At 67.4% G+C, this 57,086-nt stretch carries 47 protein-coding genes, 1 pseudogene and 1 riboswitch; of the genes and pseudogenes, 26 read left to right on the top strand and 22 right to left on the bottom strand.

Annotated features, from left to right (window positions below):
• Positions 1–22 precede the first annotated feature (22 nt).
• Entirely contained in the window at positions 23–664 is a 642-nt protein-coding gene (locus tag AB4Y44_RS09850; protein ID WP_342922520.1) for a C39 family peptidase, read from the top strand.
• Between the two features lie 64 nt (positions 665–728).
• Here the strand turns inward: AB4Y44_RS09850 and AB4Y44_RS09845 are convergent, their stop codons facing one another.
• Together AB4Y44_RS09845 and AB4Y44_RS09840 are read right to left on the bottom strand one after the other, a co-directional pair.
• On the bottom strand, positions 729–1,691 hold the full coding sequence (locus tag AB4Y44_RS09845) for a LysR family transcriptional regulator (protein ID WP_342922521.1): 963 nt from the start codon (positions 1,689–1,691) through the stop codon (positions 729–731).
• 298 nt (positions 1,692–1,989) lie between these two features.
• A complete protein-coding gene (locus AB4Y44_RS09840; RefSeq protein ID WP_368699361.1) occupies positions 1,990–3,042 on the bottom strand; it encodes an NAD(P)-dependent alcohol dehydrogenase in 1,053 nt (350 codons plus the stop codon).
• 191 nt (positions 3,043–3,233) lie between these two features.
• Between AB4Y44_RS09840 and AB4Y44_RS09835 the strand changes: the two genes are divergently transcribed.
• The 3 genes from AB4Y44_RS09835 to AB4Y44_RS09825 all read left to right on the top strand — a co-directional run bounded on the left by AB4Y44_RS09835 (position 3,234) and on the right by AB4Y44_RS09825 (position 7,480).
• Positions 3,234–4,211 carry an AraC family transcriptional regulator gene (locus tag AB4Y44_RS09835; protein WP_342922523.1) on the top strand — a complete coding sequence of 326 codons (978 nt, stop codon included), beginning with the start codon at positions 3,234–3,236 and terminating at the stop codon, positions 4,209–4,211.
• 67 nt (positions 4,212–4,278) lie between these two features.
• Positions 4,279–5,211 (top strand): 2-hydroxyacid dehydrogenase, encoded by a 933-nt coding sequence (locus AB4Y44_RS09830; RefSeq protein WP_342922524.1) that lies wholly within the window; start codon positions 4,279–4,281, stop codon positions 5,209–5,211.
• 220 nt (positions 5,212–5,431) lie between these two features.
• A complete protein-coding gene (locus tag AB4Y44_RS09825; protein WP_342922525.1) occupies positions 5,432–7,480 on the top strand; it encodes an EAL domain-containing protein in 2,049 nt (682 codons plus the stop codon).
• 7 nt (positions 7,481–7,487) lie between these two features.
• Here the strand turns inward: AB4Y44_RS09825 and AB4Y44_RS09820 are convergent, their stop codons facing one another.
• The 3 genes from AB4Y44_RS09820 to AB4Y44_RS09810 all read right to left on the bottom strand — a co-directional run bounded on the left by AB4Y44_RS09820 (position 7,488) and on the right by AB4Y44_RS09810 (position 11,903).
• Complete coding sequence (locus AB4Y44_RS09820) at positions 7,488–8,804, bottom strand: MFS transporter (RefSeq protein WP_368699360.1); 1,317 nt, start codon at positions 8,802–8,804, stop codon at positions 7,488–7,490.
• A 67-nt stretch (positions 8,805–8,871) separates the two neighbouring features.
• Positions 8,872–10,104, bottom strand: coding sequence for a CaiB/BaiF CoA transferase family protein (locus AB4Y44_RS09815; protein WP_368699359.1), 1,233 nt, complete (start codon positions 10,102–10,104; stop codon positions 8,872–8,874).
• Positions 10,101–11,903, bottom strand: a complete 1,803-nt coding sequence (locus tag AB4Y44_RS09810; protein ID WP_368699358.1) for an acyl-CoA dehydrogenase family protein — start codon at positions 11,901–11,903, stop codon at positions 10,101–10,103. The genes AB4Y44_RS09815 and AB4Y44_RS09810 overlap by 4 nt, the downstream gene beginning before the upstream one ends.
• A 131-nt stretch (positions 11,904–12,034) precedes the next feature.
• On the opposite strand from AB4Y44_RS09810, the gene AB4Y44_RS09805 reads away from it, so the two are divergent.
• From AB4Y44_RS09805 to AB4Y44_RS09795, 3 genes are all read left to right on the top strand, one after another.
• Positions 12,035–12,937 (top strand): LysR family transcriptional regulator, encoded by a 903-nt coding sequence (locus AB4Y44_RS09805; protein WP_342922529.1) that lies wholly within the window; start codon positions 12,035–12,037, stop codon positions 12,935–12,937.
• Between the two features lie 222 nt (positions 12,938–13,159).
• Positions 13,160–13,357: a hypothetical protein gene (locus AB4Y44_RS09800; protein WP_368699357.1), complete on the top strand. Its 198-nt coding sequence runs from the start codon at positions 13,160–13,162 to the stop codon at positions 13,355–13,357.
• A gap of 65 nt (positions 13,358–13,422) precedes the next feature.
• A complete protein-coding gene (locus AB4Y44_RS09795; protein WP_368699356.1) occupies positions 13,423–13,707 on the top strand; it encodes a hypothetical protein in 285 nt (94 codons plus the stop codon).
• Positions 13,708–13,743: 36 nt separating this feature from the next.
• Here AB4Y44_RS09795 and AB4Y44_RS09790 read toward each other — a convergent pair whose 3' ends face one another.
• On the bottom strand, positions 13,744–16,296 hold the full coding sequence (locus AB4Y44_RS09790) for an adenosylcobalamin-dependent ribonucleoside-diphosphate reductase (RefSeq protein ID WP_368699355.1): 2,553 nt from the start codon (positions 16,294–16,296) through the stop codon (positions 13,744–13,746).
• Between the two features lie 235 nt (positions 16,297–16,531).
• Here AB4Y44_RS09790 and AB4Y44_RS09785 point away from each other — a divergent pair, with 235 nt between their 5' ends.
• A complete protein-coding gene (locus AB4Y44_RS09785; protein ID WP_368699354.1) occupies positions 16,532–17,023 on the top strand; it encodes a thioesterase family protein in 492 nt (163 codons plus the stop codon).
• 23 nt (positions 17,024–17,046) lie between these two features.
• Here the strand turns inward: AB4Y44_RS09785 and AB4Y44_RS09780 are convergent, their stop codons facing one another.
• On the bottom strand, positions 17,047–17,346 hold the full coding sequence (locus tag AB4Y44_RS09780) for a DUF3331 domain-containing protein (RefSeq protein ID WP_069266348.1): 300 nt from the start codon (positions 17,344–17,346) through the stop codon (positions 17,047–17,049).
• A gap of 384 nt (positions 17,347–17,730) precedes the next feature.
• Here AB4Y44_RS09780 and AB4Y44_RS09775 point away from each other — a divergent pair, with 384 nt between their 5' ends.
• On the top strand, positions 17,731–18,798 hold the full coding sequence (locus AB4Y44_RS09775; RefSeq protein ID WP_342922534.1) for an AI-2E family transporter: 1,068 nt from the start codon (positions 17,731–17,733) through the stop codon (positions 18,796–18,798).
• Between the two features lie 46 nt (positions 18,799–18,844).
• Here the strand turns inward: AB4Y44_RS09775 and AB4Y44_RS09770 are convergent, their stop codons facing one another.
• Positions 18,845–19,699, bottom strand: a complete 855-nt coding sequence (locus AB4Y44_RS09770; protein ID WP_368699353.1) for an alpha/beta hydrolase — start codon at positions 19,697–19,699, stop codon at positions 18,845–18,847.
• Between the two features lie 126 nt (positions 19,700–19,825).
• Positions 19,826–20,923, bottom strand: a complete 1,098-nt coding sequence (locus AB4Y44_RS09765) for an OpgC domain-containing protein (RefSeq protein ID WP_368699352.1) — start codon at positions 20,921–20,923, stop codon at positions 19,826–19,828.
• A gap of 726 nt (positions 20,924–21,649) precedes the next feature.
• Between AB4Y44_RS09765 and AB4Y44_RS09760 the strand changes: the two genes are divergently transcribed.
• Positions 21,650–22,510, top strand: a complete 861-nt coding sequence (locus AB4Y44_RS09760) for a peptidoglycan DD-metalloendopeptidase family protein (RefSeq protein ID WP_368699351.1) — start codon at positions 21,650–21,652, stop codon at positions 22,508–22,510.
• A 94-nt stretch (positions 22,511–22,604) separates the two neighbouring features.
• Here AB4Y44_RS09760 and prpF read toward each other — a convergent pair whose 3' ends face one another.
• The 4 genes from prpF to prpB form a co-directional block, all read right to left on the bottom strand.
• Positions 22,605–23,795, bottom strand: a complete 1,191-nt coding sequence (gene prpF, locus AB4Y44_RS09755; protein WP_368699350.1) for a 2-methylaconitate cis-trans isomerase PrpF — start codon at positions 23,793–23,795, stop codon at positions 22,605–22,607.
• A gap of 58 nt (positions 23,796–23,853) precedes the next feature.
• Positions 23,854–26,451, bottom strand: coding sequence for a Fe/S-dependent 2-methylisocitrate dehydratase AcnD (gene acnD, locus AB4Y44_RS09750; RefSeq protein ID WP_342922539.1), 2,598 nt, complete (start codon positions 26,449–26,451; stop codon positions 23,854–23,856).
• Between the two features lie 84 nt (positions 26,452–26,535).
• On the bottom strand, positions 26,536–27,702 hold the full coding sequence (gene prpC, locus AB4Y44_RS09745) for a 2-methylcitrate synthase (protein ID WP_368699349.1): 1,167 nt from the start codon (positions 27,700–27,702) through the stop codon (positions 26,536–26,538).
• A gap of 47 nt (positions 27,703–27,749) precedes the next feature.
• Positions 27,750–28,640, bottom strand: a complete 891-nt coding sequence (prpB, locus tag AB4Y44_RS09740; RefSeq protein ID WP_368699348.1) for a methylisocitrate lyase — start codon at positions 28,638–28,640, stop codon at positions 27,750–27,752.
• 236 nt (positions 28,641–28,876) lie between these two features.
• Here prpB and prpR point away from each other — a divergent pair, with 236 nt between their 5' ends.
• Entirely contained in the window at positions 28,877–30,913 is a 2,037-nt protein-coding gene (gene prpR, locus AB4Y44_RS09735) for a propionate catabolism operon regulatory protein PrpR (protein ID WP_342922540.1), read from the top strand.
• A 7-nt stretch (positions 30,914–30,920) separates the two neighbouring features.
• Here prpR and AB4Y44_RS09730 read toward each other — a convergent pair whose 3' ends face one another.
• Positions 30,921–31,313, bottom strand: a complete 393-nt coding sequence (locus tag AB4Y44_RS09730; protein WP_368699347.1) for a hypothetical protein — start codon at positions 31,311–31,313, stop codon at positions 30,921–30,923.
• Positions 31,314–31,541: 228 nt separating this feature from the next.
• On the opposite strand from AB4Y44_RS09730, the gene AB4Y44_RS09725 reads away from it, so the two are divergent.
• Positions 31,542–32,162: a DNA-3-methyladenine glycosylase gene (locus AB4Y44_RS09725; RefSeq protein WP_368699346.1), complete on the top strand. Its 621-nt coding sequence runs from the start codon at positions 31,542–31,544 to the stop codon at positions 32,160–32,162.
• A 216-nt stretch (positions 32,163–32,378) separates the two neighbouring features.
• Positions 32,379–32,723, top strand: coding sequence for a DUF4148 domain-containing protein (locus tag AB4Y44_RS09720; RefSeq protein ID WP_342922543.1), 345 nt, complete (start codon positions 32,379–32,381; stop codon positions 32,721–32,723).
• A gap of 438 nt (positions 32,724–33,161) precedes the next feature.
• Here the strand turns inward: AB4Y44_RS09720 and AB4Y44_RS09715 are convergent, their stop codons facing one another.
• Positions 33,162–33,605, bottom strand: a complete 444-nt coding sequence (locus AB4Y44_RS09715; protein ID WP_342922544.1) for a CBS domain-containing protein — start codon at positions 33,603–33,605, stop codon at positions 33,162–33,164.
• Between the two features lie 285 nt (positions 33,606–33,890).
• On the opposite strand from AB4Y44_RS09715, the gene ribA reads away from it, so the two are divergent.
• A complete protein-coding gene (ribA, locus tag AB4Y44_RS09710) occupies positions 33,891–34,538 on the top strand; it encodes a GTP cyclohydrolase II (RefSeq protein ID WP_035513597.1) in 648 nt (215 codons plus the stop codon).
• Positions 34,539–34,870: 332 nt separating this feature from the next.
• On the opposite strand, the pseudogene AB4Y44_RS09705 reads toward ribA, so the two are convergent.
• Positions 34,871–35,206, bottom strand: a pseudogene (locus AB4Y44_RS09705) (hydantoinase B/oxoprolinase family protein); the annotation flags it as partial.
• Positions 35,207–35,308: 102 nt separating this feature from the next.
• Here AB4Y44_RS09705 and AB4Y44_RS09700 point away from each other — a divergent pair.
• From AB4Y44_RS09700 to AB4Y44_RS09670, 7 genes are all read left to right on the top strand, one after another.
• Positions 35,309–36,244 carry an SH3 domain-containing protein gene (locus AB4Y44_RS09700; protein ID WP_368699345.1) on the top strand — a complete coding sequence of 312 codons (936 nt, stop codon included), beginning with the start codon at positions 35,309–35,311 and terminating at the stop codon, positions 36,242–36,244.
• Positions 36,245–37,017: 773 nt separating this feature from the next.
• Entirely contained in the window at positions 37,018–37,404 is a 387-nt protein-coding gene (locus tag AB4Y44_RS09695; RefSeq protein WP_342922546.1) for a hypothetical protein, read from the top strand.
• Positions 37,405–37,657: 253 nt separating this feature from the next.
• A complete protein-coding gene (locus tag AB4Y44_RS09690; protein WP_342922547.1) occupies positions 37,658–38,356 on the top strand; it encodes a response regulator transcription factor in 699 nt (232 codons plus the stop codon).
• Positions 38,353–39,789: a FecR domain-containing protein gene (locus AB4Y44_RS09685; RefSeq protein ID WP_368699344.1), complete on the top strand. Its 1,437-nt coding sequence runs from the start codon at positions 38,353–38,355 to the stop codon at positions 39,787–39,789. The genes AB4Y44_RS09690 and AB4Y44_RS09685 overlap by 4 nt, the downstream gene beginning before the upstream one ends.
• Positions 39,786–42,188, top strand: coding sequence for a CHASE2 domain-containing protein (locus tag AB4Y44_RS09680; protein WP_368699343.1), 2,403 nt, complete (start codon positions 39,786–39,788; stop codon positions 42,186–42,188). Before AB4Y44_RS09685 ends, AB4Y44_RS09680 begins: the two co-directional genes overlap by 4 nt.
• Before the next feature lie 82 nt (positions 42,189–42,270).
• The gene (locus AB4Y44_RS09675; protein ID WP_368699342.1) at positions 42,271–42,897 is read left to right on the top strand and encodes a DUF4136 domain-containing protein; all 627 of its coding nucleotides are present in this window, start codon (positions 42,271–42,273) and stop codon (positions 42,895–42,897) included.
• A gap of 99 nt (positions 42,898–42,996) precedes the next feature.
• Entirely contained in the window at positions 42,997–43,377 is a 381-nt protein-coding gene (locus tag AB4Y44_RS09670) for a VOC family protein (RefSeq protein ID WP_342922551.1), read from the top strand.
• A gap of 7 nt (positions 43,378–43,384) precedes the next feature.
• On the opposite strand, the gene bluB is transcribed toward AB4Y44_RS09670, so the two are convergent.
• Genes bluB through AB4Y44_RS09650 form a run of 4 tightly spaced genes read right to left on the bottom strand, consistent with a single transcriptional unit; the run spans position 43,385 to position 46,469 of the window.
• On the bottom strand, positions 43,385–44,077 hold the full coding sequence (bluB, locus tag AB4Y44_RS09665; RefSeq protein ID WP_342922552.1) for a 5,6-dimethylbenzimidazole synthase: 693 nt from the start codon (positions 44,075–44,077) through the stop codon (positions 43,385–43,387).
• Complete coding sequence (locus AB4Y44_RS09660) at positions 44,061–45,371, bottom strand: cobyrinate a,c-diamide synthase (RefSeq protein ID WP_368699341.1); 1,311 nt, start codon at positions 45,369–45,371, stop codon at positions 44,061–44,063. Before AB4Y44_RS09660 ends, bluB begins: the two co-directional genes overlap by 17 nt.
• A gap of 4 nt (positions 45,372–45,375) precedes the next feature.
• Positions 45,376–45,978 carry a cob(I)yrinic acid a,c-diamide adenosyltransferase gene (gene cobO, locus AB4Y44_RS09655; protein ID WP_028205563.1) on the bottom strand — a complete coding sequence of 201 codons (603 nt, stop codon included), beginning with the start codon at positions 45,976–45,978 and terminating at the stop codon, positions 45,376–45,378.
• A complete protein-coding gene (locus AB4Y44_RS09650; RefSeq protein WP_368699340.1) occupies positions 45,978–46,469 on the bottom strand; it encodes a cobalamin biosynthesis protein in 492 nt (163 codons plus the stop codon). Before AB4Y44_RS09650 ends, cobO begins: the two co-directional genes overlap by 1 nt.
• Before the next feature lie 142 nt (positions 46,470–46,611).
• Positions 46,612–46,882, top strand: a riboswitch (cobalamin riboswitch).
• Between the two features lie 213 nt (positions 46,883–47,095).
• Between AB4Y44_RS09650 and cobW the strand changes: the two genes are divergently transcribed.
• The 4 genes from cobW (at position 47,096) to AB4Y44_RS09630 (ending at position 53,705) form a co-directional block, all read left to right on the top strand.
• Positions 47,096–48,187, top strand: a complete 1,092-nt coding sequence (gene cobW, locus AB4Y44_RS09645) for a cobalamin biosynthesis protein CobW (protein WP_342922555.1) — start codon at positions 47,096–47,098, stop codon at positions 48,185–48,187.
• Positions 48,188–48,214: 27 nt separating this feature from the next.
• Positions 48,215–52,009 carry a cobaltochelatase subunit CobN gene (gene cobN, locus AB4Y44_RS09640; RefSeq protein WP_368699339.1) on the top strand — a complete coding sequence of 1,265 codons (3,795 nt, stop codon included), beginning with the start codon at positions 48,215–48,217 and terminating at the stop codon, positions 52,007–52,009.
• Positions 52,006–53,040, top strand: coding sequence for an ATP-binding protein (locus AB4Y44_RS09635; protein ID WP_368699338.1), 1,035 nt, complete (start codon positions 52,006–52,008; stop codon positions 53,038–53,040). The genes cobN and AB4Y44_RS09635 overlap by 4 nt, the downstream gene beginning before the upstream one ends.
• A 140-nt stretch (positions 53,041–53,180) precedes the next feature.
• Positions 53,181–53,705, top strand: a complete 525-nt coding sequence (locus AB4Y44_RS09630) for a VWA domain-containing protein (protein ID WP_342922558.1) — start codon at positions 53,181–53,183, stop codon at positions 53,703–53,705.
• A 7-nt stretch (positions 53,706–53,712) separates the two neighbouring features.
• Here AB4Y44_RS09630 and AB4Y44_RS09625 read toward each other — a convergent pair whose 3' ends face one another.
• Positions 53,713–54,723 carry a flagellar brake protein gene (locus AB4Y44_RS09625; protein WP_368699337.1) on the bottom strand — a complete coding sequence of 337 codons (1,011 nt, stop codon included), beginning with the start codon at positions 54,721–54,723 and terminating at the stop codon, positions 53,713–53,715.
• Positions 54,724–54,948: 225 nt separating this feature from the next.
• On the opposite strand from AB4Y44_RS09625, the gene AB4Y44_RS09620 reads away from it, so the two are divergent.
• The gene (locus AB4Y44_RS09620; RefSeq protein WP_368699336.1) at positions 54,949–56,466 is read left to right on the top strand and encodes a diguanylate cyclase; all 1,518 of its coding nucleotides are present in this window, start codon (positions 54,949–54,951) and stop codon (positions 56,464–56,466) included.
• Positions 56,467–56,473: 7 nt separating this feature from the next.
• Here AB4Y44_RS09620 and AB4Y44_RS09615 read toward each other — a convergent pair.
• Positions 56,474–57,086, bottom strand: a 613-nt coding sequence (locus AB4Y44_RS09615; protein ID WP_368699335.1) for a precorrin-3B C(17)-methyltransferase, incomplete at its 5' end; no start/stop codon positions are given.

Genomic DNA, 57,086 nt, shown 5'->3' with positions numbered 1-57,086 from the left:
TTACTGGGGCGAGGGGTATCGTTTGGACGACGTGCGCAGCGGCGGGACATGGCGGCATGAAGGCGTGCCGTACTACAGCCAGTGGGGCAGCGCCGACTGGGTGGCGCCCATCGTCGAGCGCGGCGCCGACCCTTGCGAAGATCCGCACTGGCGGGCGAGCGGCTTCTCGGAGGCCGACGCCTACCGCTTCTGGGCCAAGCGCTTGTGCGGTCTGACCTGCCTCGAATCGGCGCTCGACTACTGGGGCGTCGCGCATGCGCCACGCGCGCAGATGCTCGAAGAAGCGTTGCGGCACGGTGTATATCGCGTGCGCGAAGATGGCGGCGTGGATGGCTTGATTTACCGGCCGTTCGCCGGATGGGTGGAAGCCGCGTTCGGCGTGCACGTGGAGGTGATGATCGACGAGGACATTGCGGCGAGTGCTGCGCGCGTTGATGCCGAAACGCTCGCCATCGTTTCTGTGAGCCCCGAGATTCGCTACCCCGAACGGGAGAATCCCGGGCAGGGCGGCCATCTGATCCTGCTGCACGGACGTGGTGACGGCGGTGTGTGGTTTCACAATCCTTCGGGGATTGCGCCGTATCAGGCTGATGTCTGGTTGCCCTATGAGACGGTTGCGCGGTTTCACGCGCGGCGGGGTATGGCGCTCAGGCGGCCGCGCTGAATGCGCGTGGGTTTGGTTTTGTTGTGGTTCCTGGCTAAAGGCCAAAGCAAAAAACCGCAAATGCTCAGACCGGCGCCAACTGCAGCCCCTCCAACAACTGCCGCACCCGCGAGAGATCGCGATTAACCGCCCCCGCGTCTTCGAACAACTCCGCGAGCCAGTCGACGAACACGCGCACGCGCGGCGACAGCTGCCGCGACTTCACGAACGCCACCGAAACGGGCGTAGGCAGCGGCTTCCACTGCGGCAGCACCTCGACCAGCGCACCGCTGTCCAGATACGGCTGCGCCGCGAGCAGCGGCGGCTGGATCAGCCCATAGCCCTGCAAACCGCACGTGAGGTAGGCGAACTCGTCGGAGACATGCACGAACCCGTCCACCTTCACCTTGGTCGGACTGCCGTCCACCTCGAAGTCGAACTCGAACGGACGGCCCGTGAGCGGCGAGAGGAAGTTGACGACCGGATGCTGTGCGAGATCGTCGAGCGTTTGCGGCGCGCCATGCCGCTCGAGGTAAGCGGGGCTCGCGCAGGTCACGTGCTCCAGCACGCCGAGGCGGCGCGCCGCGAGTCCCGAATCGGGCAGCTCGCCGAGCTGGATGCTGCAATCCACGCCCTCGCCGACGAGATCGACGTTGCGCAGGCTCACGCCGATCACGAGGTCGATCTGCGGATAGCGCGCGTGGAAGTCGTCGAGCGCGGGCAGCACGATCGCGTTGGCGATGAGCCCCGGCATCTCGACGCGCAAGCGCCCGCCGATCGCGCCGGGCGACTGGCGCACGCTCGCTTCGGCATCGTCGATGTCGGCGAGAATCTGCGAGGCGCGCTCGTAGTAAGCGGCGCCTTCGGGCGTGAGCGAAAGGCGCCGCGTGGTGCGCACGAGCAATTGCGTTCCCAGCAGCGATTCGAGGTTTTGCATCAGCGTGGTGGCGCTGGCGCGCGGCATATCGAGCGACTGCGCGGCTTTGGTGAAACTGTTGGTGTCGACGATGCGCACGAACGTGCGCATCGCCTGGATGCGGTCGATCACGGGCGAGCTCCTGCAATGGGCTTGAGGCTTGAACGAAATCCGCGCTGCTGCAGCAAAAGGGTGAGCCGCGTAGCGATCAATGCGCTTCGCGGTGCCGGCGTCTCGCGGAAAGCGACGCTCAGCGGTTAAACAGCCATGACGATTGGATGGCGGCGCATGTGACGCCGGCTCGACTACGGGAGGCCAAAAAAGGAGGCCTCGAAGGGGAAGGGCTGGCGGGCCATCCGGAACGGATGGCCCGGCGGGGCAGGGTGTTACGTCTGGATGCGCGGCGCTTGTTTGCCGCGCTGCGTGCGCGCTACTTGCGCAGCGAATCGAGGTCGATCACGAAGCGGTACTTTACATCGCTCTTGAGCATGCGCTCATAGGCGTTGTTGATGTCCTGCATCTTGATCATTTCGATATCCGACGTAATGCCATGCTTGCCGCAGAAGTCCAGCATCTCCTGGGTTTCTGCAATGCCGCCGATCAGCGAGCCCGCCAGACGGCGGCGCTTCAGGATCAGGTTGAATACTTGCGGCGACGGGTGATCGTGTTCGGGCGCGCCCACCAGCGTCATCGTGCCGTCACGGCGCAGCAGTTCGATGAACGGGTTGAGGTCGTGCTGCGCGGCCACGGTGTTCACGATCAGGTCGAAGCTGTTGGCGTGCGCCTGCATCTGCCCCGGGTCTTTCGAGATCACGACTTCGTCCGCGCCCAGGCGCTTGCCGTCTTCGATCTTCGAGGGCGACGTGGTGAACAGCACCACGTGCGCGCCCATGGCATGCGCGAGCTTCACGCCCATGTGGCCGAGGCCGCCGAGACCCACGATGCCGACCTTCTTGCCGGGGCCCGCGCCCCACATGCGCAGCGGCGAATACGTAGTGATGCCCGCGCACAGGAGCGGTGCGGCCGCAGCAGCATCGAGGTTCTCGGGCACGCGCAGCACGAACGCTTCGTCCACCACCAACTGCGTGGAGTAGCCGCCGTAGGTGATATCGCCGCTCACGCGGTCGGCGCCGTTATAGGTGCCGACCCAGCCGTTCTCGCAATACTGTTCGAGGCCTTCGGCGCAACTCGGGCAGGTGCGGCACGAGTCGACGAGACAGCCAACGCCGACGAGTTCGCCCACCTTGTACTTCGTGACACCCTTGCCGACTTCGGCCACGCGGCCGACGATCTCGTGGCCCGGCACGACCGGGTAAATCGTGTTGCGCCATTCGTCGCGCGCCTGGTGCAGGTCGGAGTGGCACACGCCGCAGAACAGCACGTCGATACGGACGTCGAGTTCGCGCAGGTCGCGGCGCTGGAATTCGAACGGGGCGAGCGGCGAGGCGGCGTCGCGGGCGGCGTATCCGTAGGTTGGGTACATGTGTTGGCTCTCCTCTAGTGCATGGGTGTTGCGGCAGGGTTCCCATCGTAAGGATCGCGGCCCACCCAGGGAATACCTGAAGCTATCGAAGACTTGCCTGATTCTCCTGGTGCGCAGCACATCGAGGGGTTCGGTGATAGATTGGCAAGCCTGTTCCTCTGCCTGACTTCATCTTTTGGGGCACAACCGATATGGGCTACGTCAAAACCCTCGCCGCGGCGGCCATCGCGCCCGCGGCCGCCACGCAGGCGCGCACGGTCGACCTGCTCATGCAAATCACGCAACGCGACGGCGTGCACGCCACGGCCGTCGAAGGCGTGCGGCTCTACCGCGGCAGCGAAAGCCATCCGCGCCAGCCGGTCATGTACGAACCGAGCATTTTCATCGTCTGCCAGGGGCGCAAGCGCGGCTTTCTCGGCGACCAGGTGTTCATCTACGACGCCCAGCAATACCTGGTCCTCTCGGTGCCGATGCCGTTCGAGTGTGAGACCGAGGCGAGCCCCGAGAAGCCGATTCTCGCCATCTCGATCCGCGTCGATCTCACGACCGTCGCCGAACTGCTCATGGCGCTCGACGACCCGCGCCGCGCTGTGTCCGAGCCCTCTGGCATTTACGCCACGCCGCTCGACGCCACGCTTTCGAACGCCGTGCTGCGCTTGCTCGAAGCACTCGCGCAGCCGTACGAGGCGCGCATTCTCGGCCCCTCGATCGTGCGCGAAATCTGCTACCGCGTGCTCATGGGCGAGCAGGGCGACGCAATCCGCGCGGCGCTCACGCATCAGCATCACTTCGGGCGGATCGCGAAGGCATTGCGGCGCATTCACACCGACTACCGCGGCGACCTCGACGTCGAAACGCTCGCCTCCGAGGCGGGCATGAGCCTTGCCGTCTTTCATGCGCACTTCAAGGCCGTCACCTCGACGTCACCCATGCAGTACGTGAAAACGACGCGCCTGCATCATGCGCGGCTCCTGATCACGCACGACGGTCTGACCGTGAGTGCAGCGGCCACGCGCGTGGGCTATGAAAGCGCGTCGCAGTTCAGCCGCGAATTCAAACGCCTCTTCGGCATGAGCCCGGCCGACCAGATGCGCCGGGCGCGCGACGCCGCCGCCGCGGCCGCGCCGCGCGTCGAGGTGCTGCCGCCGCGCTATGTGACGGCCGTGTGAAGTCGACGCGCGGGCACCGCGGTATTCGATTCGCATATCGAAACAATGACGGAAGGGTGACACGACGATGAAGCCATGTCTGCTGGTCCTGATACTGCTTCCCGCTGAAGACCTCGCCGGGTTTGGCGAACAGTTCGACGTGATCTACGCGCCCGATGCCGATGCGCGCGCCAAAGCAATTGCGGAACGCGGCAGGGACGTGCGCGTGGTGCTGACCAACGGCACGACGGGCCTCACCGCCGACGAAATCGACCGCATGCCTGCGCTCGAACTGGCGGGCGCGCTTGGCGCGGGCTACGAGAACATCGCGCTCGAACATGCGCGCGAGCGTGGCATCGCGCTGTGCAATGGCGCGGGCGTCAATGCCGACTGCGTGGCGGACCACGCGCTCGCGCTCCTGCTCGCGGCCGTGCGCGCCGTGCCGCAGTTCGACGCCGCCTGCCGCACCGGCGTGTGGCGCGATGCGCTGCCCATGCGCCCCACGGTCACGGGGCGGCGGCTCGGCATTGTCGGCTACGGGCATATCGGCGAGAAGGTCGCGCGGCGCGCAGCGGGCTTCGGCATGGAACTCGGCTATCACAACCGCAAGCCGCGCGAAGGCGCTCAGGCGCGCTACTTCGAGAGCGTGATGGCGCTCGCGCAATGGAGCGACTTTCTCGTGATCGCGACGCCGGGCGGCGCGCAAACGAAGCATCTGATCGACCGCGCCGCGATCGAGGCGCTGGGTCCGCAGGGTTTTCTCGTCAACGTGTCGCGCGGCAGCGTGGTCGATACGGCCGCGCTCGCCCTCGCGCTGAAGGCGGGGACGCTGGGCGGCGCGGGGCTCGACGTCTACGAGGGCGAGCCGCAGCCGCCCGCAGCGCTCATCGGGTTAGACAACATTGTGCTCACGCCGCACGTGGCCGGCGCGTCCCCCGACGTGCGCACCGCCACGGTGCGCCATTTCGCCGAAAACGCGGCGCGACACTTCGCGGGCGAGGCGCTGCTCACGCCGCTTTGAAGGCGGACGTTGGGCGCTTTTAGCGCCCGCGTGTGCCGCCTTGTGTATGCCATCGTGCGCGGACGCCTGCGGCGCATGACGTATCATTCTTTCTGTGCGAGCCAGAATCGCTGTTCGAGCGGCCGCTAATGACCATTACGGCCATGAACCTGGCGCGACACCCTGCCCGATTTGCAGATCCGGGCCGTGACGCCAGGGCGGTGATATCGAAGGCTCAAAAATGAAAACGCTGATTGGCGCGCTAAACGAGCACGCGGCCCACGTGGTCAACCGCTTCTACGAGGAGTTGGGCCGCTTGCCCAAATCCCGCCGCATCCTCGAAATGCTCTCGGGTGCGGAACTCGCGCACCTCAAGGCACGGCAGATCCAGAATCTGCTTGCCCTCGCCAGTCTCGGGCCGACCTCGCGCGAGCACGAGGACATGGCGCAGCGCATCGGCCGCATTCATGCCATTGTCGGGCTCGACAAGGAAGAACTCGTGCGCAGCCGCGGCATTCTTCAGGAACTGATCTACGCGGACGTCGGCCGCACGGTGAGCACACAACAACTCTCGCTCTACGCGCGCCGCCTGACCGCCGATCTCGCGTGGCAACTCAAGGCGTATCAGGCCGTGCAGGACTCGCAGCAGGAGGCGCTGTTGCGCATCACGCGTCTTGTGTGGGAGGCGGGCAGCTACACGAATTTCATCGACCAGGTCATTGCCGCGCTGGCGGAGCACGACGAAGTGAGCGCCTGCACCATCGGACGTCCCGACGAAGCGGGCATTTTTCACTTCGAGGCCGGCGCGGGCGGCAAGACGGAAGGCGGCATGCTCAACGTGCTTGCCGCGCACGATCGGGAAATCAGCGTGCGCGCCGATCATCCGCAAGGGCAGGGCGCCATTGGGCGTGCGTGGCGCAGCGGCAAGCCCGAGCGCGTCGTCAACTATCAGACGGATCCGCTCGTCGCGCCGTGGCGCGATCTCGCGGCGCGCGAGGGCGTGCGCTCTTCGGTGTCGATTCCGCTGGCCGCGCCCGGGCAGCCGCCGCTCGCCGTGTTGAGTCTGTATAGCGCGTTTCCGGGCGGCTTCGTCGGGCCCGATCAGGTGGCCTTCGTCGATTTGCTGCAAACGCTGCTCGGCTGCGCCGCGACGCGCATCGCCGGCAACGACGGCCTGAGCGCCGCGGTGCCGGTGAGCGTGCGCCAGCATTGGGCGGCGCTCGTGCGTACCGGCGCGCTGGAAATGCACTATCAGCCGCTGCTCAGCCTCGCCACGGGCAAGGCGACCAAGGTCGAAGCGCTGGCGCGTCTGCGCGACGGCGAGCGCCTGCTCGTGCCCGACGTGTTTCTCTCGGCGCTCTCCTCCGACGATCTGCTCGCGCTCTTCGCACGCGGCATCGAGCAGGCGCTCGCCGACCGCGAACGCTGGTACGCCCAGGGCCGCGATCTCGACGTGTCGATCAACCTGCCGCCGGCGGCGCTCAACGACATCCGCTATTTCGAGGCCACCCGCACCGCGCTGGCCGCGCACCGTTGCCCGGCTGAGCGGCTCACGCTGGAAGTTCTGGAAAACGAAGCACTGTCGCTGAGCCAGGGGCAGCGCGCCATTCTCGCGAAGTTCCGCGAGCTGGGCGTGCTGCTCGCGCAGGACGATCTCGGCGCGGGGCATAGTGGCCTCACGCGCCTGCGGGAATTGCCGTTCGACTGGATCAAGCTCGACCGCGAGATGGTGAAGGTGAGCGGCGGCGATGCGCTCAGTACGCTGCGCGTGATCTACCAGTTGACGCGCCTCGGCCATTCGCTGGGCAGGCGCGTGCTTGCGGAAGGCGTCGATACGCTCGACCTCCTTCGCGCGCTCGCCATTCTCGGCGTGGACGGCGCGCAGGGCTATGGCATCGCGAAGCCGATGGACGGCACACGTCTCATCGAATGGCTCGACACGACGCCGGCCTTCGCCGCGACCGCGAACGTCGAAAGCGGCGCTGGAACGGAAGGCCTCCTGGCGCGGCTCGCCCGCTTCGTGATCTGGGAAGAGCGCATGCTCATGATCGCGGCGGTGCCCGAAGCGGCGCAAGACCTCTTGCGCGCCTTGACGCGCGAAGAGGGCGAGGGCGGCAGCACGCCGCTCGCGCAGTCGCTGACGGGCTTCGGCGATATTCTGCCCGGCGGCGCGCAACGCGATGCGTTGCATCGCGAGGTGGTCGGCGCGCTGCTGACCGAAGGCCCGAACAGCGAAGCGTGGCGCGTTGCGCTGAACGGGCTGATCAAGGCGATTACGGCGGCCGTGTAGCAGAGCGTTAGTCCTGCAACGCGAGCGCCACATCGCCTTGCGTGGCCGACGACTGCTTGCGCTGCAGCACCGCGATACACACGAGCGAAATGGCCGCAAGCGCGCTGTAGAACAGCGCCAGCGGCCACCACTGACCCGGATAGTCATGCGCGAGCAGCGTTCCGACGAGCGGCGTGAGGCCGCCCGCGAGCGCCGCGCAACATTGGTAGGAGATCGAAATAGCCGAGTAGCGCACGCGCACCGGGAACGCATTCGTCATGAAGCCCGCCATCACCGCGTACGAGCTGCACATGCACATCACCGTAATCGCAATGCCGACCACGATGGCGACCGGCCGGCCGGTGGAGACGAGCACGAACATCGGGTAAGGCGAAATCATGGCCAGCGCGGCGGCCAGCACGAGGAAGCGCCCGGCGCCCACGCGCTGGGCAAACCAGCCGGAAAAGAGCTGCGTAAAGAGCTGGATGAACGCGACGACGAACAGGCAGTCGAGAATCAGCCCGCGGTCGAGCCCGAGCGTTTGCGCCGTGTAATTGAGCATGAAGGTGTTGACGAACCACGCGCCCGCCACGCCGATCACATTCGCACCGAGGCACAGCAGCACGGCGCGCCACGAGTCGCGCAGCACTTCCACGATCGGCATCGCGGCGGTGCGGCGCTGCGTCTTGATCGCTTCGAATTCCGGCGACTCGCCCACGCCCGAGCGGATCAGCAGGCCCACCACGAGCAGCACCGCGCTCGCGATGAACGGCAAGCGCCAGCCCCAGGCAAAGAGCGCATCCTTGTCGAGATGCGCGACGCTGCGAAACGCCAGCAGCGCGAGAATCAGGCCGGCCGGGCTGCCGAGTTGCGCAAACGAGGCGAGAAACGTGCGCTTTTCCTTGGGCGCATGCTCGCCCGCCATCAGCACAGCACCGCCCCATTCGCCGCCGATCGCAATGCCTTGCGCCACGCGCAACAGCACGAGGAGCGCCGGGGCGAGCGCGCCGGCGCTCGCATAGGTCGGCAAGAAGCCGATGCCCACAGTGCCGACGCCCATGATCGACAGTGTCGCGACGAGCGCCTTCTTGCGACCGATACGGTCGCCCAGATGCCCGAACACGAGCCCGCCGAAGGGGCGCGCGAAAAAGCCCACGGCGAAGGTGCCGAACGAGGCCAGCGTGCTGTAGAACGGCTCGTGGGAGGGAAAGAACAGCTTGCCGAAGATGAGCGCCGAAGCGGTGGCGTAGATATAAAAGTCGTACCACTCGATGGTGGTGCCGACAAAAGCGGCGAGCGAAGCGCGAGCGGGCTGGCGCGCGGGGGTGGTGCCGGGGCGGGTCATGCATGTCTCCTTGATCGGGGTGAGCCGGCTTGGGCCGGTCTGTATTCCGTTAGGGTGGGATGGAACGCTAGGCGCTTGCCGTCGTTTCGGGCTCCTTGACAATGCCGGATTCGAAGAGCCGTTGCTGCATATCGGCGTCGATGCCTAGCGCGTCCATCACGGCGCGCGTGTCGGCGCCGAGCGCGGGCGGGCGCGTGCGATAGGTCGGCGGCGTGCGCGAGAGCTTCACGGGCGCACCCGTGCCACGATAGCCATCCATCTCGACGATCATGCGGCGGTGCTGCGTGTGCGGATGCGCGGCCACCGCGTCGACGGTCTGGACGGGGCCGCACGGCACACCGGCCCGGATCAGGTCGCGCGCGAGCGGCTCGCAGTCGTGCGCGGCAAGCCGCGCTTCGAGCGCCGCCTTGAGTTCCGGCCGATGCGCGCAGCGGCTGCGGTTGTCGGCGAAGCGCGGGTCGTCGGCGAGATCGGGCACGCCCAGGTGCGCGCAGAGTTTTGCGAACTGGCGGTCGTTGCCCACCGCGAGGAAGATGGGCGCGCTGCCCGTTGCGTAGCTGTCGTACGGCGCGATGTTCGGGTGCGCGTTGCCGCTGCGCTGCGGCGTGCGGCCATTGCCGAAATAATTCGGCAAATGCGGGTGCAGGAGCGACACGCCGCAATCGTAAAGCGCGATATCCACCGACTGCCCGAGGCCGCTCTTTTCGCGCTCGGCCAGTGCGAGCAGAATGCCGGCGAGCGCGTTGAGACCCGTGACCATGTCCACGATCGGCAGGCCGACGCGCAGCGCGGGGCCGTCGTGCTCACCGTTCACGCTCATCAGGCCCGTCATCGCCTGAATCGCGGCGTCGTAGCCGGGCAGGCCGCCGAGCGGGCCGTCCGGGCCGAAGCCCGAAATCGCGCAGTGAATGAGGCGAGGAAAACGGGGACGCAGATCGCGCTCGTAGTCCATGCCCCAGCGCGCGAGCGTGCCCGGCTTAAAGTTCTCGACCAGCACGTCCGCGCCTTCGAGCAGCTGCCACAGGATCGCGCGACCTTCTTCGCGCGAAAGATCGACGGCGATGCCCTGCTTGTTGCGGTTCACGCCGACGTAGTACGACGCCGTATCGCCGACAAACGGTGGGCCCCAGCCGCGCGTTTCGTCGCCGTCGGGCGGTTCGAGCTTGATGACTTCGGCGCCGTGATCGGCGAGCGCCTGGGTGCAGTACGGACCGCCGAGCACGCGGCTCAGATCGATCACGCGCAGTCCATGCAGCGCGCCGTTCACTGGGTTTGCTGCGGATTCCTGATTCGTATTCATCGCGCGTCGCCCCGGTGTGCCGGAATCAGTTGCATGGCTTGCTCGAGCGTCAGCGCTCGTTCGTCCACCAGCGCACGCAGCGTTGCGGCGTTTTCGTCGCGTTCGTCGAGCGCGAGCGGGTCGCGCGGCAGCAGCTTGTGGCGCACGAGCAGATGCGCGAAGGCGAGGCGCCGGTAATCAGGCGCGTCGCGCGAAATCTGCGCGGCTTCGCAGGCCATGAGGGCCGCCGTCGTGGCGTGGTAGAGCGCGCTCGCGGCCTGGCGCACCGATTCGTCGCGGCCGCATTCGGCCACGCTCACGAGCGCCGCGCCCGCGCGGTCGAACACGTCGCGCAGGAGCGCGGTACTTGCTTCGGGCAGGCCGCTTTGCGCAAGCTCCGCGTGCACGTGCTGGGTGAGCGCCTCGAGCGCGCCTTCGCGTTTCGCTGCACGCGCGACGTCGAGCGCGACGATATTGCTCGTGCCTTCCCAGATCGAGCCGAGATGCGCGTCGCGCACGAGGCGCGGGTCGCTCCACTCCTCGATATAGCCCACGCCGCCGCGCACTTCCATGGCGTCGCCGGTGACGCGGCGCGCGTCGCGGCAGGCGCGGAACTTGATGAGCGGCGTGAGAATGCGCACGCACTTCGCCGCGAGTGCGTCGCCGGCATCGGCGCGCGCGAGCAGCGTGGCGATGCGTATGAACATCGAGCGCGCCTGCTCGGCGGGCAGCATCATCTTGAGCAGTTGACGCTGCATCAGTGGCATTTCGATGAGCTTGCGGGCGAACGCTTCGCGGTTGCGCGCGACGTGCAGCGCCTCGGTCACGGCGCGGCGCATGAGGCCCGCCGCGCGCACGCCGTTCGACAGCCTCGACATGTTGATCATGTCCGCCATCTGATGAAAGCCGCGGCCCACCTCGCCGATCAGGTACGCCTGCGCGCCTTCCAGCACGATCTCGCCGCTCGCCATCGAGCGGCTGCCGAGCTTGTCCTTCAGGCGCACGATGCGATAGGCGTTGCGCGTGCCGTCGGGGAGCGTCTTCGGCAGCAGGAACAGCGCGAGGCCCTTGATGCCGGGCGGCGCATCGTCGGGGCGCGCGAGCACCATCGCGAGATCGGCGTCGGCGTTCGAGCAAAACCACTTGTCGCCGTAAAGACGCCACACGTCCTCCCCATTCGCGTCGCGCTCACGCGTGGCGCGCGTGGCGATACGCGCCACGTCCGAACCCGCTGCCTGCTCCGTCATGAACATCGCGCCCTGGAAGAGCGTGTCGAAGTTCTGCGAGGCGAGCATCGGCAAATAGCGCGCAACGAGTTCTGGCGAGCCGAAGCGGCGCAACGTGCGCGTGAGCGAGTCGGTCATGCTCACCGGGCAGCACAGGCCGAATTCGGCCTGCACGAACAAAAAGGTGAGCGCGTATTTGACGAGCGGCGCGGGCGCGTTCTCGCGATGGCTCATGGCCGCGAGCCCAAGTTCCGCGTAGGCGACGCGTTCGAGTGCCACGTAGTCGGGATGCTTGTCGATGCGCTGGATCGCTTCGCCGCTGCGCGTGCGTTGTTCGAGCGTGGGCGGGTGCTTGTCGGCGACGAGCGCGAACGCGTCGAGTTCGTCGGAGGCGCGCTGACCGAGCGCGACGAGGCGCGCTTCGAGCGCGCCGAATGCGGCAGCGCCGAGATAGCTGCGCAAAAGGGGCGCGAAACCGGGGTCGCTGGTGTAGAAGTTGATGCCGCGGCTATCGGGGATGTTGGCCGAACCGCTTGCCGGGGCAGTCTGCGGGGCCTGTGCGGCCCGGGTGGCGAAGGCGGGGCGATCGCTCATCGTGTGCTGTCTCCGTGCTGTTTTGCTCTGCGATTCGGCGTAGCTTAGGTGCGGCTTCGATAACGGTCCAATACAACCGATCTCATGTACGATAAGCGCCATCTATCGATAACACGCCGAAGGAGGCCGCCATGGAACTCAAGCAACTGCGCTATTTCGTGGCGGTAGCCGAAGAGCTGCACTTCGGGCGCGCGGCGCGCCGGCTCTTCATTTCGCAGCCGGCGTTGAGCTTCGACATCCGCAAGTTCGAGGAGCAGCTAGGCGTGCAACTGCTCGAACGCACCAACAAGGCCGTCGCGCTGACCAACGCGGGCAACGTGCTGCTCGAAGAGGCGCGGCGGCTGCTGGAGCAGGCCGACGAAGTGCGGCGCATCGCTGCGCGCTCCGCGCACGGGCTGGCGGGGCGGCTGCGCATCGGCTTCGTCAATTCGATGTTGTATCGCGGGCTGCCGGAGGCGGTGCGGCGTTTCGAGGCCGATCATCCCGCCGTGGAAGTGGTGCTGCGCGAGATGAACACGGCCGAGCAGGTGCAGGCGCTGCAGCGCCTGCAGATCGATCTCGGCTTTGCGCATTGGGGGCGCTTTCCGGCCGAGGTGCAATCGGAGCTGCTGTTTGCCGAGCCGTTTCTCTGCTGTCTGCCGGAAGGGCACAAGCTCGCGCGCAGGCGTCGTATCGAACTGGGCACGCTCGCGCGCGAACCGTTCATCCTGTTCCCGCGCTCGGTGTCGCCGCATTATCACGACCAGATCATCGCGACCTGCGTGGAGGCCGGATTCAGCCCGCAGATTCGCCACGAAGCGCGGCTCTGGCAGACCGTCGTGACGATGGTGGAGTTCGGCATGGGCGTCGCGCTCGTACCCGCCGCGCTCGGGGCGGCAGGCGGCGGGCGCGTGGTATTTCGCCAATTGACTAGTAATCCTTATGAATCGCAGGTGCTAAGGCTCGTGCGCAGTGGCGAGGCGAATGCGTTGGCGCAGGGGTTTGCGGGCTACCTTGGGGCTGCGAGGAACGTTCTGCCCCTGACAAAGTCGTAAGCCAGGCAACGACTTAGCTGGGCAAATCTCATGCCTTCTTGCTCTTTTCGAAGGATTCGGCAGCAGGAATCCTGGTGGCCCGGACCGGCAGCGGCCGTCCGTAAAGACGGATTTACGAACACGTGGCCGTTGTGTACTTTTCGGTCATCCGGGGCCTATGCTCATACACGCCTCATTCAAGCGTTTCTCGGCCAGGCCTCATCAAAATTCCAGGAGACATCAGTGCTGAGCCCTCACGAATTTGCGACGCTCATGTTGGTCAAGTCATCGCCTGACCAGATCGAAATGGACCGCGAGGACCTCGACACGCTGCTCGAGCAACAGCTCGTGGCACTCGGGAGCCTGGCCACGGGTGTGCCCCGTCCGCGTGTGACGGAGGAAGGCGAATCCCTGCTGCAGGCCATGACGCGAAAACGTTGACCGGCGCACGGTCGACGCGCCTTGTCGTGACGCTTCCGGCATGACAAGGCTATCACGCGAACTCGGTGAGTACTCTGCAGGAGCTGGAACGCGCCATCGAGAATCAGCAGCCCGCCGCGGTGATCATCTACCCGGAGCAGGTGGCGTGGCGCGCCCCATTGTTCGTCGAGGAAGTGGCCAGCGTCGCGCCGCTGGTGCCGGTCCTCATGCTGGTATGCGGCAGGCCGGCATCGATCACAGGGCCGTCTGCCTGCTCGGGTGTCCACAATATCGACACGGTCCACGAGTCGGTCGCGAGGCTGGACCAGGTGACGGCAAGCGGGCACATCACCGAAAGCTTGCAGTCATAGCGCTTCCTCAGCGCTTTCTCGAGCGTGTCGCCGCCCTCAACCGCAAGTCCCGATCTCACCGCACGCCGTGCAGAAGTCGCAGCCGTCCTTGCGGATCACCGCGTTCGCCCCGCACGACCCGCACTTGCGGCCGAGCATCGCGTGAGCAAACGCGTGCTGGGTATCGGCGGGCAGCGCGTTGTCGCCGTCGAGCACCTGGTCGCCGGGCTGTTCCGCGCCGGCCCGCGCGTTGCCGGTGAATTGCGCGGCCAGTGCACCGTCACGCCGCTGCGCGAGCAGCCGTGACGGCACTTGCCGTCCCTCGGCATCGAGAAAGCCGCGCCGATGCAGGATCTGCTGGATCGCGTAGGCGATGGCCGCGACCTCGGAGTCGTGCCACAGCGGAATGCGCCGGCCGTCCAGACGCTGCGTCTCGCCATAGCGCACCTGGCCGCGATCCCACGACACCTTGCGCAAGTCCTGCAGATTGCGCGCGACGAAGCCGCCGCGCGCCGCGAGCGAGAGCGAACGCATGGTTGCCGTGATCCATTGCTGCTGCTCGTCGCGCTGGCCCACGGGAATGAAAAATTCGATAGGCCGCTCGATCGTCACCGCTTCGCCGCCCACCTGGCCCGTCACTTCGAGAAACGACACCGCCACGTAGAGCGACACCTTGCCCGTCTGCGTGATGTATTCGATCTTCTCGATCACGGCGGGCAGCTCGCCCTTCGGCCGATGGTCGATCGCCACGCGCAGCGGGTCGAGCAGGGCGTCGCCGAGCGCGTCGTCGGCCGTTGCCGCCGTCTCGGGAGGCAGCGTTTGCAGCACCGCGCCGAGCGTCTCGTTCGGGCGGTAGGTCGCGAGTCCCTTGAGGCCGCGCCGCCATGCGTCGAGATAGAGGTTTTCGAAGTCCTCGAACGGATAGTCGGCGGGCACATTGACGGTCTTCGAGATCGACGTGTCGACGTACGGCTGCACGGCCGCCATCATCGCCACGTGTTCCTGTGCGCTCATTTCCAGCGCGCTCACGAAGTACGCCGGCAGTGCGCTCACGTCGCCGCCCAGTTCGCGGAACACACGCCACGCGTGGTCTTCGACGTTGAACGTTTCGCGGCTGCCGTCGGCCATCCGGCGCGTGCGCTGGTAGGTCCACGAGAACGCGGGCTCGATGCCGTTCGACACATTGTCGGCGAACGCGAGGCTCACCGTGCCCGTCGGCGCGATGGAAAGCAGATGGCTGTTGCGGATGCCGTGCGCGCGGATCTCGGCCTTGAGGTCGTCGGGCAGGCGTGAGGCGAAGGTGCCTTCTTCGAGGTACGTCCTCGCGTCGAAGAGCGGAAACGCGCCGCGCTCGCGCGCGAGTTCGACGGAAGCGCGATAGGCGGCGTCGCGCATGGTGCGCCCCACGCGCGCGCCGAATTCGCAGCCTTCGGGCGAGTTGTAGCGGATGCCGAGCATCACGAGCGTGTCGCCGAGTCCCGTGAAGCCCACGCCGATACGCCGCTTGGCCGCCGCCTCCGCCTGCTGCTCGGGCAGCGGCCAGAGCGTCGCGTCGAGTACGTCGTCGAGAAAGCGCACCTGGGTGCCCGTGCGAACGGCGAGTTGATTCCAGTCGAAATCCGCCTTGCCGCCGCGCATCTGCGCGAACGGGTCGATTACGAAACGGGTGAGGTCGAGCGGTCCGAGGTTGCAGCAACCGTACGCGGGCAACGGCTGCTCGCCGCACGGGTTGGTCGCGCGGATCGTTTCGAGCGCGCGCAGGTTGTTGTCCTCGTTCATGCGCGAGATGAACACCACGCCCGGCTCGGCCACGTCGTAGGTCGAGCGCATGATCGCGTCCCACAGCGCGCGGGCGCGCGTCTCGGCGTAGACCCACAGGCCGTCGTCGCGGCGCTGCAGGTCGCCCGACGCGCGCAGCGCGGGCGAGGGCTCGGCGCGATGCACGAGTTGCCAGGGCGCGTCGTTTTCCACGGCGCGCATGAATTCGTCGGTCACCGCGACCGAGACGTTGAAGTTGTTCCAGCGCCCTTTCGAATGCTTGGCCTCGATGAATTCCGGCAGGTCGGGGTGATCGCAGTCGAGCACGGCCATCTGCGCGCCGCGCCGCGCGCCCGCGCTTTCCACGGTGCGGCACGAGGCGTCGAACACGTCGATGTAGCTGCATGGCCCCGATGCGCTCGATCCCGTCGAATGCACGAACGCGCCGCGCGGCCGGATCGCCGAAAAGTTGTAGCCCACGCCGCCGCCGCGCCGCATGGTCTCGGCGGCCTGGAGCAGCGCGACGTAGATGCCGGGGCGGCCTTCGGCGTCCAAGCCCTGGATGCTGTCGCCGACCGGCTGCACGAAGCAGTTGATCAGCGTGGCCTCGATGCCGGCGCCCGCCGCACTCATGATCCGCCCCGCGCCTAGCGCGCCGTTGCGCAGATTGTCGACGAAACGCGCCTCGACCTCGGCGCGCAGCGCAGGCGGCTCGACCTGCGCGACGCCGCGCGCGACGCGGCGGTAGACGTCGTCGGCGGTCTGCTCGTCGCCTTTGGCGTACTTCTCGAGCATCACGTCGAGCGAGAACTGCTGCGGGGGAAACGGAAGCGGGGGCGTGTTTTCTGCCATGGCCGGGCCTCGCGAAGCGCCGCGCGGGAGGCGGCGGTTGAAGGGCGTTGGAAGGGCGGCGGTTGCGCCGCGACCGTTCAACCTTACCCCAGCGGCGCGCGGCGTGCACGGCGGCACGAGCACGCATGCGGCGGCGCCGGAGCCTGCCGGCGTCGCGGCGCACGAGGCGGGTCTGCGGTTACACTGCTCCCGCCTGCACGCGGGCACCGAATGGGGAGACGGAAGGGGAGACTGGATGACGAACGAAACGGCGCCCGTGGTCTACCGCGACACGGTGCGCGCGGAGTGGGTCGATTACAACGGCCATCTGCGCGACGCGTTCTACATGCTGATCTACAGCTACGCGACCGACGCGCTGCTCGACGCCATCGGGCTCGACGCGGCTGCGCGCGAGGCGCGCGGGCGGTCGATGTACACGCTGGAGGCGCACCTGAACTATCTCCGCGAGATCAAGGAGGGCGCGCCGGTGCGCGTCGACGTCCGGGTCATCGAGCACGACGCGAAACGCGTGCGCCTGTATCTGGAGATGTTCGCGGGCGATCTTGACGATGCGCTCGCCTCGCCCGTCTCGGCGAGCGAGCAGTTGCTCTTGCATGTGGACCGCTCGGGCCCGCGCGCGGCGGGCTTCGACGCCGATGTGCTCGCGCGCGTCGCGGCGTTGTGCGCCGCGTCGGCGGACTTCGCGCCGCGCCATGCCGCGCGGGCTATCTCGCTCGCGCCTCGTTGAGGCCGCGGACGACGTCGCCGCGCTTACTTCGGCAGTTCTGCGCCGATGAGGGCGCCGAACACTTCGGCGGCGATCATGACGGAGGCGTTGAGCGGCGCGGGACGTTCGGCCGGCTTGAACACGGCGTCGCCGCGGCGGATCTTGCGGCGCGACACGGCGCAGGTGCCCGAAGAATGCGCCGAGCGGCGGCGCCAGCGCTGTTCGCCATAATGGCAGCGACCGGGTTCGACCCAGCGGATCACCAGCGCCGTATCCGTCTGCTCGAGTATTTCGATGCGCTCACCGTTGGCTCCGTCAAGCGAGAGGCACGCTTTTTTCTTCATTGTCGGCTCCGTAAGTGTGGTGCCGCGAATGTAGTCCTGCGCGCTGACAAGTGCCATTCTGTCGCCGTTGAAACACCATTCCATTATCAGCAACAATCGCCCTGCGACACGTTGCGATTCACGAAGGAATGGGGGTTTGCGGCGGATTGGGGGTCGACATCTCGAATTTGTGCAACGCACTGTTGTACGTGGCGCGACATCGAGTGGCCTGAAAACGGGCGCCTGGAGGGCGTTCCAGGGTGGGGACGGAACGGCTGGCGCGGATTGGGATCTGAGAAAGACTGGCCCGGCTGGATTGGTTTGCTGCACCGCGCTGGCTGGTTGCACCGCACCTGCGCAGCTACGAAACCCGGGCCCCTGTTTTTTGAATTTTCACGAGGTTACATGATTCATCGTCCGCCTGCTCCGAACTCCGCAAACGAGCAGAAAATCCAGCGCGCCGCCTCCGCGGTGCTGTACGCCACGCTCGTCCTGCTGGCGCTGTGGATCGTGCGCGAGTTCGTGCCCGCCGTGGCTTGGGCGAGCGTCTTTGCCATCGTCCTGTGGCCCACCTATCAGGCGATCGAGCGCCGCGCCTGGTTCAAGGGCCGCAAGACGCTGATCGCCACGCTGCTCACGGCCGCGATCGGCCTGCTCGTGCTCCTGCCGATCGCCGTCACGGCCATTCAGGCCGGCGGCGAGGCTCACGAGCTTTACCTCTGGCTGCGCGCCGCCCAAGAGAACGGCGTGCCGGTGCCCGACTTCGTTGCGCATCTGCCGGTCGGCAGCCGCCAGGTGAGCGACTGGTGGCAGGCCAATTTCGCCCAGCCGCTCAAGGCGTCCCCGGCGATGAAGAGCCTGCACGGCGACGCCATCGCCACGTTCGGCCGCCACTTCGGTGCGCGCGCCGCCCACGCGACGATGACGTTCGGCTTCATGCTCGTCACGCTGTTCGTGATCTTCCGCGCGGGCCCGCGTCTCTCGGCGACGGTGATGCGCGGTGCGCGCCGTGCCTTCGGCGCCGACGGCGCGCAGCTCCTGCAGCGCATGGCCGCCGCCGTGCGCGCCACGGTGACGGGGCTCGTGGTCGTGGGGCTGGGCGAGGGCGTGCTGCTGGCCGCCGCCTATATCGCGACCGGCGTGCCACATGCGGCGCTGCTCGGCACCGTCACCGCCATCGCGGCCATGCTGCCGTTTTGCGCGCCCATCGTGTTCTGCGGCGCGGCGCTGTGGCTCGTCATCCAGGGCTCGCTGATCGCGGCGGCTGCGCTCGCGGTATGGGGGTTCGTGGTGGTGTTCGTCGCCGAGCACTTCGTGCGGCCCGTGCTGATCGGCAATTCCACGCGTTTGCCGTTTCTGCTCGTGCTGTTCGGCATTCTGGGTGGGGCGACGACCTTCGGGCTGATCGGCATCTTCATCGGCCCGGCGCTCATGACCGTGCTGATGGTGCTTTGGGTGAACTGGGCGGAGTGACGCCCAGTTACGCCCGGTTCGCGGCGAGGCGCGGCACGCGCCTCGCTCAGCGGAAGCACCCGAGCGTGTACTTGAGCGCGGCCGGCAGCAGTTCGCGCCACACGGGCCACACGTGGCCGCCATCGACGATGCGCAGCGCCGCCGTATTGCCCGCCTCGCGCAGCCGCGTGTAGAGCAGTGACGACTCGGCCTGGATCACGAGGTCGTCGTCGCCGGCCGCGATGAAGAACGGCACGCGCCGGGGCTGCGCGAAATACGGCTTCCAGAGCGCCGGATAGTTGAGCGTGCGCCAGATCTGCGCATCGAACTGATGATCGCCGAACACGCCCACGTGACGCGCCGCCGAACTGGGCGGCGGGTCGCCCGCGTAGACCGCCGGGGAAAGCAGCAGCGCGCCGCAGAACATGTCGGGGTGCTCCAGCGTATAGCGCAGCGCGCCGAACCCGCCCATCGAGACACCGCCGATCGCGCGGCCGTCGCGCGTGTCGTCCACCGCGAAGTGCGACTCGATCTCGGGCAGCAGATCCTGGAAGAACGCCGTCTCCATCCGCTCCTTGCGGTCGACGTACCAGTCGGTACCGCCTTGCGGCATCACGATCACCACGGGCGGGATTTCGTGATGGGCGATCAGCGTGTCGGCGGTGGTCTGGAGCTGGCCATGCGTGACCCAGTCCATGGGCTCGCCGTTGTTGCCATGCAGGAGATAGAGCACCGGGTAGCGGCCCTGGTCGGCGCGATAGCCGTTCGGCAGGTACACCACGTAGGGCCACTCGCGGTTGAGCGCCTCGGCGTGGAACGTGCGGACCACGATCGTGCTCGCCGCGGCAGGGGCCGCAGGCGTGACGAACGCCGCGCAGGAGAGAGCGAGCGGGAGCAGCGCGGTGCGAAGGAGTCTGCGCATGGCAGGGACATCGAGGGCGGTGGCGCGCCGGCGGCGCGGGGTCATCATGCTAGCAGCCGCTCGCGCGCGCCGGAAGCCGTGACCGGCGTGCCGGCGCGCGGTGCGTGGCCTGCGAGCCGCGTCGTTTCAGGCGGAAGCTTTGGCGCGCGAAGGCAGCAGCCGCTTGAGCGGGTCGGACGCACGCGCGACGAGCAGCAATGTGGTGATCGCGACGGCGTCGGCGCAGAGGCCGAGCGGCACGTTCAGGTAGCCGTCGGTGTACCAGTAGAGCACCGAGTCGACCGTGAGCGAAATCACGGCGCCGGCCACGAACGAGAGCATCCCCTTGCGGCCGACGAGGCCCACCCAGGGCAGCGCATGCGCCACGCGCTTCGCCCAGCCGAGGCGGATGACATGCGCCGTGAGCCACGCGATGCCAAGGAAGTTGAGCGCGCGAAACCAGGCGAGGTTGCGCTTGAAGTCGCCGTCGAGCGCGACGTTGCCGAGCTGCAGGCGATAGATCGCGGCGCCCGCCACGACGGCGAGTGCGGCGAGGGTCGCGAGCGTGCCGAGACGGTGCGCGCTCACGCGCTGGAACACGGGTTGCGCCTGCGCGATCACGCCGAGCACGAACATCAGCTGCCAGCCGAACGGGTTGAAGTCCCATTGCACGTCTTCGACGTGCGGCAACCACGGCGCCAGGTGCGGCGCGACGCCCCACAGCGCGAGGCTCACGGCGAGCAGCAGCCACGGCCGCGTGCGCGCGAGCGGCAAGGCGAGCGGGGCGGCGAGGGCGAACCAGGCGTACATCGGCAGCACGCCGGCCAGATACGGCTGGCGGCGCAGCAGCACGATGTCGCGCAGCGCGGCGGCAGGCGCGAGCGTGAGGTCGTCGAGATCGGTGGTGGCGAGGTTGGGCGCATCGACGTTGCAGGCCACGAGAATCGCGGTGACGAGCAGCATCAACAGCGCCGTCACGACGAACGCGCGGTAGATCTCGAACGCGCGCTTGATGAAGCGCTGCCGCGCCGCGGCCTCGGTGCGGCGTGCGCACAGCGTGGCCCACGCGGTGGCCGTGGCGAAGCCGCCGAGGAACACGAACACCTCGGCCGCGTCGCACAGCGCGTAGGCGTGCAGCGTGACGCGCGAGACGATGCTGCCGCCAATGTGATCGACGACGATGATGAGCAGGACGAGGCCGCGGAAGAAATCGAGTTCGACTAGACGGTTGGATGACTTTGGCATGTTGGGGCAGCGGGCCGGGCCGGTATGGGGCGCTTGAAGCAGCCGGTGATGCGAAACGGGCCGGGCGGGCAGATGCTGGGAGTACCTGGCTGGAAAAATCGGGAAATCGGGAAATCGGGAAATCGGGAAATCGGGCGAGGTTCGCGGGCGCCTGGCGCCGGGAACCGTGGCCACCGGGACGGCCGTACGACAAACGCAGGCAAAGACCTGAAGAATACGCGAGGGTTCCCGCCGCATACGGGTTTACGTTGACGCCGCCGATATTAGCGCAATTTCAAATGCCTTTCAGCGGGCGCCGCCAGTGCATCTTTCAAGTTTCCGGGGCATGTGCCGATAAGTCAGGGGAAGGGGCACGATCATGCCGGCGCGGCAAATGCCGCCCTGACGCGGGTTTGGGCAGTTTCTTCTGGCCCCTTGCCGATGCTTTTATCGGGCAAGAATTCGGCTAATTAACATTTGTTTCAAAGTGTTCTCCCTGGGCTGATTTCGTGGAGTTGCGCTTTACAATGCCGGATCGAATTTGAGATGGCACGCTCGTTCGTTAATGGGGCGATCGCGTGCGTTGAATGTTTATGGTTCGAGATGCAGTCGGTTTAGACGCAGATCGAAGCAGCCCGGCGCAGGCGAGCCGGCACGCCACGGGGGCGGGAGCGCGGCATACGCAGCAGACCGTCCCGGGCATCCACTCGCTGCATCGCGCGGCTGCAAGCACCGTAGGAGAGAGCAATGTTGAAAGACGATCGTATCGGCCAGCGCGGTCTCAAAGGGTTCTGGGCCGTGTTGGGGCTGGCAGCCCTGCTGGGCGGCTGCGCCGACATGAACCAGCAGCAACCGCAACAACAACCGCAGCCCGACACGGCGGCAGCGGCCCCGGCTTCCGACGCAGCGAGCGCCGACGCCAGCAGCTCACAACAGGCGGCGAGTGTGCCCGTCACGCGCGTCGTCACGAAAACGACCTACGTGCGCGTGCGCCGCGGCGACACGCTGCCGCGCATCGCGCAAAAGCACGGTGTGTCGGTCAAGGATCTGGCCGCCTGGAATCACCTGAAGCCGAACGGTCACCTGCGCGCAGGCCAGTCGATCAAGCTGGTTTCGAAGCAGACGATCACCGTCCAGGTGGCCGCGCCGCAAGCTGGCGGCGCAACGGCGAACGCCAACGCGAACGCAGCCGGAAACCGCCAGGTCGCCGCCGAAGTGGCGCGCCACGCGAACAGCGTCGCGCTCGTGTGGCCGGCGCATGGCCGTGTGGTCGAACCGTTCGCGCCGGGCACGACGCGCGGCATCGAGATCGCGGGCAAGGCCGGCGACCCCGTGATCGCTGCCGCCGACGGCAAGGTCATGTACGCGGGCACGGGCCTGAACGAATACGGCAGCCTGATCATCGTCCAGCACAACAAGGATTTCCTCACGGCTTACTCGCACAACCGCCGTCTGCTCGTGAAGACCGGCGACACGGTGCATCAGGGCCAGCAGATCGCCGAGATGGGCAGCGAGAACAACGACCGCGTGGCGGTGCTGTTCGAGGTGCGCCGCGATGGCAAGCCGGTCGACCCGATGCCGTATTTGCCTTCTTCTCCGCAGGGGTGAGCGCGGCAAGAACAACAAAACCGCCCTGACACATCGCAGCGTCAGGGCGGTTTTTTTTCACCACCGCAAACCGCTTACTTCTTGAAACCGCGCCTTAAAACGCGTCTCCCGGCACCCGCACCCAGCCTTCCATCAGCACGCGTGCGCTACGGCTCATGATGGCCTTCGTGACCGTCCATTCGCCGTTTTCCTGACGCGCCTCGGCGCCCACGCGCAGCGTGCCCGACGGATGCCCGAAGCGCACCGCGCTGCGTTCGCCGCCGCCCGCTGCGAGATTCACGAGCGTGCCGGGAATGGCCGCCGCGGTGCCGATCGCCACGGCCGCCGTGCCCATCATCGCGTGGTGGAGCTTGCCCATCGACATGGCGCGCACCAGCAGATCCACATCGCCGGCTTCCACTCGTTTGCCGCTCGACGCCGTATAGCTCACCGGCTTCGCCACGAAGGCGATTTTCGGCGTGTGCTGGCGCGTGGCGATCTCGTCGAGGTGATTGATGAGTCCCATGCGCAGCGCACCGTGCGCGCGGATCGTCTCGAACTTCTCGAGCGCCTGCGCGTCGCTGTTGATCGCGTCCTGCAATTCCGTGCCCGTGTAGCCGATGGCCTCGGCGTTCACGAAGATCGTCGGAATGCCCGCGTTGATCATCGTGGCCTTGAGCGTGCCCACGCCCGGCACTTCGAGGTCGTCCACGAGATTGCCGGTGGGGAACATCGCGCCGCCCGCGCCTTCTTCCTCGGCGGCCGGGTCGAGGAACTCCAGCTGCACTTCGGCGGCGGGGAAGGTCACGCCGTCCAGTTCGAAGTCGCCCGTCTCCTGCACGTGGCCGTTCGTCATCGGCACGTGCGCGATGATGGTCTTGCCGATGTTGGCCTGCCAGATGCGCACGGTCGCCACGCCGTTGTCGGGCACGCGGCTCGGGTCGACGAGGCCGCCGCTGATCGCGAACGGGCCCACGGCGGCGGAGAGATTGCCGCAGTTGCCGCTCCAGTCCACGAAGGCCTTGTCGATGGCGACCTGGCCGAACAGGTAGTCGACGTCGTGGTCGGGCTTGCTGCATTTCGCCACGATCACGGTCTTGCTCGTGCTCGACGTCGCGCCGCCCATGCCGTCGATCTGCTTGCCGTACGGGTCGGGGCTGCCGATCACGCGCATGAGCAGCTTGTCGCGCGCCACGCCCGGTTGCTGCGCCGAGGCGGGCAGATCCTGGAGGCGGAAGAACACGCCTTTGCTGGTGCCGCCGCGGATATAGGTCGCGGGAATCTTGATCTGAGGTACGTGTGCCATGTGTTGTCCTGAAACGAAGGGCGGCGCGCGTGTGAGCGCTGCGCCGCCCGTTTCCCGTTTATGCCGCTGCCTGTGACGATTCGAGGAAGTCCTGCGCGAAACGCTGCAGCACGCCGCCGGCTTCGTAGATCGACACTTCTTCGGCCGTATCGAGCCGGCAGGTGACCGGCACTTCCACGCGCTCGCCGTTGCGGCGCTCGATCACGAGCGTGAGGTCGGCGCGCGGCGTGCGCGCGCCGATCACGTCATAGGTTTCCGTGCCGTCGATGCCGAGCGTCGTGCGGTTCGTGCCCGCCTTGAACTCGAGCGGCAGCACGCCCATGCCGATCAGGTTGGTGCGGTGAATGCGCTCGAAGCCTTCCGCCACGATCACTTCCACACCCGCGAGACGCACGCCCTTGGCCGCCCAGTCGCGTGACGAACCTTGGCCGTAGTCCGCACCCGCGACGATGATGAGCGGCTGCTTGCGTTCCATGTAGGTTTCGATGGCTTCCCACATGCGCGTGACCTTGCCTTCCGGCTCGACGCGAGCGAGCGAGCCCTTCTTCACGGCGCCGTCTACCACGGCCATCTCGTTGATGAGCGTGGGGTTCGCGAAAGTTGCGCGCTGCGCCGTGAGGTGGTCGCCGCGGTGCGTCGCGTACGAGTTGAAGTCCTCTTCGGGCAGGCCCATTTTCGCGAGGTACTCGCCCGCAGCGCTGTCCAGCAGGATCGCGTTGGAAGGCGAAAGGTGGTCGGTCGTGATGTTGTCGCCGAGCACGGCGAGCGGGCGCAGGCCCTTGAGCGTGCGCTCGCCGGCCAGCGCGCCTTCCCAGTACGGCGGGCGGCGGATGTAGGTGCTTTGCGCGCGCCAGTCGTAGAGCGGGTCGGTCGTTTCGCCGCTGGCCGCCGTGGCCGCGAACATCGGCTCGTACACCTTGCGGAACTGCTCGGGCTTCACGCTCTTCGCGACGATGGCGTCGATCTCTTCGTCGCTCGGCCAGAGGTCCTTGAGGTACACGGGCTTGCCGTCCTTGTCCGTGCCGAGCGAGTCCTGTTCGATGTCGAAGCGGATCGTGCCCGCAATCGCGTAGGCGACGACGAGCGGCGGCGAGGCGAGGAACGCCTGCTTTGCATACGGGTGAATGCGGCCGTCGAAGTTGCGGTTGCCCGAGAGCACGGCGGTCGCGTACAGGTCGCGGTCGATGATCTCCTGCTGGATCTTCGGGTCGAGCGCGCCCGACATGCCGTTACATGTGGTGCATGCAAACGCGACGATGCCGAAGCCGAGCTTTTCCAGATCGGGCAGCAGGTTGGCTTCTTCGAGGTAAAGCTCGACGGCCTTCGATCCCGGCGCCAGCGAGCTTTTCACCCACGGCTTGCGCGTGAGGCCGTGTGCGTTCGCATTGCGTGCGAGCAGCGCGGCGGCGATCACGTTGCGCGGGTTGCTCGTGTTCGTGCAACTCGTGATGGCCGCGATGATGACCGCGCCGTCGGGCATCTGGCCCGGCGTTTCTTCCCACTTGCCTGCGATGCCGCGCTCGGCGAGAGCGGATGTGGGCAGACGCTTGTGCGGATTCGACGGGCCGGCCATGTTGCGCACCACGCTCGAAAGATCGAACGTGAGCGTGCGCTCGTATTGCGCGTTGGCGAGCGTGTCGGCCCACAGGCCAGCAGTCTTCGCGTAGGTTTCGACCAGCTTGACCTGCTCTTCCTCGCGGCCCGTGAGGCGCAGGTAGTCGAGCGTCTGGTTGTCGATGAAGAACATCGCGGCCGTGGCGCCATACTCGGGCGCCATGTTCGAAATCGTGGCGCGGTCGCCGAGCGTGAGGCTCGATGCGCCAACGCCGCGGAACTCCAGATACGCGCCCACGACCTTTTCCTTGCGCAGGAACTCGGTGAGGGCGAGCACGATGTCGGTCGCGGTGATGCCGGGCTGGCGCTTGCCCGTGAGTTCCACGCCGACGATATCGGGCAGGCGCATCCACGAGGCGCGGCCGAGCATGACGTTCTCGGCTTCGAGGCCGCCCACGCCGATGGCGATCACGCCGAGCGCATCGACGTGCGGCGTGTGGCTGTCGGTGCCGACGCAGGTGTCGGGGAACGCCACGCCGTCACGCGCCTGGATCACGGGCGACATCTTCTCCAGATTGATCTGGTGCATGATGCCGTTGCCCGGAGGAATCACGTCGACGTTCTTGAACGCTTTCTTCGTCCAGTTGATGAAGTCGAAGCGGTCTTCGTTACGGCGATCTTCGATCGCGCGGTTCTTGTTGAACGCGTCCGGATCGAAGCCGCCGCATTCCACGGCGAGCGAGTGGTCGACGATCAGCTGCACGGGGACGACCGGATTCACCTTGGCGGGGTCGCCGCCCTGGTCGGCAATGGCGTCGCGCAGGCCGGCGAGATCGACGAGCGCGGTTTGCCCGAGGATGTCGTGGCAGACCACGCGCGCCGGGAACCACGGAAAGTCGAGGTCGCGCTTGCGGTCGATGAGCTGCGTAAGCGACGCGGCGAGCGTGGCCGGGTCGCAGCGGCGCACGAGGTTTTCGGCGAGCACGCGCGAGGTGTACGGCAGCGTGGCGTAGGCGCCGGGCTGGATGGCCTCGACGGCTTCGCGCGCGTCGAAGTAATCGAGCCGGGTGCCCGGGAGGGACTTGCGGTAGGCGGTATTCACGGCTTGGGGACCAAAAGTGGTGTGAGCGGCGGTGCGCGGGAGCGAAGGCGATGTCGTCACGCTACGACGCATCGCCTCCGGCGATCAGCGCTTGCTGATCGGCGTGAACTTCAGATTTTCCGGACCCGTGTAATTCGCGCTCGGGCGGATGATCTTGTTGTCGATGCGCTGCTCGATGATGTGCGCGCTCCAGCCGGCCGTGCGCGCGATCACGAAGATCGGCGTGAACATGGCGGTCGGCACGCCCATCATGTGATACGACACGGCGCTGAACCAGTCGAGGTTCGGGAACATCTTCTTGACTTCCCACATCGTCGATTCGAGGCGCTCGGCAATGTCGAACAGCTTCATGTTCGACTGCTCCTTCGAGAGCTTCTTCGCGATTTCCTTGATGACCTTGTTGCGCGGGTCCGAGATCGTGTACACCGGGTGGCCGAAGCCGATCACGACTTCCTTCTTCTCCACGCGCGCGCGGATATCGGCTTCTGCGTCGTCGGCGTTTTCGTAGCGCGACTGGATCTCGAACGCGACTTCATTCGCGCCGCCATGCTTCGGGCCGCGCAGCGCGCCGATCGCGCCCGTGATGGCCGAGTAGATGTCCGAGCCCGTGCCCGCGATCACGCGGCCCGTGAACGTCGAGGCGTTGAACTCGTGCTCGGCGTACAGATTGAGCGAGACGTGCATCGCGTCGACCCACGACTTCGACGGCGCGCGGCCGTGCAGCAGGTGCAGGAAGTGGCCGCCGATCGAGTCGTCGTCGGTTTCGACTTCGATGCGCTTGCCGTTGTGCGAAAAGTGATACCAGTACAGCAGCATCGAGCCGAGCGAGGCCAGCAGGCGGTCGGCGATATCGCGCGCGCCCGGCAGGTTGTGGTCGTCTTTCTCGGGCAGCACCGTGCCGAGAATCGAGACGCCGGTGCGCATCACGTCCATCGGGTGTGCCGAGGCGGGCACGGCTTCGAGCGCCGTCTTCACGTTGGCGGGCAGGCCGCGCAGCGCCTTGAGCTTGGCCTTGTAGCCGGCCAGTTCGGCCGTGTTCGGCAGCTTGCCGTGCACGAGCAGGTACGCGACTTCTTCGAATTCGCACGCGGTGGCGAGGTCGAGAATGTCGTAGCCGCGGTAGTGCAGGTCATTGCCGGTGCGGCCCACGGTGCACAGCGCCGTGTTGCCCGCCGCCACGCCCGACAGCGCAACGGACTTCTTCGGCTTGAAACCGCCTGCGGCTTGCGTGGTATTTTCTGCTTCGCTCATGGTGTCTTCCTCTCTCCAGGTATCTGTGAACTATATGGTGGGCGGATTTACTTCTTCGCGGCGAAGAGCGCGTCGAGCTTGTCTTCGTACGCGTGATAGCCGAGGTAGCGGTAGAGGTCTTCGCGCGACTGCATCGTCGAGACGGCGGCCTTTTGCGTGCCGTCGCGCTTGACGGTCTCGTAGAAGTTCAGCGCGGCGGCGTTCATCGCACGATACGCGCCGCAGCAGTAGAGCGCGATATCCACGTTTGCGCTCTTCAGTTCTTCGGTCGTGAAGAACGGCGTCGAGCCGAACTCCGTGAGGTTGGCGAGAATCGGCACGTTCACGGCGGCACGGAAACGGCGGTAGTCGTCGAGCGTCTTCATCGCTTCGGGGAAGATCATGTCGGCGCCCGCTTCGACGTAGGCCACCGCGCGCTCGATCGCGGCGTCGATGCCTTCCACGGCGGCCGCGTCGGTGCGGGCCATGATGACGAAGCCGTCGTCGGTGCGTGCGTCCACGGCGGCCTTGACGCGGTCCACCATTTCGCCGGTCGCCACGACTTCCTTGTTCGGGCGATGGCCGCAGCGCTTCTGGCCCACCTGGTCTTCCAGGTGCACGGCCGCCACGCCCGCCTTGATGAACGACTTGATCGTGCGCGCGATGTTGAAGGCGCCGCCCCAGCCGGTGTCGATGTCGACCATCAGCGGAATGTCGACGGCGTCGGAGATGCGGCGGGCGTCGATCAGCACGTCGTCCATGGTGCTGATGCCGAGGTCCGGCACGCCGAGCGAGTTGGCGGCCACGCCGCCGCCCGAGAGATACACGGCCTTGAAGCCGGTCGCCTGCGCGAGCTTGGCCGCATACGCGGTGATGGCGCCGACGACCTGCAGCGGTTGTTCGGCGGCCACGGCTGCGCGGAATTTCGCGCCGGCGCTGGCGGGGGATTTGTTGTTCATGCGGGCTGTCTCCAATTGAATCGCCGCCTCATACTGCAGATAGCGTGCCAGCTCCGCGCATGGAGGCTAGCGCGTTGATTTTGCGCCGGAACTACGTTTGCCGGTTGCGGACCCTTATTTCCGTGATGAAATCACAATTTCAAAAATGAAATCGACGCGCGATAATGCGAAATCGGGCTGACGGCCGGCTTTCGGCTGCACCGGCCCTCGACGTCGCGACCGTATCGTTGGACAACATGAACCGCTTTCCCGCTCCCGCTTCCTCCGCCATTCGCCCGCGTGTGTGGGCCATGGGCATCAGCCGCCTGCGCGACCTGTTTCGCGACATCGCCCGCGAATACGACGAGCTCGCGGACCTGCGCGTGGTGCCGCGCGGCTTTGAGGAAGCGGTGGCCGAAATCGCCGCGGCGGGGCCGAACCAGCGGCCCGATGTGGTGGTGGCGGCGGGCTCGAACGGCACCTACCTGAAGGCGCGCGTCGACCTGCCCGTGGTGCTCGTGCAGCCCACCGGCTTCGACGTGATGCAGGCGCTCGCCCGTGCGCGGCGCGAGGCCGAACTCGTCGCGCTCGTGACCTATGGCGAGACGCCCGTGGAGGTGCGGCGCTTTGCCAGCGCCTATGGCATCGACGTGGTGTTCGGCCAGTACCGCACGGTTCAGGACGCCGAGGCCTGCGTGCTCGACCTGCGCGATCGCGGCGTGGGCGCGGTCGTGGGGCCGGGTCTCGTCAACGATCTCGCGGCGCGGCTCGGGCTCGTGCCGTTTTTCGTCTACTCGCGGCCCTCGGTGCGCGCGGCGTTCGACAACGCGCTGGATCTCGTGCAAGCCACCTGGCGCGAAACGCAGCGCCGCCAGCGCCTCGACAGCGTGCTGCAGCATCTGCGCGACGGCGTGGTCGCGCTCGACGCGCGCGGCCGCGTGGAGGCGATCAACCAGCGCCTCGCGGCCGTGCTCGGCATCGATCCGGCGGCCGCCGCGGGCCAGTCGCTCGCGGCGCTCGCGCCCGACATCGCCTTCGCGCTGCCCGAAGCCGATGGCGAATCGCTCGAGACCGTGCGCGGCGTGAGTTACGTCGTGCACCGCGGGCCGCTGGTCGACAACGGCGTGACGACGGGCGCCGTGCTCACGTTCCAGGAGTCGCGCGCAGTGGAGCGGCTCGACCGTACGCTGCGCTCGCGCCAGCGCACGCAGCAGTTCGTCGCGCGCTACCGGCTGGACGACCTGAGCGGTGCAACGCCCGGCATCGAGCGCGTGCGCCAGCTCGCGCGGCGCTATGCGAAGTCGGATGCCACGGTGCTGATCCGCGGCGAGAGCGGCACCGGCAAGGAGATGATCGCGCAGGGCATTCATCGCGAAAGCCCGCGGCGCGACTTTCCGTTCGTCGCCATGAATTGCGGCGCGTTTCCCGAGGCGCTGCTGGAGAGCGAGCTGTTCGGCTACGAGGAGGGTGCATTCACGGGTGCGCGGCGCGGCGGCAAGGTAGGGCTCATTGAGGCCGCGCACCGCGGCACGCTGTTTCTCGATGAAATCGGCGAGATGCCGCTGCCGTTGCAGAGCCGCCTGCTGCGCGTGCTGCAGGAGCGCGAGGTGGTGCGCCTCGGCGCCACGGAGCCCACGCGCGTGGACGTGCGCGTGGTCGCCGCCACGCACCGCGCGCTCACCGAGCAGATCGAAGCGGGCGAGTTTCGCGCGGATCTCTTCTATCGCCTGAACATTCTCAATCTCGCCATTCCGCCGTTGCGCGAGCGCGGCGCCGATATCGCGCTGCTGGCGGCGGAACTGCTGTTCCAGGCGTCGCGCCGCGAGCCGCGCGTGGCCGTGCGCATCCGCACGCCCGAAGACGCGGCGCGCACGCTCGCGCTGGTGAGCGGTGCGCTCGCGCGGCACGCATGGCCCGGCAACGTGCGCGAGCTGCAGAACGTGGTCGAGCGGATGGTGGTGGAACTGGCCGATTCGGAAGAAGACGTGCTGACGCCCGACGTGCTGCGCGCGATCGCGCCGGAGGTGTTCGAGTCGCGCGGCGCGGCGAGCGGTGCCGCGGCGAAGGCAGGCGAGGGCGCGCTCACCTTGCGCGAGCGCAGCCTCAACACCGAAGCCGATGAGATCCGCGCCGCGCTCGACGCCTGCAACGGCGATCGCGACCGCGCGTGCGAGATGCTCGGCATCAGCAAGACGACACTGTGGCGGCGCCTTTCCGCCGCGAAGGGCAAGCGCGGCAGCGCGCCAGGCGAGGCAACGGCGGCCACGGCGCCGCGCAAGGCGCCGCGCGCCTGAAACGCGCTCAGTTCTTCAGGGCGTTGAGCAGCGGTGCTACGGTCCCGTGCAAGTGCAGGATCTCGGGGCTCGCCTGCAACAACGCCTGATAGCGCTCGTAGAACTGCGCCGACTCCTCGCCGGAAAAGAGCGCCGCCACGCCTTGCGCCGCGCCGATGCGATCGTCGGGGCTCGCGTCCTTGGCGTCGAGCGTTTCGTCGACGTTGGCGATCACCGTCGAGAGCGGCATGAGCCAGCGAAAGCCCGAGCCGTTGATGAGCACCTGCAGGAAGGCCGCCGGCGTGACCGGGCCGAACTCGCGTTCGTAGTCCTTGCGCTCGTGGTCGAGAATCGCCTTGTGCAGCGTGAGCAGGGGCTTGCGCACGGTCGTGAGGAATTCAATCGCGCTTTGTTCGTTCATCGTGCAGCTCCTTCGTTAGCGCTCGTCGGGTCGTGAAGAATGGTCGAGCGACGCGCGCCGGATCATGAGGTAGCGCGAACCGTTCGCGCGGATATGCGGACGATGGTAGCGCAATGGCCGGCCGCACGTGGCTAAGCGGTAGATGAGCAGTGGGCGAGCGCGGCAGCGCTACACTCCGCCGGTCCGCGAAACCGCGATGCTTGCGCCGATCACCCCGAGAACGCTTCGATGACGATGACGATCCTGCCACTGCACCGCAACGACCTGCCGCTCGACACCGCCGAGCTGGCGCGCTTCATGGTCGGCAAATACATCGTGCGCGACCTGGCGCGCGGGCGCATGGCCGGGCGGCTCGTCGAAGTCGAAGCGTATCCCGTGGGCGACTCCACGAGCTACGCCTACATCGGACGCCGGCCCTATAACGCCGCGATGTTCCGCGAGCGCGGTCATGCCCACGTGCGGCTGACCTACGGCAGCGCCTGGATGTTCAACATGTCGAGTGAAGCCGTGGACGTGGGCGCGGGCATCCTGTTTCGCGCGCTGGAGCCGCTCGAAGGCATCGGCGCGATGGAGGCGCTGCGCCCCGGCGTCCCGCTGCGCGATCTCGCGCGCGGGCCGGGGCGGCTCTCGCAGGCGTTCGGCATCGCGGCGGCCTTCGACGGCGTCGACCTGTGCCGTGGGCACGGACTCTGGATCGGCCGCGTGGACGAACCCGAGCGGCCCGTCGGGGTGACGACGCGCATCGGGCTCTCGCGCGAGATGGACCGGCCGCTGCGCTTCTACGAACTGGGCAGCCGGTTCGTGAGCGGGCCGCGCAAGCTGCTGGACGGCAGTGTGGCCCCGCTGTGATCGGCTCGAGTGCTTCGGCGCAATCCGCGCGAAGCGCCGCGCCGCAAGGCGCTCGCGGGACATCGCATGCGCGCGGCATTGTTGCCGCGAATGAAAGTATATTTTCTCGAAATAAGGGTTTCCCCTGGGCTCCTGTCTCAATACACTGAAATCACTGGTTCGGCGATGCAAGCAGACACCGCCGCCGGCATAAAACAAGTGATGGAGGTAATGAACATGAAGTCCCGTACCCTGATTCAAGCTGCATTCGTCGCCGCCCTCGTGGCTGCTCCGGCCCTTTCGTTTGCCCAGGTGCAAGGCAACGGTCCGGTCACACGCGCCGAAGTGAAGTCCGAATTGATCCAGCTCGAGAAGGCCGGCTACAACCCGGCTACCGCGAACGACGCGACTTACCCGAGCGACATCCAGGCCGCCGAAGCCCGCGTGAACCAGCAGCAAGGCCTGGCGCAGCAAGCGCCGGCAGCTGAAACGAGCGGCTATGGCCCGTCGACCTCGGGTTCGGCGCAGTCGGGCCAGCCGGCCACGGTGCGTCCGTCGCAGTCGGTGTACTTCGGCAACTAAGCGGGCAACTAAGCGGGCGACCGGCGTGGGCGACCGGCGCGGGCAACTGAGCGGATAGCCGGGCATGGCGCGCCGTCATGGGGTGCCGAAGTCCGGGGAAAACGGAACGGTGCAAACGGCCGTCGCCCAGGCACCGGTGCAGGCGACATCGACCGGCCACCGGCTGGCCGCTCCCGCGCCAGCCGGTGCCGGGGCGCTCCGGGCAGGCCCAGACGCCCTCGCAAGTTGACCCGGCCGCGCCCCAACCCAGCCTGGCTCCCAACCGATACCGGCGAAGGCGGACACCGTTCCGCCTTTGTCGCACGCCGCCCGCGCAAACCATCGCGCGATTTTTCATGCGTGGAACCTCCGCCGCCGAAAGGTGGCTTCGCCCAACCCCGTCCGGATTGGGCGCTTTTTCACGTCTGGCGGTCTGGAGGGTGGGGCGGGCGCGTTACGTCAGGCGCCAGACCCGCCGGTGATGTAATGCTCGAGCTGCTCGATCGTGAACTTCTGCTCGGCGATGATCTCCTTCACCAGGTCGCCGATCGACACCATCCCCACGAGCTTGCCGCCGTCCATGACGGGCAGGTGGCGCATGCGCCGCTCGGTCATGAGCGCCATGCAGTCGTAGGTGGTCTGCTCCGGCTGGACGAAGCGCACGTGCGTGCTCATGATGTCGCGCACGGCGGTCGTTTTCGAAGATCGGTCCATCAGAACGATCTTGCGCGCGTAGTCACGCTCGGTGACGATGCCGGCGATCGATGGACCGTCGGTCACGAGCAGCGCGCCGATCTGCTTATCGGCCATCAGGCGGATTGCGTTGTAGACGGAATCGGAGGCTTCGATCGTGTACACCACCTGTTCCGGCTTCGATTTGAGTACCTGTGCAACGCTTGTCATAGGGCGACCCTCTTCGTCCTTCTGGTTGTCCAGTCATTGCGCGGTGCGGCAAGCCGGGTGGATTGCCCGTCAAGCCATTGGAAAGCCATTTCAGTATAGGCGGCTCGCGTGCCGTGCGTCGTCGGGGTATGCGCGGGGTCGCACCATTTATGCCGAGGGCATGCGGCGCAGACCGGGCGGCCCCCTACGGGGCTGGGCGGCGGGGCGGAGCAAATGGCGGTAAACTCCGGTTCCGAACCTCAACCCGGCCCCTTGCCGGTTTTGCCAGTTTTTTGCTCGAGAATCATGCCTACGCTTCCTGAGTCGTCCTGTGCGGACGGCGACAACGCCAACGAATGCGTCGTGCTTGACGCGACTGCCACGCTGCCGACCCGCTACGGCACGTTCGAGTCCTATGTCTACCGGGTGAAGGACGGCGGCGCCGAGCATCTCGCGCTCGTCATGGGCGACGTGGGCAGCGGCGAGCCCACGCTGACGCGGCTCCACTCCGAGTGCCTGACCGGCGACGTGTTCGGTTCCTACCGCTGCGACTGCGGCGAGCAGCTCGACCTCGCGCTGCGCTATATCGCGGCCGAAGGCCGTGGCGTGCTGCTCTACCTGCGTGGCCACGAAGGCCGGGGCATCGGCCTGTCGAACAAGATCCGCGCGTACCAGCTGCAGCAGCAGGGCCGCGACACCGTCGAGGCGAACCTCGATCTCGGTCTGCCCGACGACGCGCGCGAATACGATTCGGCGGCGGCGATCTTGCGCCTGCTGAAAGTGTCGTCGGTGAAGCTCATGAGCAACAATCCGAAGAAGTTCGACACGCTCAGGCAGCACGGCCTCCCGGTGATCGAACGCGTGGCGCTCGCGATCCCGATGCGCGAGGAGAACGAGCGTTATATCCGTACCAAGCAGGTCAAGTTCGGGCATTACTTCGAAGAAAACGAGTAATTTTGGCTTGGGACACGGAAAGTCGAGTGTTCCCTTGTAACCGATTGATATATAAGAAAGTTTCCGGCTTGTCTGGATCTGGCGGTACGGACATTTTCCTCGTTTCTAAAAATAATGAACGAATGAAAAGCAGGTGATATCGAGGCCGTGTGAAAACCGAGTTCGATGCGCTCGTGGTTGGGGGAAGCCACGGTTACTGAACGTCTTGGTCGCATAGTCGATGACCCGCAGTCGGCATGGCCAGTGCTCGTTGATTATGGGCGGAGCTTGATTCGCCGGCGGGGACGGGCGACAGCGGAGGACATCTATCGGAATTTGTCACTCGCACGCGTACCGTCCTTGCGGATCTCTATTTCCACGGGCGAGTGCATGATCGAGTCGAGTTTCGCGAATGCCGACGAGGTCTGCACATCGGGATGGTTGTACGGCACGTCGACGAAGGCGACCTTGCGATACTTGCCCGGCAGCGCCATCGCCTTGATGCGGGTCTGCAGACCCCTGCGTCCTTCCTTGATCACTTCATAGGCAAACTTCTCGTACGCGTCGAGCCCTTCCTCTTCGATCACTTCCTCGATCAGGTTGCGGATCATGTGGCAGCCGGCAATGCGCGTGCGTTCGTCGAGAATCCAGTACTTCGGTGTACGTACCGAACGATGGCTCTCGTGGAGCTTCACTACGTCAAAGAAAACGCATAACCTCGAAGCAGCGTCACGACCCGGGCACGGCAATTGCGCAGCGGAAAAACAAACTAGCTGGAACAGGGAGACTCAATGTCCAAGCGCCTCAACACGCGCCTGCGTGCGCTCGTACCTGCGCTCGCCAGCGCGTGCCTCGCAACCGGCTTCGTGCTCGCGTCGTCCGACGCCAGCGCGCAATCCGCGGCCTACACGAGCGAACCTGTGGATCTGTACGCCGGGCCTTCAGGCGACTATCCCGTCGTTGCCGAACTGGGACCCGGCCAGCCCGTCACCGTGATGGGCTGCGTGGGCGACTATTCGTGGTGTGACGTCACGGTGCCGGGTCTGCGCGGCTGGGTCTACGGTGGGTATCTCAGTTATCCGTATCAGGGCAACTACGTGCCGCTCACCGACTATGGCGCGGAGATCGGCGTGCCGATCGTGGCGTTCTCGCTCGGTGCCTACTGGGGCAGCTTCTACCGCGACCGGCCGTGGTATGGCGAACAGCATCGATGGGATCACGTTCCGCCGCCTGAGCGCGGGCGACCGCCAGGCGCGCCGGCGTGGCACGGCGCGCCTGGCCGTCCGCCCGCGATTGCGCCTGGCGGCGGCGAGCGCCCGCCCGCGCCCAATGAGCCGATGCGCGGCGCACCGCCGTCCGGAGCGCAACGCCCGCCTGGCATGGAGCAGCCCGGCACCATGCGTCCCCACGAGGCGGGGCATCCGCCCGAGCAGCAGCAGTTCGGCGGCCGGTCGCCGGCCGGCGCGCCCGCGCAGGGCTATGCGCGTCCGCCGGAGCCCCAGCCGCAGGGCGGCATGCGTGCGCCCGGGCCCGCACCTCAACAGCCGCAGGGCGGCATGCGTGCGCCCGGGCCCGCACCTCAACAGCCGCAGGGTGGCATGCGTGCGCCCGGGCCCGCACCTCAACAGCCGCAGGGGCGGCCGGCTGCGCCGCCTCAGGGTGGTCAGGGCGGCCACGGTCCCAGCCAGGGTGGCGAACGGGGCAACGAGCGGCAAACCGAGCACTAACGCATAGCGCGTTGCTTTGCTGCAGCGGCGGGATCTCCATGGCGGGAATCCCGCCGCCGCTGTTTTCCGACTGCGAATTAGGATTGCGAATCAATCGAGGGGCGTGACGGTCATGCGCCGCATTACGCGGGCTCACTGGAGCCATCGCCCGCGCCATGCCATCCGCCCGGCTTTTCACCGCTTTTCGCCGGTTCTGACAGATTTAACAATCCCTGACAGTAAATTCATGGCGCCCAGGTGAGAATACGTCGTCGCGGCAAATGCAAGCACGGCCGCGCTCCGCCAGCGCCACGCGAGCTTCGCGCATGCGCCGCTGGCAACGGATTTCTGCTACGGGGGCTGGCTCGCTCGGGACCTGGCGATGCGGTCAGCAAGAGGAAGTCAGAGCGAACCCGAGTTCGCCGGATAACGCTGGGAAAACCAGTGCTTTGAGGTGGACGTGGCGATGGCGGCACGTGCCTCGTCGTGCAGGGAGGCGGCTGCGGCCCGCTGACAGCGTCGGGCGGTGACGCTGGCAGCGGGGCTCGCGCCGCGTACGACGATGACTGCGCTGGCGGTCCGACTCCGGGGGCGGAATCCGGAGACCACGCAGTGCGCAGCACGCGGCCGTCGCCACATTTTTTTCCGCACTCCAGAACGCATTCTTTTTGCCGCTTCGCGCATGGCGAGCGGCTCGACGTTGTTGCGTCCGCGAAAAAACGCCTGGCCGCTTCACTTCCGTTGCTCTGCCTGCTTGTCTTCACGGGGGCTACATGTTTTTCCGATCCGGCCGTATGCGTTTTCCACCGGGCTCGCGCGTGGACAGCCCCGACGGTGGCCGCGAGTTCGACCGCATCGAGCTCGACCTCGCGCGCGACCGTCATGCGCGCGCCGCTATGGAGGCCTACGCGGATTCCTGCGCGGCCGAACTCCCGTGGCTCAGCGAAGCGCTGCACCTTTCGCGTTTCGGCGCGGCCGAGCGCCTGACACAGTGTTCGTCCACAGTGTTGCGCGTGTTTGTCATGGCGCAGTCGCGCGCGGCCTTGCAGCCCGACTACGCGCATGCGGCATGGGAGCACGTGCGCTCCCATCTGACCGCGCTGCTCGCGGAATCGCCTTCAGCCGCGGGCGAGGCGGCCAGGCCCGGTTCGAACGAAGGCAAATTCGACTACCATGAGTGATTAACATGAGAGCGATCTGTTCACCGAAATCGAGCGCGGCCTCGCGCTCCCATTTTTTTCGAGACGCGGCGAGAGTAGCGGCCTTTGCTGCACGGCGGGTTCCGCGTGCCGCCAGGGCCAGGACGGGCGGCCGACGATCCGGCGCCGAAGCGCGCGCCAGAGCCCGCCAGGCGATGGTCCCGGTGGCAGCGCGGTGCGGCAGGGAGGCAGTCCATCGCAGGACGATGAAGAACAAACCTGGTTGCGGGGTGCTATGAGAGTTGCAGTACTGGATGACGATGCAGCGCAGACCGAGTTCGTCTGCCAGGCCTTGAGCGCAGCGGGCCACGTCTGCCACGCGTTCGCCAAGGGCAGCGAGCTCGTCAGGCAGCTTCGGCGGCAGACGTTCGATCTGCTCGTGCTCGACTGGAACGTGCCCGACATGGCGGGCGACGAAGTGCTGCACTGGGTGCGGCAGAGCCTCTCCACGCGCCTGCCGGTGCTCTTCATGACGAGCCGCAGCCGCGAGGCCGACATCGCGCAAATGCTCAACGCCGGCGCCGACGACTATGTCGTCAAGCCCGTCTCCGCGCCGGTGCTGAGCGCCCGCGTCAATTCGCTGCTGCGCCGCGCCTATCAGCTGCACACGCCCGCGTTCAAGGAAACCTTCGGCGAGTACGAGTTCGACCTGAAGTCGCGCCAGGCTTCGGTGAGCGGCCGCAACGTCGCGCTCACGCAGAAGGAGTTCGATCTCGCGCTGCTGCTGTTTCAGCACCTGAGCCGGCCGCTGTCACGCGCGCACATTCTCGACGTGATCTGGAAACAGTCCGACGACATTCCTTCGCGCACGATGGACACGCACGTTTCCATGCTGCGCTCGAAGCTCGGCCTGCGTCCGGAAAACGGCTATCGCCTCACGCCGATCTACGGCTACGGCTACCGGCTCGAACGCATCGAGGGGGACAACGCGTGAGGGGCGCGCGTGCGGTGCGCGCCACCGCGGCGCCGTTCCTTGCCTTCGCGCTCGCGTTCCTTGCCCTTCCCCGCGGCGCCGAGGCCCGCGAGCACTCGCCGGCGCAGCCGCCCGAGATGACCACCTACGTCACGCGCCCGGGCGACTCGCTCTACGACATCGCGACGCGTTACCTGCGCAATCCCGCCGACTGGAAGACGCTCGCGAGCCTCAATCATGTGAGCGAGCCGCATCACCTTCAGCCGGGCACGACGCTGCGCGTGCCGGTCGCGCTGCTGCGCCAGGATGGCCTGAGCGCGAAGGTGGTTGCCGCGAACGGTCCCGTGCAGCATGCGTTCCGCGCCGGTCCGCTCCTGCCGCTCACGGTCGGCGCGAGTCTCGTCGAAGGCGACCGGGTGCAGACCGGCCACAACGGTTTCGCCACCCTCGAACTGGCCGATGGCTCGCATATCGCGCTGCCGCCCGATACCTCGCTCGACCTTGCCACGCTGCGTCAAACGGCGCTCACGGGCGCGACCGACCGCATCGTCGATCTCCATCATGGCGAGGTGAACAGCGAGGTCACGCACGCCACGAAGAAGGACGATCGCTTCCAGATCCGCTCGCCTTCCGTGGTGGCCGGCGTGCGCGGCACGCAGTTTCGCGTGAGCTACGATGGCGACAAGAGCGCGACGGCAGTCGAGGTGCTGGACGGCGCGGTGGGCGTCGACGCCGACTCGCCGGCCCGCCGCCGCAGCGGCGCCCACGCACGGCCGCCGGCACCGGGCACGCCGCTCGCCGCCTCGGAGCAACTCGTCGCCGCGCACCACGGCAACCTCACGCTGGCGGGCCAGCCGGCGGGCGCGCCCGTCACGCTGCTCGACGCACCCGAGCTGCTGCATCCGTCGAAAGTACAGGATGACGAAGAAGTCGCCTTCGAAATCGCGCCGTCGGCGGGTGCGAGCGCCTGGCGCGTGCAGATCGGCCGCGACGCGGGCCTGCTCGACATGATTCGCGACCAGCGCAGCGCCGACCCGCGCGCGTCGTTTGCCAACCTCGAAGACGGCACCTACTTCGTACGCATCTCCGCCATCGACGCCCGCGGTCTCGAAGGCATGCCGGCGTCGTATGCGTTCGAGCGCCGGCGCGTCGCGCTCGGCACGAGCGCCGGTCCCATCGAAGGCTCGCGCGACTTCGCGTTCCGCTGGTTCATCGACCGCAACGCGCCGAACACGCGTTTTCGCTTCGTGCTCGGCACGACGTCCGATCTGCGCGCGCCGCTCATCGACCGTACCGACATCACGGCGGGCGACGCGGTCGTGCGTGATCTGCCGAAGGGCGTCTACTACTGGACGGTGATCGCCGAGCAGTTCGACAACGGCCACTATTACCAGAAGGCCAGCCCGGTCCAGTCGTTCAGGCTCGATGGGGGACGGAGCCGCGCAGGAGCGTGAGGCCGCCCGCGCGCCTTGGCCGCTCCGTCGGGCGACGCTTCCTGTTCGAATGGGTCGGGGTGGGCTGCGCGGGCGTGGTCGTGGTCGTGCTCTGCGTGCTCTGGCGGCTCACGAGCGGCGCCGACCATCTGGTCTATGACCGCCTGCTCTCCGCGCGCGCGCTGCCGGTGTCGCCCGACATCGTGCTCGTGGAGATCGACAATGCGAGCGTCGCCGCGCTCGGACGCTGGCCCTGGCCGCGCGAGCTGCACGCGCGGCTCGTCGATCAGCTCGCGAAAGCGGGCGCGGCGGCCGTCGTCTACGACGTGCTGTTCACCGAATCGTCTCCCGACGACGCGCACTTTGCGCAGGCGCTGCGCGCGCGCCCGTCGTTCCTGCCGATCCTGCTCACGCCCGCCGACGACACCGGCCACCGCGAGGCCGTGCCCCCGGTCGCGCCGCTCGCGCAGGCGGTCGCCGGCATGGGCCATATCAACCTCGAAGTCGATAGCGACGGCATCGTGCGCAGCGTCGCGCTGTTCGAAGGCGACGCGCAGCAGCGCTGGCCGCAACTGATGGTGCCGGTCTGGCGGGCGGTGCGCAGCGGCGCCGTGAAGCTCGCGCACGGCACGCCCGGCGCCGCGCAGCGCGATGATGTGCTGCATGCGGCGGCACCCGGCAGCGAGTCGCGCTTCCTGATTCCGTTCGGCGCGAATTCGCAGGCCTTCCGCAAGGTCTCGTTCGCCGACGTGCTCGATGGCCGCGTGCCGCCCGAGCAGTTGCGCGGGCGCGTGGCGATCGTCGGCGTCACGGCCTCGGGGCTCTACGACCGCTTCGCCACGCCGCTCTCGGGTACGCTCGGGCCGCTGCCCGGCGTGTACATCCACGCCATCGTGCTCGACACGCTGCTCAACGGCGGCGCCATCCAGCCCGTGCCGCCGGTCATGGTCGTGCTTGCCTCGCTCGCGCCGCTCGTGCTGCTGCTGGCGGGCTTCCTCGTGCTCTCGCCGCTGCGCACGCTGCTGCTGCTCGCGTTCCTGATCGCCGTGTCGCTCGGCGCGAGCGCGGGCATGCTGCACGCGCGCCTCTGGCTCCCGCCTGTGCCCGCGATCGTCGCGCTACTCATCGTCTATCCGGTGTGGAGCTGGCGCCGCCTCGAGATGACGATGGCGTATCTGCGCAAGGAACTGCGCCAGCTTGCCGACGAACCCTACCTGCTGCCCGAGGCTCCCACGCCGCGCCGCGAATTCGCCGGCGACGCGCTTGCCCAGCAAATGGCGCTCATGGCGCAGGCCGCGCAGCGGCTGCAGGACATGCGCCGCTTCGTGTGGGACAGCCTCGATTCCGTGCCGGAGCCGATTCTCGTGGCCGATCTGCGCGGTGTCGTGCTGATCGCGAATCATGCTTCGCGTGCGTATCTCGAGCGACTGAACGTGAGCGCCGCGGAAGGGCGCCGGATGCAGGACGTGTTCGGCGACCTCGCGCTCGTCAAGCCGATCGACCCGGCGCCCGACGCGATGGCGTTTGCGCACGCGCACTGGCCCGCGCCGCTCGACCCGGCGCGCGACGAGTTCGCGGAATTGATGGAGCGTGGCGTGGAAGTGCGCGCGCGCGACGGCAGCGACTACCTGCTGCGCTACGCGTGCTGCACCAACGCGCAGGGGCAGGCGGTAGGCTGGATCGCGGGTCTCGTCGACGTGACCGAGCTGCACGACGCCGAACGCCAGCGCGAGGACGCGCTGCGCCTGCTGTCGCACGACATGCGCTCGCCGCAGGCCTCGATCGTCGCGCTCGTCGAGACGGAGCGCGAACGCGGCACGCTCGGCTCGGAGCCCGTGCGCGGCGTGATGGAGCGCATCGAGCGCTACGCGCGCCGCTCGCTCAAGCTCGCCGACGACTTCGTGCAACTCGCGCGCGCCGAATCGCAGGTGTATGCGCTCGAGCCCACGAGCCTCGCGGAGCTGCTGATCGATGCGAGCGACGAAGTGTGGCCGCAGGCGCACGCGAAGCGCATCCAGATCGACACCGTGTTCGAAGGCGAGCAGATGGGCTGGATCAACGCCGACCGCTCGCTCATGACGCGCGCGCTCGTGAACGTGCTGAACAACGCAGTGAAGTACAGTCCTGCGGATACGCGCATCGTCTGCACCGTCGCGCTGGACGACCGCGCACCGCCGCGTGTGCTCTGCTCGATTCGCGATCAGGGCTACGGTATTTCGCAGGAAGATCAGGCGAGGCTGTTCCAGCCGTTCCAGCGCTTTCACGCGGAACAGCGGCCCGAGGTGAGCGGCGCTGGGCTCGGCATGGCGTTCGTGAAAACAGTCGTGACGCGCCACGGCGGCGACGTCCAGCTGGACAGCGAGCCAGGCAAGGGCACCGTCCTGACGATGTCGCTGCCCGCGTTCGACGCGCCGGTTTGAGCCGCGCCGGACCGTTGCGGCGGCACATGCATAACCCGAATGCCGCTGGTCTCATGCCAGCGGCCACCCGATGGAGTGTTTCGTGAAGACCTTGCTGTCGATCTGTCTCCTGCCGATGCTCGTCGCCCTCGCCGGATGCGCGGGCGTGACGACCGACGTCGCGGCCACGGGCGCGCTGCCCGCTGCGGCGGCGACCAGCCAGCCCGCGCTTTACCGTTTTGCGCCGACCCCCGCCCAGGCCGATGCGGGCGAGATCCTCCCGTACCAGGCGTTGCTGAGCGACGGCCTCGCGCAGCGCGGCTTCAAGGCAGGCGCGCCCGAGGCGGCGCGCTATCTCGTCTCGGTGGCGTGGGACACGCATCCCGCCGAGGTGAAACTCGTGGATAGCCGTTGCGGCGCCGGCTGCGCGCCGGCCGAGGGGCCGTCGTTGCCGTGGTTCGGGCGGCCCTACGTGCATACGCTGACGCTGCGTTTCTTCGCGTTGCCCGACGGCGGCGAAGTCTACAAGGTGAGCGCCGTGAAGCGCGACCGCAACGCCGACGCACGCGAGGCCGTGCCGTATCTCGTGGCGGGCGCACTGGCGCGGCTGCCGTACGCGGGCGCGCCGCGATGGCGCGTCAAGCTGAAGGCTCCGGCCAGCGCCGGCACGGCGGAGCAGGCGCCGGGCATGCCGGAAGTGCTCTCCGTCTCACCCGTCAATCCGCAGTAGTTCAGGGCAACTTTTCCCAGGCCGCGCCGAGTGCGAAGGCGCTATGCTGGCTCCAGAATCTGGCGCAACGGTTGCGCGCAGACATCACGGGAGTCGCTCATGTTCGATCACATTGGATTGCGCGTGCAGGATCTCGCGCGCAGCGTGCGGTTTTACGAGGCGCTGCTCGCGCCGCTAGGCGTCGTGGTGTGCATGCGCGACGACACCTACGTGGGGCTCGGTCAGCCGGGCGAGCCCAAACTCTGGCTGCACGCCATATCCGCCGATGCCACGCTGGCGCCGCGCGGCGTGCACGTGGCATTCGCGGCGGCGAACCGCGCGGCGGTCGTTGGTTTCTATGAAGCGGGCCTGCGCGCAGGCGCGAAAGACAATGGCGAGCCCGGCGTGCGTGCCGATTACAGCCCCGACTATTACGCAGCATTCCTGATCGATCCCGACGGCAACAACGTCGAGGCCGTCTGCTACGCGCGCGAGGCGTGAGCGGGCGTCAGGCGCCCGGCGTTGCGTTCGGTGCCGCTTCGGCCACGCTGGCCGGCTCGTCCTGCGGCCAGCGGTTTTCGAACACGCATTCGCCAAGCGGCTTGCGTGCGGCCCATTTTTCCATTTCGAGCATCGGCTGCGGGTAGAACGCGTCGACCTGACCCACGCACAGTATCGCCACCGGCTTGGCGCCGGGGGGCATGGCGAGCAGGGCGCGTACCTCGTCGACGTCGAAGATCGACACCCAGCCCATGCCGAGCCCTTCGGCGCGCGCCGCGAGCCACATATTCTGGATCGCGCACGCCACGGAAGCGAGGTCCATCTCGGGCAGCGTGCGGCGGCCGAAGACGTGGGCTTCTCGGCGATCCATCAGCGCGACCACGAGCACCTCGGCGCAATCGCGCATGCCCTCCACCTTGAGCTTCATGAACTCGTCGCGCCGTTTGCCCAGCGCATCGGCGGTCGCGATGCGTTCGCGCTCGACCGTCGCATGCAGTTGTTCGCGCAACGCATGGTCCGTGATGCGCATGATGCGCCACGGCTGCATGAAGCCCACGCTCGGCGCGTGATGCGCGGCGTCGAGCAGTCGCGCGAGCGTCGCGGGGTCGATCGGGCCCGGTGCGAAGTGCCGCATGTCGCGGCGCTCGTAAATCGCGCGGTAGACCGCCGCGCGTTCGGCTTCGTCAAAGGGCTGTGCCATGGAAGAGTGCGGCCGCGAAAGCCGGGTTGGAGGGCCAGTAAGCGTGCATATAGGTGGCCGTGATCGAGCCGTGCCGGTACAGCGCCTCGCCGGGCGCGCCAGTTTGAGCGTGGCGTGCCGTGAGCGCGGGCGCGAGCGGTGTGGAAACACGCGAATAGTGAAACGTGTGGCCGCGTAGCTCGCCATGCGCGCCGTCGAACTGCTGCATGCCGAGCGCCGCGAAGCGCTTTTGCACGACCGCCTCGCCCGGCAGCAGGCCGAGCATCGGCGTGCGCGTGCCCTCTACGTCGGTCAACGCATCGAGCAGATAGAGCATGCCGCCGCATTCGGCGACGAGCGGTTTGCCTGCGGACACATGCGCGCGCAACGAATTCGCGCTCCGCGTATTGGGCGCGAGCGTCGAAGCATGTAGCTCGGGATAGCCGCCCGGCAGAAAGACCGCATCGGCGCCGGCGGGCGCGGGCTCGTTCGCGAGCGGCGAGAAGTAACTCACGCTCGCACCCAGCGATTCGAGCAACGCAATGTTCGCCGGATAGAGAAACGAGAACGCGGCGTCGCGCGCAATGGCGATATGACGGCCTTCGAGCCGCCGCGTAATCGCTTCGTCATGCGAAGGATCGGCGAATGCCACTGCCGGCGGCAATTCGGCGAGCGCAGTTTGCGCGAGCGCGTCGGCGGCGCGTTCGATGCGCGCGTCGAGGTCGTCGATCTCCGCGGCCTGATGCAGGCCGAGATGACGATCGGGCAGCGCCATCGTCGCTTCGCTCGCGACGTGCCCGAGCCAGCGCACGTCGGCGGGCAACGCCTCCTGCAGCATCTGGGCGTGGCGCGGCGAGCCCACCCGGTTCGCCAGCACGCCATGAAACGGCACCTCCGGCCGAAAGCGCGCGAGACCGAACGCGATCGCGCCAAAGGTCTGCGCCATCGACTTCGCGCTGACGATGGCGGCCACCGGCACGCCAAACTCAGCCGCGAGATCGGCGCTGCTCGGCGTGCCGTCGAACAGGCCCATCACGCCTTCGATGAGGATCAGGTCGGCTTCGCGCGCGGCCTGCGCGAGCAGGGCGCGGCACGCCACTTTGCCCACCATCCACAGGTCCAGCGAGAGCACCGGCGCGCCGCTCGCGCGGGCGAGGATCATCGGATCGAGAAAATCCGGCCCGGTCTTGAAGACGCGCACGCGCCGGCCCGCGCGCCGGTGCAGTCGCGCGAGGCCGGCCGTGAGCGTGGTCTTGCCCTGGCCCGAAGCGGGCGCGCTGATGAAGAGCGCGGGGCAGGCAACCGTTGCGCTCATGCGCTCAGAACTCCACGCCCTTTTGCGCTTTCACGCCTTGCTCGCGATACGGATGCTTCACGAGGCGCATTTCCGTGACGAGGTCGGCGGCTTCGATCAGCGCGTCGGGCGCATGGCGGCCCGTCACGACCACATGCACGTGCGGCGCGCGCGACGCGATCACGCCGAGCACTTCGTCGAGCGGCAGGTACTCGTATTTGAGCACCGTGTTGAGTTCGTCGAGGATCACCATGGCGTACTCGCCGCTCTCGATCATGCGCTTCGCTTCGTCCCAGCCCTTGCGCGCGGTGGCGATGTCGCCGTCGCGATTCTGCGTGTTCCAGGTGTAGCCGTCGCCCATCGTCACGAAATCGCAGTGCGCAACGCTGCCGAGAAAATCGCGTTCGGCTGTGTGCAGCGCGCCCTTGATGAACTGCACGACGCCGAGCTTCATGCCGTGGCCGAGCATGCGCACCGCCATGCCGAATGCGGCCGTGCTCTTGCCCTTGCCGTTGCCGGTGTTGACGATCAACAGGCCCTTTTCGTGCGTCGCGGCGGCCTGCTTCTTCTCGTGGCCCTCGCGGCGGCGCTGCGTCATGCGTTGGTGAGATTCGGGATCGGTTTTCATCATCGGGAGTGGGTTGGTTGCGGCGTTTTCGCGTTCGCGTTTTCGTGATCTTGCAGAATGCCTGCGATTGCGACCGTCACGCCGTCGAGCGCCAGCTTGCCGCGCACGAGCGGAGCGCCGCCCGCCGCGAGACGCGCGCAGGGCTCGCATACGCCGTCCACGCCGAACTGCGCTTGCGCGGCGGTGGAGGGCGGCGCCTGCGTCGGCGTCGCGGCGAGTTGCTCCCTCGTGTACGTCTGCAGCGGCAGCGCGTGTGCCGCGCAAAACGCTTGCAAGGCGGGTTCGCCGGCTTTGGCGTCGAGCGTCGCCACGGCCGTTACGCTGTCGAGCGGCCACGCGCCGAGCGCGGCGCGCACCGCGGCTTCGACCTGCGCGAGCGTCACGCCGCGCCGGCAGCCGATGCCGAGCGCAAGCGGCTGCACGCGCTGCGCGGGTTCCGGCGTGGCTTCGAATGAGACTGCGCGCGAGGCGCGATGTTCGGCAGGATTCACGGCGAGAGCGTCGATCGAAGGCGTGACCGCAGAGGCAAAACAAGCAAAAGCGTCGCGTTCCAGCAGGCGCCGGATGCGCGCTACGATAGCACACGCTTTTGCGGCTTCCCACGCCTTCCTTGACGCGCAGGCCCCCCGCGCCTACACTCGCACGCACTCTGGTGCTCGCGCGCGCGATTCATAATGCACGCGCAGTTAAACGGGAATCAGGGAGCCATCCCGCCTCGGGCATGGCCAACCTGAACTGCACCCGCAACGGTACAACGAGCGCGGCGTTCGTACGAATGCCGCAAACCGCTTCCATGCTTTATGCAGTCCACGCCACTGTGCAAGCCGGCCGCAAGGCCGCTCGCGCGGGAAGGCGAAGCGGTGTTTCGTCAGTCCGGATACCGGCCAGATACGTGGGATTCGCGCTGCGGGGATGCGGTGCCGGGTCCGTGACTTTCATGCGTCAGCCGGGCGAGGCCCGGGTGCGTTTCTGGCCGTTCGTCCCCTGCAGGTTGTTGAATCGTTGCGCGTGACAGCGTCTCCATGGATACGCGCGTGGGCGCAACAGGACACCCGCACGAACGGCAGGCGCGACGCACCATGCCCCTCGATACGGCCTGGCGCCGAAGGAGCACTTCATGCAAATGCGCAAGATTCCGGTGACGATCGTGACGGGCTTTCTCGGCAGCGGTAAAACCACGCTGCTGCGTCACATTCTTCAGCACGCGGGCGGCCTGCGCGTCGCGGTCATCGTCAACGAATTCGGCGAACTCGGTATCGACGGCGAAATTCTGCGTGGCTGCGGTATCGGCTGCGACGAGAACGGCAACGAAACGGAAGGCCAGCTCTACGAACTCGCGAACGGCTGCCTTTGCTGCACGGTGCAGGAAGAATTTTTCCCCGTGATGGAGAAACTGCTCGAACGCCGCAGCGACGTCGACCACGTGCTGATCGAAACCTCGGGACTCGCGCTGCCCAAGCCGCTCGTGCAGGCGTTCAACTGGCCGTCGATCCGCAACGCGTTCACGGTCGATGCGGTCGTGACCGTGGTGGACGGCCCCGCCGCCGCGAGCGGCCAGTTCGCCGAAAATCCGCAGGCCGTGGACGCGCAGCGCCGCGCCGATCCGAATCTCGATCACGAGTCGCCGCTGCACGAGCTGTTCGAAGACCAGCTTTCGGCCGCCGACCTCGTCATCCTCAACAAGACCGATCTGCTGGACGTTGCGGGCCAGGACGCGCTCATCGCCGAACTGCGCGAAGAGCTGCCGTCGCAGGTGAAGATCGTGCGCGCGCAGCACGGCAAGCTCGATCTGCATACGCTGCTCGGGCTCGAGGCGGCCTCCGAGGAGAGCATTCATCTGCGTCAAGACCATCATGGTTCCGCTGACGATCCCGATCATCACCATGACGAGTTCGATTCGGTCGTGGTGTCAGGCAATGCCGCATCGCGCGAGACCGCGATCGAGGCGCTGCAACAACTCGTCGATGCGCATACGATCTATCGCGTGAAGGGCTTTGCCGCGTTGCCCGGCGCGGCCATGCGCCTCGTGATCCAAGGCGTGGGCCGCCGCTTCGACAGCTATTTCGATCGCCGCTGGAACGCGCAGGAAAGCGCGGCGCAGCCGCTTGCGAGCCGCTTCGTGCTGATCGGCGAGGACCTCGATGGCGCGACGCTGCAAGCGGCCTTCGATACCGCGTTGGCGAACGTGCAGACCGCGGTCGCGAAGTGATCGCGCCGAGCTAGACGAGGCAGTCCCATGCATTTGCTGCGCACTACGCCAGGCGGTTTCGTCGACGACACGCAGGGCGTTGTCCGGATCGACCAGCAGCCCGCCGAGATCGTCGTGCTCAGTTCGGCGGACACGACGCTCGCGCTGCTGGCGAGCGTCGTGCCGCGCCTGCCCGCAGGTTTCCCGAGCGTGCGGCTCGCGAACGTCACGTATTTGCGCCAGCCCGCGTCGGTGGACTTCTACGTCGAAGACGTCTTGCAACACGCGCGCGTGGTGGTGGTCGATCATCTGGGCGGCGAAACGTACTGGCCATATGGCATCGAGCAGGTCGTCTCGCTAGCCGGGCGCCGCGGGCAACTGCTCGCGATGTTTTCGGGCGACTTGCAGGAAGACCCCAATCTCATCGCGAAGAGCCGCGCTGAGCCCGAGTTTTGCCGCTTGCTGTGGCGTTATCTGCGCGAAGGCGGCGCGGCCAACGCCGAATCGTTCCTGCGTGCGCTCGCGTGGCGCGCATTCGACTGGGGCAGCGAGCCTGCGCCACCCGTTGCGCTGCCCGCCGCTGCGCTCTATTGCCCGCAGCGCGACGTCGCGACCATCGACGAATGGCGCGCGCGCTGGCAACCTGGCGCGCCGGTTGTCGCGCTGCTGTTTTACAAGGCGCATCTGCAGGCGGCGAACACCGCCGCTTTCGATGCCCTCATCGACGCGCTGCTGGCGCGCGGCATGAACCCGCTGCCGCTTGCGATCACCTCGCTCAAGGACACCTTGAGCCGCGACGTGCTCGATCAACTGGCGGCCGAGCACGACGTCTCGCTCGTGCTGAATACCACAGCATTCGCGGCTTCGTCGCTCGACGACCCCGAACCGATCGCGCTCGCCGGCGACGCGCCTGTGCTCCAGGTGATCCTGAGCGGCGGCAATCGCGAAGACTGGGTCAAGGACAATCACGGCCTGAATTCGCGCGATATCGCCATGCATATCGCGCTGCCCGAAGTGGACGGCCGCGTGATTACGCGTGCGATCAGCTTCAAGGGCCTCGCATACCACTGCAAGGAGACGCAGGTCGATGTCGTGCGATATCAGCCCGATGTCGAACGCGTGGCGTTCGTCGCCGAACTGGCGCGCCGGTGGTGCCGTTTGCGCAGCCTGCCGAACGCGGAGAAGAAGCTCGCGCTCGTGCTCGCGAACTATCCGATGAGCGAAGGGCGCATTGGCAATGGCGTGGGGCTCGACACGCCGGCCTCGGTGGTCGGCATCCTGCGCATGCTGCGTGACGAAGGCTATCGCGTGGCCGATCTGCCCGAAGACGGCGATGCGCTCATGCGCATCCTCACGCAGGGCGTGACGAACGATGCGGACACGCGCGCGCTGCGCCCCGCATGGCAGAGTCTTTCCCTCGATGATTACCGCGCGCGCTTCTCGCAGTTGCCCGCCGAGGCGCAAAACGCGCTGATCGCGCGCTGGGGCGTGCCGGAGGACGACCCCACCGTGCGCCGCGGCCGCTTCATGATTGCGGGCTGGCGCTGTGGGCAGGTGTTCGTGGGCATTCAGCCGTCGCGCTCGCGCGGCGACGACACCTACGCGAACTACCACGACGCCGAACTCGTGCCGCCGCACGCGTATCTCGCGTTTTACTTCTGGCTGCGCGAGGCGTTCGGCATCGACGCCATCGCGCACGTGGGCAAGCACGGTAACCTCGAGTGGCTGCCGGGCAAGAGCGTGGCGCTCGCCGACACCTGCTGGCCCGACATGGCGCTCGGGCCGCTGCCGCATCTGTATCCGTTCATCGTCAACGATCCGGGCGAGGGCAGCCAGGCCAAGCGCCGCGCCCAGGCTGTGATCATCGACCACCTGATGCCACCGCTCACGCGTGCCGAAAACTACGGGCCGATGCAAGACCTCGAACGTCAGGTCGATGAGTATTACGAAGCTTTGATGGTGGACCCCCGCCGCGCGAAGCTGCTGCGCAAGACCATCCTCGCGACCATCATCGAGCATCGGCTGCACGAGGAGTTGAGCATTTCCGCGCCGCAGGATCAGGCCGGGGAAGACGAATTGCTCACGCGCGCCGACGCTTACCTCTGCGAGTTGAAGGAAGCGCAGATTCGCGACGGCCTGCATACGTTCGGCGAATCGCCGCAAGGCCAGCAGCGGCGGGACACGCTGCTCGCGCTCGGGCGCTACGCATGCGGCGACGGGCAGGGCGCGAACACGGGCCTGATCGACGCGCTTGCGCGCGACCTGCGTATCGATCACCTCGTCGATCCGGCCACGGTCGATTGGGCTGCGCCGTGGCAGGGCCCGCGTCCGCCGCAACTCGCTGTGGTGAGCGATACGCCATGGCGTCATGCGGGCGACACGCGCGAACGCCTCGAAATGCTCGCGGCCACGCTGATCGAAGACATTTGCTCAGGCCAACGAAGCGATGCGGAGCCTGCATCGCTGCCGCACGCGGCTCAGGTGCTCGCGCGCCTGCGCGACGACGTGCTGCCGCGCCTTGACGCCTGCGGCCCCGAAGAGTTGCGCCAGCTGCGCCGTGGCTTCGAAGGCCGCTTCGTGCCGCCGGGCCCGAGCGGTTCGCCCTCGCGAGGCCGCCCCGACGTGCTGCCCACGGGCCGCAACTTCTACTCCGTCGATACGCGCGCCATCCCGACGCAAGCGGCGTGGGCGCTCGGCATGAAATCGGCGCATCAACTCATCGAGCGTCATCTGCAAGAGCACGGCGACTACCCGCGCGCCGTTGGGCTTTCGGTCTGGGGCACGGCGACGATGCGCACTGGCGGCGACGACATAGCCCAGGCGTTCGCGCTGATCGGCGTGCGGCCGAAGTGGGCTGCCGGCAGCCAGCGTGTGACCGACTTCGAAATCATGCCGGTCGAGGCGCTGGACCGGCCGCGCATCGACGTGACGCTGCGCGTATCGGGCTTCTTCCGCGACGCGTTTCCCAACGTCATGCATCTGTTCGACGCCGCCGTGCAGGCGGTGTCCGATCTCGAAGAGCCGGAGCACCAGAACCCGCTGCGCGCACGCGTGCTGCGCGAGCGCGATGCGCTGGTCGCGAACGGCATGGCCGCCGACGAGGCGCGCCGCCGCGCGGGCTGGCGCGTGTTCGGCGCGCGCCCCGGCGCGTACGGCGCGGGCTTGCAGTCGATGATCGACCATCGCCAGTGGCAGACCGACGCCGATCTCGCGAACGCGTACCGGGCGTGGGGTGGCTACGCCTACGCGCAAAAGAGCGCGGGCGACGAGGCGAGCGAGGCGTTCCGCGCGCGTCTCGCGACGCTCGACGTGGTCCTGCAGAACCAGGACAACCGCGAACACGACCTGCTCGACTCGAACGACTATTACCAGTTCCAGGGCGGCATGGCCGCGGCGGCGCGGCATTTTTCGCAGGCCCAGCCCGCGCTCTATCACGCGGACCACAGCAACCCCGCTGCGCCGCGCATTCGTCCGCTGCACGAAGAGATTGCGCGCGTGATCCGCTCGCGTGTGGTGAACCCGAAGTGGATCGACGGCGTGAAGCGTCACGGCTACAAGGGCGCGGCGGAAATGGCGGCGACCGTGGATTACCTGTTCGGCTATGACGCGACCGCGCGCGTAGTGGGAGATCATCAGTACGCGCTCGTCGCGAACGCCTACGTGCACGACGACGACACGCGCGAATTCATGCAGCGCCACAATCCGCATGCGCTGCATGCCGTGTGCGAGCGCCTGCTCGAAGCGATCCAGCGCGGTCTCTGGCAGGAGCCGGGCGAGCATCGCGCACAACTCGAACACCGTCTGCTCGAAGCCGGGCAGCATCTGGAAGGATCAGGACCATGAGCGCAGCGGCTACGCGTCCCGCGTTTCCCTTTACCGCGCTGGTCGGCCAGGCGCCGTTGCAGCGCGCACTGCTGCTCGCGGCCATCGACCCCGCGATCGGCGGCGTGCTGGTGAGCGGGCCGCGCGGCACCGCGAAATCCACGGCCGCGCGGGCGCTCGCGGCCCTCCTGCCGGAAGGCGCGTTCGTCACGCTGCCGCTCGGCGCGAGCGAGGACAAGCTGATCGGCACGCTCGACCTCGAAGCGGCGTTGCGTGAGAGCGCGGTGCGCTTCGCGCCGGGGCTGCTCTCGCGCGCGCATGGCGGAGTGCTCTACGTGGACGAAGTGAACCTGCTGCCCGATGCGCTCGTCGACGTGCTGCTCGACGCGGCAGCGAGCGGCGTGAACACCGTGGAGCGCGATGGCGTGTCGCACACGCACGACGCGCACTTCGTGCTGGTCGGCACGATGAATCCCGAAGAGGGCGAGTTGCGTCCGCAATTGCTCGATCGCTTCGGCTTGATGGTCGAACTCGGCACGCCTTATGACGCCGCGGAGCGGCAACGCATCGTCAAGGCGCGTCTCGCGTTCGACGCCGATCCGCAGGCGTTCTGTGCGGCGCGCGAGACCGAACAGCGCGCGCTCGCGCAGCGTCTCGCGGCGGCCCGCGCTGCGCTCGGCAAGCTCGACTGGAGCGACGCCGTCCACGAGCGGGCGGCGCAGCGTTGTATCGAGGCTGCCGTTGACGGCTTGCGCGCCGATCTCGTGATGCTGCGTGCGGCGCGCGCGCTCGCCGCGTTCGAAAGGGCGCAGGCGGTGAGCCCGCAGCACGTCGATGAGGTTGCCGATTGCGTGCTCGCGCATCGTCGGCACGCCATGCCGCAGCGTTCCGATGCGCCGTCTTCCCCCGAGACGCAGCCGCCCTCCGCCTCCAGGCACGAAGATAAGCACACCGAATCATCATCGTATGCCGATTGGGGCGAGATGCCGCCCGAGCCCGTCGCGGCGAAGGCCGTGAAGGGCGTGATCCCGCTAACCGCAAAAAAACGCTGACCCGTCGGGCACAGGCCGCCGCCTTCGCACAGGGCGGCGCTCGACGGCGAGAAGGCCCGGGGCGCGGTCCCGCGCAAGTCGCGAAGCGCGGCGAGCGCATCGCCTGGCCGCCCACGCTCGCGGCCAAGCGCGCCGGGTCGTTGCAGGCGCAACATTTCCACTACGCCAGACGCAAGACGGGTTCCGGCGCGCTCCATTGCTTCGTGCTGGACTGCTCGGCCTCGATGCTCGCGCGCGGCCAGCTCGCGCTCGCCAAGGGATTGCTGATCGCGCTGTTCGACCGGGCCCGCGCCGAGCGTGTGGAAGTGGCGCTGATTGCCTTCGGCGGTGCCGGGGCCGAGCTGAGGTTCGGGCCCGCGGTGCCGCGCTGGTGGAACGAGCGCTGGATCGAGCCAATCGGCGGGGGCGGCGGCACGCCGCTCGAAGCGGGCATCGGCCGCGCGGCACTGGTGCTCGACACTGCCGCGCGCCGCGATCCGGCGCGCACCCGCCATCTCTGGCTGTTCAGCGACGGCCGCACGACGCAGTGGCCCGCGCGGCCACGCCACGCCGACCACGTCACAGTGATCGATTGCGAACTTGGCGCGCTGCGCGTGGGGCGCTGCGAGGCGCTCGCGCAGGCATGGGCCGGCGAGTGCCTGGACGCTCAGGCGCTGCTCGCCTGAACGCGCGTTATCGCATGCTGCCGGTCCAGTACAGCACGTCGTCCTGACGATCGAATACGTAGACTTTCATCGCCATCTGCTCGGCGGGCGTGAGGCGGTCGAGTTCGAGGCCGAGTGTCGCGTGTGCGGGGTCGCCCGATTCCGCCTGCACGTTACGGATGATCGCGCAGGTTTCGATCGTCGTTGCGTTGTCGCCCGAGCGCAGCTGAAAGGCCACGCGCAGCCGCTCGCCAACCTTGCCGAGCGCCCACGCGGCGCTCACCGAAAGCCCGAGCGCGCTGATCCCGCGCGCGAGCGCCACGCCGTCATAACCCGCGCCTTCCTCGCCGATGCCGTAGCGCACGGGAAATTGCGCGCGCACCCGAATCGAGCGGCGTTCGCGCAGGCGGCGGATGTTGGCGGGCTTCGAAAGCACGAGGTAGTCGAGCGGCGACTGGCTGAACGCATGCACGGTGCATACGAAGCGATAGACGGCCTGGCTCGCAATCGCGACGATCTCCACGTTTTCGCCCGGCGTGATGGCGATGGGGCGGCCATCGACATAGGGCGTCGTCACGAAGAGCGCCTCGTTGGGCGCGAAACCGATCAGGCGGCACGGGTGCATCGGCGCGCCGCTCGCGCCCATCTGCGGACGCAGGCCCATCAGCGCGCCGATGGTCAGGTGCATGTCGCGCGCGGTGGCGGCGGTATCGCCGGTGCTGGGCGCATTCGTGGCCGTCGCGCTCTCCGGTGCAGCCTCGATCCGTTCCTTGTCGCCGCGATGCGGCGCGAAATGCTGGAACAGAAAGTCGCGTTCCGCTTCGCCCATCAGCACCGAGCCGGCGTCGAGCAGCATGGCGCCGTCGCGATCGACGACAGGCCAGGCGAGCGGCTCGCCGACCGGCAGGGCTTGCGGCGTGAGCGGGGCGGCTTCGGTTGCAGCTTCGGTTGCGGCGTCGGTGGCTTCGGCTTGATCTTCAGTGGTCGGGTTGGTCATCGGCGCAGGGTGGACGGTGAGCGGTTCGCGTTGCGAATGCACTTCGCGGGTTCATCTGGTTTACGGCGCCGGGGCAGGGAAATTGAGTGTGTGCCACGCTTCGAAGGCGGTTTCGCGAGCCGCAGTATGATGGCGCCTGAATGCAATCTGTAATCGGCCGGCAAACAGTTCAAGCGGGATCAACGAAGCGAGCGGAGCAAGAGGAAACGCCTCATGAAGCTCTGGACACGATGTTTGCGAATCCTCCGCCAATGGAATCGGGCGCTCATGCAGTGGGTGGGGAGCCATCCGTTCATAGTCGGCACGATGGGCTCGCTGGTCGGCGCGGCCGTCGTCGCCATCGTGCTGTTGGGGCTGATGCAGCAGCGCACCCAGGCCATCGTCAGCACGCAGCACAATTCGGGCGCGCTCGTTGCGCTGATGTCGAACGACCTCGAGGCCAATTTCAGCATCTGCGACCTGTTGCTGCTCGACGCCGCCGAGAGCGCGCGCGACCGCCGCACGCAAAGCCTGCCGCCGGACCTCCGCCGCAAGCTGCTGTTCGGCCGCGTGGCGACCGGCGCGTATCTCGACGACGCGTTCTATGCCGACGCGAGCGGCCATATCGTCGAATCGCGCGACGGCCGAGCGTATCCCGGCGTCAATCTCGCGGATCGGGACTATTTCACGGCGCAGCACGAGCGCTCGGTCGGCATGTATATTTCGGACCCGATTCGCTCGCGCACGCGCGAAGGCCAATATTCGATCGCGCTGTCGCGCCGCGTGAACGAGTACGACGGCTCGTTCGGCGGCGTCGTGCTGCTCACGATGCGTCTTGCGTATTTTCAGCAACTGTTCGACCGGCTCGACATCGACCCGAAGGGCAGCGCGTTCATCATGCTCAGCGACGGGACCTTGCTCGCGCACCATCCCTATTCGGACTACGAAGTGGGCGCGCAAATCGGCGAGCTGGAATACATCCAGCCGATGCTGAAAACCAGTGCCGGCTCGTTCATCGCCGTGGGCGAGGCGGACGAGGTCGAGCGCGTTTACACGTACAAGCGCGTTCCGCACACGACGCTCATCGCGGTGGTCGCGCCTTCCGTGGACGGTGCACTCGACGCATGGCACCATCGGCTGCGGATCTATGCGCCGATGGCGTTGATCTTCGGCGCGCTGATCGCGGCTTCGTCGTGGCTGCTCGCATTTTCGATGCGCACGCGGCTCGCCACGCAAAAGGAATTCGAACGTCTCGCGGTCACCGACGCGCTCACGGGCCTCTTCAACCGGCGCGCACTCGACTTGCGCATCGAATCCGAATGGCAGCATGCGAGACGCGCGGGCGAGCCGCTCTCGGTGCTCTTCATCGACATCGACAAGTTCAAGCTCTTCAACGACTTCTACGGACACGCCGAGGGCGATAAAGTGCTTGCCGCCGTGGCCCGCGCGATACGCGAGGCCTGCCGCCGCGCAACGGACATGGTGGCGCGCTACGGCGGCGAGGAGTTCGCCGCGGTCCTGCCGGCCACGCCGGCCGACGGCGCCGTGAAAATCGCGGAAGCGGTGCGCCAGCAGGTGGCGGCGCTGGGCATCGCGCACGAGCACAGCGAATACGGCACGCTGACTGTGAGCATTGGCTGTGCCACCTGTGTGCCGCACAAGAGCGATGGCGCGCAGGCGCTGCTGCGCGCCGCCGACGCGGAGCTTTACGCCGCGAAGCAGGCGGGGCGCAATCAGGTAAAAGCGCGCGAGTTCGAGGGCGCGCCACCCGACCCGCGCGACTCGCTGCCTACCTTGAAGGCATGAGCGCCTGTCAGGCGTCCTCGCGATACCAGCGCGGCGTGTAAATCCACTCGCTGCCGTCATCGCGAGCGAACCCGCGCGTGGCCGACGACCCGACGATCACCATCGTGCGCATATCGACGTCCGCCGAACGCAGTTCGCCGAGGGTCGTCGCGCGCAGCGTCTCGCCGGGGCGGCCCACGTCGCGGCCCAGCACCACGCGCGTGTGCGGCGCGCGCACGCTGCGCACGATGTCCAGCGCTCGCTCGAGCTGCCAGGGCCGCGCGCGCGAGATGGGGTTGTAGAACGCCATCACGAGATCGGCCTGCGCCGCATGCAGCAGGCGCTTTTCGATCACCGTCCACGGCTTCAGGTTGTCGGAAAGCGACAGCATGCAGAAGTCGTGGCCGAGCGGCGCGCCGACTTGCGCCGCCGTGGCGAGCGCCGCGGAAACGCCTGGTACGATCGCCAGCTCGACGGCATGCCAGCCGGCGTCATCCGAGCCTTCGAGCGCTTCGAGCACGGCGGCCGCCATGGCGAACACACCGGGGTCGCCCGACGAGACCACGGCCACGCGCCGGCCCTCGCTCGCCATCTCGAACGCGTGGCGGGCGCGCTGCAGTTCTTCGCGGTTGTCGGTGGCG

The organism is Paraburkholderia sp. BR10937, from assembly GCF_040965695.1.
In the GTDB taxonomy this organism is placed as follows: Bacteria; Pseudomonadota; Gammaproteobacteria; order Burkholderiales; family Burkholderiaceae; genus Paraburkholderia.
The sequence above is the reverse complement of the archived record's forward strand: the minus strand, read 5'-3'. Positions and strand labels throughout refer to the sequence as shown.

What these genes read in the sequence shown, in the direction of transcription:
- cobO (WP_028205563.1), bottom strand. Translation starts at nt 45,978, where the DNA reads ATGAAAACCGATCCCGAATCTCACCAACGCATGACGCAGCGCCGCCGC.
- AB4Y44_RS09835 (WP_342922523.1), top strand. Translation starts at nt 3,234, where the DNA reads ATGGGCTACGTCAAAACCCTCGCCGCGGCGGCCATCGCGCCCGCGGCC.
- AB4Y44_RS09690 (WP_342922547.1), top strand. Translation starts at nt 37,658, where the DNA reads ATGAGAGTTGCAGTACTGGATGACGATGCAGCGCAGACCGAGTTCGTC.
- cobN (WP_368699339.1), top strand. Translation starts at nt 48,215, where the DNA reads ATGCATTTGCTGCGCACTACGCCAGGCGGTTTCGTCGACGACACGCAG.
- prpF (WP_368699350.1), bottom strand. Translation starts at nt 23,795, where the DNA reads ATGGCACACGTACCTCAGATCAAGATTCCCGCGACCTATATCCGCGGC.
- AB4Y44_RS09720 (WP_342922543.1), top strand. Translation starts at nt 32,379, where the DNA reads ATGAAGTCCCGTACCCTGATTCAAGCTGCATTCGTCGCCGCCCTCGTG.
- AB4Y44_RS09770 (WP_368699353.1), bottom strand. Translation starts at nt 19,699, where the DNA reads ATGCGCAGACTCCTTCGCACCGCGCTGCTCCCGCTCGCTCTCTCCTGC.
- prpC (WP_368699349.1), bottom strand. Translation starts at nt 27,702, where the DNA reads ATGAGCGAAGCAGAAAATACCACGCAAGCCGCAGGCGGTTTCAAGCCG.
- AB4Y44_RS09805 (WP_342922529.1), top strand. Translation starts at nt 12,035, where the DNA reads ATGGAACTCAAGCAACTGCGCTATTTCGTGGCGGTAGCCGAAGAGCTG.
- AB4Y44_RS09660 (WP_368699341.1), bottom strand. Translation starts at nt 45,371, where the DNA reads ATGAGCGCAACGGTTGCCTGCCCCGCGCTCTTCATCAGCGCGCCCGCT.
- AB4Y44_RS09700 (WP_368699345.1), top strand. Translation starts at nt 35,309, where the DNA reads ATGTCCAAGCGCCTCAACACGCGCCTGCGTGCGCTCGTACCTGCGCTC.
- AB4Y44_RS09725 (WP_368699346.1), top strand. Translation starts at nt 31,542, where the DNA reads ATGACGATGACGATCCTGCCACTGCACCGCAACGACCTGCCGCTCGAC.
- AB4Y44_RS09815 (WP_368699359.1), bottom strand. Translation starts at nt 10,104, where the DNA reads ATGAATACGAATCAGGAATCCGCAGCAAACCCAGTGAACGGCGCGCTG.
- prpR (WP_342922540.1), top strand. Translation starts at nt 28,877, where the DNA reads ATGAACCGCTTTCCCGCTCCCGCTTCCTCCGCCATTCGCCCGCGTGTG.
- cobW (WP_342922555.1), top strand. Translation starts at nt 47,096, where the DNA reads ATGCAAATGCGCAAGATTCCGGTGACGATCGTGACGGGCTTTCTCGGC.
- AB4Y44_RS09780 (WP_069266348.1), bottom strand. Translation starts at nt 17,346, where the DNA reads ATGAAGAAAAAAGCGTGCCTCTCGCTTGACGGAGCCAACGGTGAGCGC.
- AB4Y44_RS09760 (WP_368699351.1), top strand. Translation starts at nt 21,650, where the DNA reads ATGTTGAAAGACGATCGTATCGGCCAGCGCGGTCTCAAAGGGTTCTGG.
- prpB (WP_368699348.1), bottom strand. Translation starts at nt 28,640, where the DNA reads ATGAACAACAAATCCCCCGCCAGCGCCGGCGCGAAATTCCGCGCAGCC.
- bluB (WP_342922552.1), bottom strand. Translation starts at nt 44,077, where the DNA reads ATGGCACAGCCCTTTGACGAAGCCGAACGCGCGGCGGTCTACCGCGCG.
- AB4Y44_RS09785 (WP_368699354.1), top strand. Translation starts at nt 16,532, where the DNA reads ATGACGAACGAAACGGCGCCCGTGGTCTACCGCGACACGGTGCGCGCG.
- AB4Y44_RS09825 (WP_342922525.1), top strand. Translation starts at nt 5,432, where the DNA reads ATGAAAACGCTGATTGGCGCGCTAAACGAGCACGCGGCCCACGTGGTC.
- AB4Y44_RS09775 (WP_342922534.1), top strand. Translation starts at nt 17,731, where the DNA reads ATGATTCATCGTCCGCCTGCTCCGAACTCCGCAAACGAGCAGAAAATC.
- AB4Y44_RS09840 (WP_368699361.1), bottom strand. Translation starts at nt 3,042, where the DNA reads ATGTACCCAACCTACGGATACGCCGCCCGCGACGCCGCCTCGCCGCTC.
- AB4Y44_RS09620 (WP_368699336.1), top strand. Translation starts at nt 54,949, where the DNA reads ATGCAGTGGGTGGGGAGCCATCCGTTCATAGTCGGCACGATGGGCTCG.
- ribA (WP_035513597.1), top strand. Translation starts at nt 33,891, where the DNA reads ATGCCTACGCTTCCTGAGTCGTCCTGTGCGGACGGCGACAACGCCAAC.
- AB4Y44_RS09820 (WP_368699360.1), bottom strand. Translation starts at nt 8,804, where the DNA reads ATGACCCGCCCCGGCACCACCCCCGCGCGCCAGCCCGCTCGCGCTTCG.
- AB4Y44_RS09695 (WP_342922546.1), top strand. Translation starts at nt 37,018, where the DNA reads ATGCGTTTTCCACCGGGCTCGCGCGTGGACAGCCCCGACGGTGGCCGC.
- AB4Y44_RS09765 (WP_368699352.1), bottom strand. Translation starts at nt 20,923, where the DNA reads ATGCCAAAGTCATCCAACCGTCTAGTCGAACTCGATTTCTTCCGCGGC.
- AB4Y44_RS09790 (WP_368699355.1), bottom strand. Translation starts at nt 16,296, where the DNA reads ATGGCAGAAAACACGCCCCCGCTTCCGTTTCCCCCGCAGCAGTTCTCG.
- AB4Y44_RS09715 (WP_342922544.1), bottom strand. Translation starts at nt 33,605, where the DNA reads ATGACAAGCGTTGCACAGGTACTCAAATCGAAGCCGGAACAGGTGGTG.
- AB4Y44_RS09635 (WP_368699338.1), top strand. Translation starts at nt 52,006, where the DNA reads ATGAGCGCAGCGGCTACGCGTCCCGCGTTTCCCTTTACCGCGCTGGTC.
- AB4Y44_RS09830 (WP_342922524.1), top strand. Translation starts at nt 4,279, where the DNA reads ATGAAGCCATGTCTGCTGGTCCTGATACTGCTTCCCGCTGAAGACCTC.
- AB4Y44_RS09810 (WP_368699358.1), bottom strand. Translation starts at nt 11,903, where the DNA reads ATGAGCGATCGCCCCGCCTTCGCCACCCGGGCCGCACAGGCCCCGCAG.
- AB4Y44_RS09670 (WP_342922551.1), top strand. Translation starts at nt 42,997, where the DNA reads ATGTTCGATCACATTGGATTGCGCGTGCAGGATCTCGCGCGCAGCGTG.
- AB4Y44_RS09730 (WP_368699347.1), bottom strand. Translation starts at nt 31,313, where the DNA reads ATGAACGAACAAAGCGCGATTGAATTCCTCACGACCGTGCGCAAGCCC.